Raw genomic sequence first — 57671 nt, 5'->3', positions numbered from 1 at the left:
AAATGCATCTATTCTTAATCTTTTCCAATCACAGTTTGCACACAGTGCATATATAGGAGTTAACTCTGATGAAAGTGAAGTTTATAGCTGTATTGGCCATTGCGAGTGCACTCATTATTGCGCCTGTTTCGGCCGGCATTCCTTTCTTTGGTGATAAAGATGAAACCCCAACGTTGGCACCGATGCTTGAAGAAGTCACGCCTGCGGTTGTGAATATCTCAGTGAAAGGGAAACGCGAAGTTCGACAACGTATTCCGGATATTTTCCAATACTTTTTTGGTCCAGGTGGTCCGCGTGAGCAGGTGCAGGAACGTCCGTTTCAAGGTTTGGGCTCTGGTGTCATCATAGACGCTGATGAAGGCTACGTTGTAACCAACAATCACGTGATTGATGGCGCATCTGAAATTTTAGTGACGTTAAAAGACGGTCGTCAGTTTGACGCAGAAGTGATTGGTACCGACGACCGTTCAGATATCGCATTGCTGAAAATCAAAGACGGCGATAACCTTACCGAATTAAAAATTGGAGATTCAACCGCGCTGCGCGTTGGCGACTTTGTTGTAGCTATCGGTAATCCTTTTGGACTCGGGCAAACGGTTACATCGGGTATTGTTAGTGCGCTAGGTCGCAGCGGTTTGGGAATTGAGGAAATTGAAAACTTCATTCAAACCGATGCCGCAATCAACAGCGGCAACTCAGGTGGCGCATTGGTTACGCTTGATGGTCACCTCATCGGTATCAATACGGCTATTTTAGGCCCTAATGGCGGCAACATAGGTATCGGCTTTGCAATTCCTGCCGACATGATGCAAAACCTTGTGCAACAGTTGATTGAGTTTGGCGAAGTGCGTCGTGGCGTTTTAGGCGTTCGTGGTAATGATCTGACACATGAAATCGCAAAAGCCTTAGACTTAAAAGCAAATCAAGGTGCTTTTATTGCGGAAGTTATTCCGGAAGGCGCTGCTGACAAAGCAGGCCTGAAGTCTGGCGACGTTATTGTTGCCGTGAACGGCGAAAAGATTCGAACCTTTGCTGACTTAGGTGCGCGTGTGAGCACCCTAGGCGCGGGCAAAGAACTGCAGCTCACCGTGCTACGTGACGGCGAAGAAAAGAACTTTAATGTGGTACTCAGCGCTGACGACCAGGCCGTTACTGCCGCAGCACTTCACCCTGCACTTGACGGTCTCACTCTTGCACCGAGCGAGCAAGGTGGCCTGAAGGTAACCGCAATTGAAGAAGGCTCGATGGCCGAACGCTACGGTATCCGCAAAGACGACGTGATTATTGGCGTTAACCGCAATCCTGTGAATACCATGTCGGCTTTGCGTGAAGCGCTGAGCAGCGCAGGTAATGTGGTCGCATTAAATATTCGCCGCGGTAACTCGCAATTGTATCTCGTGCTGCGCGGCGGCTAACGCACATCAAAACATAACCGTGGTACTTAAGCGGATATGAAAGAAGGCAGCAGTTGCTGCCTTCTTTTTTAAACAGTGTTATGCTTTTGCATATTCTTAAATCAATAGGTTACAACTCGCTATGCAGCTACGCCCTCTTGCTTGGTACATCGTTCGTTCTGTTGTTCTCGGCCTAGCTGTCGCTGCAATTGTAATTTATCTGTTGCCTCACCTAAATAATGATAACGGTGATGACCCGCAACGCACAGAAATGCCGTTGAGTTTCTCGACGGCGGTGCAACGTGCCGCACCTGCAGTCGTTAATATTTACAGCATTGGTTCAACCCGCGAGTCTTATTATTCGCGACGCCCAAGTACATTGGTGCGTTTGGGTTCTGGTGTGATCATGGACAATCGTGGTCATATTTTAACTGCTCACCATGTGGTTGCTGATGTCAACGAGATTCAAGTTGCTTTGCAAGACGGCCGCAATTACAGCGGTCAAGTGATTGGTTCTGATCGCATTACCGATTTAGCGGTTGTTCGCATTGAAGCCGACAACCTACCCACTATTCCACAGAATGAATCACTCACAACCCAAGTGGGTGACATAGTGCTGGCTATCGGTAACCCGCATAACCTTGGTCAAACCATTACTCAGGGCATTATCAGTGCAACGGGCGGACGCATGGGGGTTATTCATTCTCATGCTGACTTAATCCAAATGGATGCTGTCATTAACGAAGGCGCATCAGGTGGCGCATTAATCAATAGCCAAGGCTACTTAGTGGGTATTAACAACGCGCAGTTTCGCGATGCGCGTGGCCAAGGCATTGATGGCATCTACTTTGCGGTACCCTACCCACTAGCTCGCTCAGTGATGGATACGTTAATTCGTGAGGGTGAGGTTGTCCGTGGTTATTTAGGTGTGCAAGTGGGTGAAACGCCGCCATCAAATCCTTACACACAACCGGGTATTTACGTCACTGGCGTTGACCCTAATAGCCCCGCTGAAAAAGCAGGCCTGCGGGCCGATGATTACATTACAGAAATTAATGGTAAGCCGATGTCTTCGGCTACAGAAGGTTTAGCCGTGGTGGCGCAGACCAAACCGGGTACGACAATTCAAGTCCATTATTTACGAGATAATCAGGAACGCATTGCCGAAGTGACCATTACCAAACTCGGTTCCATGTAAGGTGCTGCGTGAGTTACTAACTCACGCGTTTAATATTGGCACCTAATGCAGAAAGCTTCTTCTCAATCGTTTCATAACCACGATCGATGTGGTAGATACGTTCAACCACAGTTTCACCTTGTGCAACCAAACCAGCGATAACTAACGAGGCAGAGGCCCGCAAGTCAGTACACATGACCTGTGCGCCAGTTAAACGTAGTACACCTTTTGAAATTGCAGTGTTGCCTTCAAGTTCAATATTTGCGCCCATACGACGTAATTCTGGCACATGCATGAAGCGATTTTCAAAAATGGTTTCACGCACCCAACCCGCACCATCAGCAATTGCATTCAGTGCACAAAACTGTGCCTGCATGTCCGTTGGAAAAGCGGGGTGTGGTGCAGTAATGATATTCACAGGGCGTGGCCGCTGTGTCGCCTGAAGACGAATCCAGTCGTCACCTTTGGTTATTACAGCGCCAGCTTCCGTTAACTTCTTCAAAACGGCATCCAGCATAGTCGGGTCGGTATTGCGGCAGGTAACGTCGCCACCGGTAGCCAAAGCTGCAACTAAGAAGGTGCCGGTTTCGATACGGTCTGGCTGAACACGATACACGCCGCCATGCAGCTTTTCTTTACCATGAATGGTAATGGTGTCGGTGCCCGCGTCACGGATGTCCGCACCCATGCTGTTCAAAAAATTAGCTAAATCTTCAATTTCTGGTTCGCGTGCAGCGTTCTCAATGGTGGTGACACCTTCTGCCAAGGTTGCCGCCGCCATCAGGTTTTCAGTGCCCGTCACGCTGACCATATCCATAAGAATATTGGCACCCTTTAGGCGCCCATTAACCTTGGCATTGATGTAACCATTTTCAACGGTAATATCGGCGCCCATCTGGCGTAACCCTTCAATGTGAAGGTTGACAGGCCGCGCGCCAATGGCGCACCCACCAGGAAGAGATACTTGCGCTTCACCATATTTAGCGAGCAACGGGCCCAAAACCAAAATTGAGGCGCGCATTGTTTTCACTAAGTCGTAACTTGCAATGTGATGGTTAATGCCTTGCGGCTTAATCAAGAAACTGTTCGGCCCAAGCTTTTCGCTGCTCACGCCCAACTCGCCCAATAACTTCAAGCTTGTACTTACATCTTGTAGCGCCGGCACGTTGTCCAGCTGCACATCGTCTGAAGGCAGTATTGCAGCCATTAAAATTGGTAGCGCAGCATTTTTCGCACCCGATATCATCACGTCACCGTGCAATGCCTGACCGCCTTGGATTACTAATTTTTGCATGTGCAGTTCCTGTTAGCTCAACATTGCGAGTTTCTTCTCGCGTTGCCATTCTGTTGGCGTGTAGGTTCGAATAGAAACGGCATGCAGTTCACCACTGGCAATCCATTCTTTCAGGGGCGCATAGACAACTTGTTGTTTTTTGACTCGGGAAAGCTCACTAAAAAGCTCGCCGACCACGGTTATATTGGCGTGACCGCCATCAAGCTTAACTAAAACTTCGCTGACATCGATGCTGTCGAGTAGATGTTGCTGAATAGATTCTGCAGTTATCATAAATAAATTGGTTCTTTGTTTGTGTTCATTGCATGAATAGTATGAAATTTGTACGTACGTTATGCCAGCTCTAAGAGCGTATCGACACCACTTACGCGGATCATCGCCGTTAACTGCTGATTGGCGTTTTTAATCACCAAATCACGTTTCTGTGCACGAAGCTCACGCTTGATTTCAAGCAGCATTGCGACCCCTGCTGAGTCAATCTTTTCGAGCTGTTGCAAATCAAAAGTTAACGCTTGCTCACCTTGCAGCCACTGCTTTCGTTGCTTCCAGATATCAGGGACACTGGCACGCGTTAGCACACCATTGAATGCCACGTGGCCACTTTCATTCAGCTGCCATGCGCAGTCATTCATTACTTGGCTCCTTCCGGAAGATCGCGTGTTTGAACTGTTTCTTGTGCTTTTTCGCGTAGCAATGCAATGGTTCCGTCAATACCGTTTGAGCGTATAACCGAGCTAATCTCTGCTTGTTTGCTGTTTAAAAGGCTAACACCTTCTACCACCAAATCATAAGCTTTCCACACGTTGTCGTTACTGTCGAAACGCATTTTGAAGTCCAAACGAATTGGCGGACGCCCTTCTTCAACCAAACGTGTGTTGACGACAACCATGCGGCTGCCTTTTTCAAAACGTTCAGCGTTACCGAATTCGATGATATGCTTTTCTTCGTCGTACTGCGTAAACGCACCCGCATATGTCGTGATCAAGTAATCCCGAAATACAGCATAAAACTCTTGACGCTGCTCTTCTGTGGTTTCAGATAAATTACGCCCGAGTACGCGTTTTGCAGCATACACATAGTCAACGTAAGGCATCATTTCTTCGCGAATAATCAGACGAATATGGTTGATGTCCTTATCAATAAGCTCGCGGTCTTGTTCAATGCGCTCAAGCGTTTCGTTTGCTAACTTTTCTAGCAAAATATAAGGATTTTCATCGCGAATTAATTCCGCTTGAGCTGGCACTATACCGCCAAACCCAACAACAGCTACGACTGCAGCAACTAACCACATTTTCATGCTTTTCTCCTTAATCGTTACCCTGACTAAATAGGAACTGCCCAATTAAGTCTTCTAGAACCAATGCTGACTTGGTGTCATAAATTTGATCACCGTCTTTCAACATCTCTACGGTATCGTCGATAAAGCCTGGGTTTAAACCGATATATTGCTCACCCAGCAATCCTGAAGTCAGTATTGAGACCGACGTGGTATCAGAAAATTCATTGTATTCAGCGCTAATTGTCATTTCGACCAGCGGCTCGTAGTAATCACCACTTAACGAAATGTTGCTCACACGACCGACAACAACACCACCAACTTTTACTGGCGAGCGGTTTTTTAAGCCACCGATATTGTCAAATTTGGCATAGAGCTTATACGTCTCACCATTCGTTACAACACTGGTATTGGCTGCCTGTAAACCCAAAAACAACAACGCTAAAACGCCGATAATGACAAATAAACCAACTGCTAATTGTGTATTTCTTGATTCCATAGCTTTTATCCAAACATCAATGCTGTTAAAACGAAATCGAGCCCAAGCACTGCAAGTGATGCAGTCACTACGGTCGACGTGGTTGCACGACTAATACCTACCGAAGTTGGCGTGCAACTGTACCCTTTGTGTAAAGCAATCCATGTCACCACAAAAGCGAACACTAAACTTTTAATGATGCCGTTCAGAATGTCTTGTCCCCATTCTACGTTCGACTGCATGACAGACCAGAACGCGCCATCATCAACACCCAGCCAACGCACGCCGACCAAGTAGCCACCATAGATACCTACCGCTGAGAACACTACGGCCAGTATTGGCATGCTGTAAAAACCTGCCCAAAAACGTGGCGAAATGACGCGGCGTAACGGGTCAACACCCATCATTTCAAGGCTTGAAAGCTGTTCAGTTGCTTTCATTAACCCTATTTCCGCCGTAAGTGATGAACCTGCGCGGCCCGCAAATAACAGCGCGGTAACTACCGGCCCCAGTTCGCGCAATAACGACAATGCTACCATAGGCCCGAGTGATTGCTCGGCACCAAAGTCAACCAGAATGGTGTAACCCTGCAAGCCAAGCACCATTCCTATAAACAATCCGCTGACCACAATAATCACCAGCGACAATACGCCCACTGAGTACATTTGCTGCATCAGTAAAGGCCATGACTTACGTATTTGCGGCTTGCCCAGTAACGCACGCATTAACATAAAAAGTGCTGCGCCAGCGCCTGCAACTGAGTCCAACACAGAGCGGCCTAATGCGGCTATCCGATCAAGCATCTTTGGCCCCCAATAAGTCCTCTGCCAGTGGTGGTGCGGCGTAATGAAACGGCACAGGGCCATCGGCTTCGCCATGTAAAAACTGATGCACTAGTGCATTATCTGATTCCTGCAACTCAGTTGGGGTGCCATGCCCTATCACTTTTTTGTCAGCAATCACGTAAACATAATCCGCAATGGTCAGCACTTCCGCGACATCATGGGTAACCACGATGCTGGTTAGCCCGAGCGATTCGTTCAGCTCTTTGATTAGCTTAACGATAACTCCCATTGAAATTGGATCTTGGCCAGCGAATGGCTCGTCATACATAATCAGTTCTGGGTCTAAGGCCATTGCCCGCGCAAGCGCTGCTCGACGTGCCATACCACCTGATAATTCCGCCGGCATTAAATGTCTGGCGCCGCGCAAACCAACAGCTTCAAGCTTCATCTTCACGATGGTTTGAATAATTTCTTCCGGGAGCTGGCTGTGTTCGCGAATTGGAAATGCGATATTGTCGTACACTGTCATATCGGTGAACAACGCACCACTTTGAAACAGCATACTCATGCGTTTACGCAATTCGTATAAATCTGAACGCCCTAACGCATGCACGTTTTCACCAGCAAAGGTTATGCTACCCCGCTGCGGTCGCAACTGTGCACCAATCAATCGTAATAGTGTTGTTTTACCAATGCCGCTTGGGCCCATCACTGCAGTGATTTTCCCTTTTGGAATGCGCATCGATAATCCACGATAAACCTGATGAGCGCCGAACCCATGAGCAAAGTCAATGTCATCAATAACGACTAAAGCGTCGTCATCAGCATGGGTTTCTGGCTTTACGCTCGCAGAACTTTGAGCCGTATGCATCGCCTTGTTATCTCCCTTTTCAAGCCCGCTACTGTACCAGATTTAGGCTTTTTACTATAGGCAAAGGCGGTAAAATTTGTGACAAAACGTTAGATTCTGTGCTTTTTACGTCTGCATTTCGGATTTCGATCGGGTATTATTGCAATTAACGCACTTTAGCTGGGGTAATTCATCGCTATGACAGATTCAAGCAAGCAGTCTTTTAGGGCGCTCGGTGAGCGCGTCGTTGATATTGAAGCGGCTGCTATTACTGGCCTGAAGCGGTTCCTTGATAGCAGCTTTGAGCAAGCGTGCGACATTCTATTAAACTGTGCAGGCCGCGTCATTGTTATTGGCATGGGAAAATCAGGCCATATCGGTGGTAAAATTGCAGCCACACTCGCCTCGACGGGTACTCCCGCATTCTTCGTGCACCCTGGCGAAGCAAGCCATGGCGACCTTGGTATGATTACCAGCCAAGACGTCGTGCTCGCCATCTCTAACTCAGGTGAAACCGATGAATTACTGGCCATTGCGCCACTTATCAAGCGCCGCGGCGTAAAGCTAATTAGTATGACCGGCAACCCAAACTCAACCTTGGCAGACATTGCCGATGTGCATGTGTGTATCGCGGTTGAGCAGGAAGCTTGTCCGCTGGGGCTCGCGCCAACATCATCCACCACAGCAACATTGGTGATGGGCGACGCATTAGCGGTTGCCTTGCTGAATGCGCGAGGTTTCACCGCGGATGATTTCGCCATGTCGCACCCAGGTGGCAGCTTAGGTCGCCGGCTATTGCTTCACATTCACGATATTATGCACAGCGGTGATCGCATGCCCATGGTGCCAGAATCAGCTACTATTTCTGAAGCGTTACTCGAAATGTCGCGCAAAGGGTTGGGCATGACCGGTGTTGGTGATAGCTCAGGTAAATTAGCTGGAATATTTACCGACGGTGACTTACGTCGCATTTTGGACCAACGCATCGACTTACATACTACACCTATCGCGCAAGTTATGACGCGCAGCCCGGTAACCATTAAACCTGACGTTTTAGCCGCACAAGGTTTAAAACTTATGGAAGACCGCAAAATTAATGGACTCTTTGTGGTCGATGACCAAGGCATCGCTCGTGGTGCACTGAATATGCACGACCTACTGAAAGCGGGAGTGATGTAATGGAAACGATAAGCACCTGGTATGGTGATATCTCACACACATTGCTTGAACGTTTTAAGCAAATTAAACTGGTTGTGTGCGACGTTGACGGCGTATTTTCTGACGGTTGCATCTACTTGGGCAATCAAGGCGAAGAGCTAAAAGCATTTAATGCCCGCGATGGTTTCGGGGTTAAAGCGCTGCTTAATGCGGGCATTCAAGTTGCTGCAATTACTGGACGACAATCGGCCATTGTAGAAAACCGAATGAAAGCACTCGGGGTAACCCATGTTTACCAGGGACAAGTAGAAAAACTCTCCTGTTACGATGCGTTGCTAAAAACGCTTAATTTGCAAGATCATCAGGTTGCAACGATTGGCGATGACGTGCCGGATGTAGACATGATTAAGCGCAGCGGTATTGGCGTTGCGGTGCAAGACGCACATCCGTTTGTGCAACAAATCGCGGATTACGTAACGGCACAACGCGGTGGTTATGGCGCGGTACGCGAATTGAGTGACTTGATACTTCTTGCCCAAGGGCAATTACAACTGCATGGCGGAGTGAGCGTGTGAATCGCAATTTAGCGTGGGTTATCACCCTAATTTTTGTTACCGCAGCATTACTTTTCTGGCGGCCGTTTGGTGCTGATGACAATGATGACGAGCAGCAAGGTTATAGTGAAATTAAACCGGATTTTACGGCGCAAGGGCTGATTGTGCGTGTGTACGGTGTTAATGGTGAACTAGCACACCGCATTGCGGCCGAAAAAATGACCCACTACAGCCCAATTGGGCTGACTGAACTGACCGCGCCGACTTACATTGTGCAACTCGACAATAACGGTCCTATTTGGCAGGTTCAGGCCGAGCAAGGTTCATTTTACGCAGACAAGAGTTTGGTGTTGGAGCGCAACATTGAAATGATCAGCCTCTCGGAATCAGAATTTATAGACCGTATTGAAACAAGCTATTTAACCATTGATACACTGGAAGAATCCGTTCAAACTGACCAGCCAGTGCTGATTGTAGGCCGTGATTTTACGGCTAAAGGCGAAGGTCTGCGCGCGGATATGCGCGCTCAAACATTGGAACTTACACGACATGTTGAAACAATATATACCGGCAGCAGCACTACTAATAATTAGTCTGTTTTGCGTTGGTGAAGCGAACGCCCAAGGTCGCTTGGATTTTGAGCAGCCCATTAAAATTAATGCCGAACGCGACTGGTTTGACGTGGCAAACAAAATTGCTGTGTTTGAAGATAATGTCGTGATTCGTCAAGGCAGCTTAAGCATTCGCGCTGACCATTTGGAAGTGACGCGACGTGACGACCAGTCTGATGTGTTTACTGCAAGCGGTAGCCCTGCGGTGTACCAGCAACAACTGGACGATGGTTCTCCAATTTCTGCTGAAGCCGAAATAATTAGTTACGATCAAACCAAGCAATTATTGACGCTATCAGGCAATGTCAAAGTTTCACAGAGCAATAGCGTGATTCAAGGCAGTGAAATTGTGTATAACTTCGCCACACAACAAATGACAGCGAACCGCGGTGACGATGAAAGTGATCGTGTCACCACTATATTTATGCCGAAGAAAAAGAGTGACACCAACAATGAGCCGACTAATCGCTGAGCATTTAGCTAAGTCATATAAAAAACGCCAGGTAGTCAAAGACGTCAGCTTAACGGTTGAGTCTGGCCAGATTATTGGTTTACTCGGCCCCAATGGCGCCGGTAAAACCACCACGTTTTATATGATTGTTGGGCTGGTGAACAACGATAAAGGTCGCATCATGATTGATGATGACGATATCTCACTATTGCCCATGCATGAGCGTGCTCGTCGAGGCATCGGCTATTTACCGCAAGAGTCCTCGATTTTCCGCAAGCTGACGGTGCGCGATAATATTATGGCAATACTGGAAACCCGCAGTGACCTTGACGCCAATGGCCGCGAAGAGCGTCTTGACGGGTTATTGGAAGAATTTCACATTGGGCACATCGCCCACAGCCTGGGTATGAGTCTGTCTGGCGGTGAACGGCGACGCGTAGAAATCGCGCGGGCACTCGCGGCAGACCCTGCATTTATTTTGCTGGATGAACCATTTGCCGGGGTTGATCCAATCTCTGTTCTAGATATTAAAAAGATAATTGAACACCTGCGCAACCGCGGTATTGGCGTGTTAATCACTGACCATAATGTGCGCGAAACCTTGTCGGTATGCGAACATGCCTACATAGTAAGCCACGGTGAATTAATTGCCAGTGGCGACGCCCAGACCATCCTAAATAACCAGCAGGTGAAAGACGTTTACCTGGGTGAACAGTTCACCTTGTAGGTGGTGCAATGAAACAAAGCCTGCAGTTTAAGTTCTCGCAGCAACTGTCGATGACACCTCAGTTGCAACAGGCTATTAAACTATTGCAGTTATCAACGCTTGAATTGCAACAAGAAGTGCAACAAGCGTTAGAAGAAAATCCTCTGCTTGAGCTCGAGCATGCTGATGCTGAAGGCGAGACTGACATTGGCGACTATGAGTCGCCATGGGACAGCCTGTGTTCAGCTGCTTTAGGCCAGTCCTCTGCTGGTTATGACGGCGAAGATGCAATTTACCAAGGTGAAACCCACCAGTCCCTTCAAGACCATTTAATCTGGCAAATGCAGCTGTCGCATTTTTCCCCTACCGATGAATTCATTGCCCTTGCGATTATTGATTCGATTGATGAGAGCGGCTACTTAACTGTTTCACTGGACGACATTTTGGCTGCTGCCGAGAATCAAATTGGCGAGCCGATCGAGCCCGATGAAGTTGCCGTGGTGTTGAAGCGCATTCAGCATTTCGATCCTATAGGCGTTGGCGCGCGTGACGTACGCGAATGTTTAGAGTTGCAACTGCTGCATTTACCGGAACAAACCCCTTGGCGAGCCGCAGCATTGGTGGCGGTACGTGAGCATCTGGCGCTATTGGGAAGTCGCGATTACCGCACTTTAGCGCGGCGATTGCGGCTGTCGGAGTCGGACCTTGCTGAGGTTCTGGAGTTGATTCAACACCTTCAGCCACGGCCAGGCGAAGGCTTTGGCAACGCGAATGATGACTATGTGATTCCAGATGTATTAGTTCGCAAAAAAAATAACCGCTGGGTGGTTGAGCTAAATCCTGAAAGTGTGCCTAAACTTAAAGTGAATGAAAGCTACCTTAACTTATGCCAAGGCGCGCGACAAAAAGACGACATGCAATACATTCGCCAACAAACACAAGAAGCCAAATGGTTTATCCGCAGCCTCGAGAGCCGCAACGAAACCTTATTGAAGGTTGCGAGCGCTATTGTTGCGCGCCAACAAGGCTTCTTTGAACATGGCGCTGAAGCGATGAAACCTATGGTGCTTGCCGACATCGCCAGCGCAATAGATATGCATGAATCAACAATTTCACGGGTAACCACGCAAAAGTATATGCATTCACCGCGTGGTGTGTTTGAATTGAAGTACTTCTTCTCAAGTCAATTGAACACTGACAATGGCGGGGAAGCTTCATCAACAGCTATCAGAGCCTTGTTGAAAAAACTAGTTGCTGCGGAAAACCCGAAAAAGCCGTTGAGTGACAGTAAACTTACTGAACTCCTTGCTGAACAGGGTATCCAAGTAGCTAGACGAACCATTGCGAAGTATCGAGAAGCGCTGAGCATTCCGCCCTCGAGTCAACGCAAACGTCTTATCTGAATCTTGGACAAACAGAAGGAAGATGTTATGCAAATTAATCTGACTGGTCATCACGTAGAAATCACTGACGCATTGCGCGATTATGTTGACAGTAAATTTAGTAAGCTTCAGCGTCACTTTGACCACATAAATAACGTCCATGTCATTTTAAATGTTGAAAAGTTAACGCAAAAAGCGGAAGCTACGCTGCACTTAAATGGCGGTGAAATTTTCGCAGATTCACAACATGAAGATATGTATGCCGCCATTGACGGGCTGATTGATAAACTCGATCGGCAGGTAATTAAACATAAAGAAAAGATAAAACGCCACTAAATCATGGATTTATCCACCTTATTAAGCCCCGACTGCACACGCTGTGCAGTCGATGGCTCAAGCAAAAAGAAAGTACTTGAGCTCATTGGTCAATTGGCCTCGCCTCGCCTCTCCGGCACCACTAGCTTTGATGTATTTGAAAGCCTGCTCAATCGTGAACGGTTAGGCAGTACTGGTATAGGGCTCGGTGTCGCCATTCCGCATGGGCGTTTGGCTAGTGCCAATAAACCTGTTGCGATTTTAATGACGTTATCTGAGCCCATTGATTTCGATGCAATCGATAACCAGCCGGTGGATATTATTTTTGCACTGCTTGTGCCCGAAGACGAGCATGAGCAACATTTACAAACTTTAGCTTCCGTAGCACAGCGTTTGAATGATAAAAATTGTACGCGGGCATTGCGCGATGCGCAGAGCGACCAAGATCTCTACGAAATTTTTACCAAATAACCAAATGGTAGAGTAACCAAATTCGATGCAACTTATTATTGTTACAGGCCGATCTGGCTCAGGGAAAACCATTGCACTGAGGGTGCTTGAAGATCTCGGCTTCTATTGCGTGGACAATATCCCCATAACGCTATTACCAACTTTGGTTCATGCAGTTATTGAACAATACGATAAAGTTGCCGTTAGCGTTGACGTGCGCAATTTACCTGCAGACCAAAATGAGCTAACCGAAGCGCTCGACTTTCTACCCAGTAAAGTCAAACCAGAAATTCTCTATATTGATTCTTCCGAATCGATTTTACTACGCCGCTTTGGTGAAACGCGCCGATTGCATCCGCTGTCACAAAAAGAACTGCCGCTTGCCGACGCTCTTGCGGCGGAAGCGACCATGCTGGAACCTCTGGCTGAACGCGCAACCTGGCGAATCGACAGTAGTGATTTGAGTGTGCATCAGTTGAGTGAGCAAGTCGCCGAGCGTGTACTTGGAAAAGCGGCGTCACGATTGATCGTGGTATTTCAGTCGTTTGGTTATAAATATGGTTTACCGCCCGACCTAGACTACGCCTTCGATGCGCGAATTCTGCCTAATCCGCACTGGGAGCCTGAGTTAAAGCCGTTGACTGGACGCGACCCCGCTGTGCAACATTTTTTCGCCCAGCAGCCACTTGTGACTAAGTTTATCCATCAGCTCGAAGTGTTTTTGGAAACTTGGTTGCCACACTTTCAGCGCAGTAACCGCAGTTATTTAACCATTGGTATTGGCTGCACCGGTGGTCAACATCGTTCTGTTTATATCGCAGAGCAACTTGCTAAGCGCTTTGGTGATCAACCCTTCAAAGTACAGGTTCGCCATCGCGAGGCGAGCCGACATAAGTGAGGTGTTATTGTGAGTGAGGTTATCCGTCGCACAGTGACAATCCGGAATAAATTGGGTTTACACGCTCGTGCAGCCACCAAATTAGCCAAACTTTCTCATCAATTCGATGCCAAAGTGACTATTGTACAAGGCGATCAACACGTTGATGCCTCCAGTGTGATGTGTTTGCTGCTGCTAGCCAGTGGGCAAGGGCGTGAAATTGACGTGGTTGCCGAGGGTAAAGATGCGCTCGTTGCAGTGGATGCCATTGCAAACTTAATTGAATCACGCTTTGATGAAGCGCAATGATGCGGTAAACTTCTCATATTACTGGGAGTTTATCGTATGCTAGCTGAAGTTGCCGACAAAGAATTTGCCGAACAACGTATTCAGGAAGTTTCTGAATCGTTAGCCCGTGGCATGTATGTGCAGGCCCGGCGTCAGCTGCATAACCTTCCAGCATGGGATGTCGCACTCCTACTCGAATCCTCACCGCCTAAAGCACGTGCCATTATTTGGCAGTTGGTCGATGCCGAAGAGCATGGTGACATTCTCGAAGAACTCTCCGAAGAAGTTCAAAAATCCGTTATCCGCCAAATGGCGCCAGAGAAGCTGGCCGCTGCTACCGAGGGCATGGATACCGATGACCTTGCCTACGTTCTTCGTGGCCTTCCTGAGCAGGTCTATCAAGAAGTTCTGAAGTCGATGGACGAGCAAGATCGGCATCGTGCCGAGCAAGCGCTCTCCTACGCCGAAGAAACTGCCGGCGGTATGATGAACACCGATACCATCACCTTACGTCCCGACGTAAGCATCGATGTGGTATTGCGTTATTTGCGCCTAAAAGGCGAGCTACCTGAAGCAACCGATAAATTGTACGTGGTGGATCGTGATGACAAGTTCATTGGCGAAATAGGAATTACACGGCTACTAACCGTTGATCCAGCCAAATATGTTAACGAAGTCATGGATCAAGACATTCAGGGCATTCCGGTTGAAATGGATGAAACTGAAGTCGCAAAACTGTTTGAACGGCAAGATTGGATATCGGCACCGGTTATCGATGCTGAAAACCGCCTTCTCGGTCGTATCACCATCGATGACGTGGTAGATATTATCCGTGAAGACGCACAACATTCCATGTTGAGCATGGCCGGTTTAGACGACGATGAGGATACCTTTGCACCGGTATTAAAAAGTACCCGTCGTCGCAGTATTTGGTTAGGTGTGAATTTGCTGACCGCACTGCTTGCCGCCGCTGTTAGCTCCATGTTTGAAGATATCTTGGCGCAGATGGCGATTCTTGCCATCCTCAACACCATTGTGCCGAGTATGGGCGGTATTGCTGGCTCACAAACACTCACGTTGGTTATACGTGGTATGGCGCTTGGGCATATTGGTGCCAGTAACCAACGCTGGTTAATTGGCAAGGAATTAGCGATTGGCGCACTCAATGGTGTGATTTGGGCCGTGCTGATTGCCGGTGTGATTGCGATTTGGAAACAAGATTTAGTTATCGGCGGTATTATCGCATTTGCGATGATGGCGAACTTGCTCGCAGCTGGCCTAGCCGGTGTTACAGTGCCGTTAATATTGAAGAAGTTCAATATTGACCCAGCCCTTGCGGGCGGGGTCATTCTGACTACCGTGACAGACGTTGTGGGTATCTTTGCATTCTTAGGTACGGCAACCCTACTGCTCGGTTAAACACCGGCAATACGCATTTCCTCTAACAATACCGAGCCGGTGCGCACACCATGACGCATGTCTACATCTCCGGCAATTGCCACAATGTTCTGCAACATGTCTTTTAAGTTACCCGCTATCGTAATTTCTTCTACCGGATACTGTATTTCGCCATTTTCAATCCAGAACCCTGCAGCACCACGTGAATAGTCGCCGTTGACGATGTTTACGCCTTGCCCCATAAGTTCTGTAACCAATAATCCCGTACCCATCTGCTTGCATAGCGCAGCGAGGTCGTCCACTTGCGTGTTGACTTCCCAGGTATGAATGCCACCAGCATGGCCAGTTGGCTGCATATTTAATTTGCGTGCCGAATAACTGGTTAACAAGTAGGTTTGCAAAATGCCGTCGGCAACGATCTCGCGATTATGGGTGGCAAGGCCCTCATGATCAAACGGGCTGCTAGCCAATGCACCAGCTAAATGCGGGCGCTCGGTAATGGTTAGCCATTCAGGAAGTACCTGCTTACCTAAATGATCCACCAGGAAGCTCGATTTACGGTATAGGCTGCCACCGCTAATACCCGCAACTAAATGACCGAATAAGCTATTCGCCACGTCTGCACGGAAGATGATAGGTACTTTTGCAGTCGCTATCTTTTTAGAATCTAAACGCGAAATTGTTGCATCTACGGCATCCTTGGCGACGTATTCAGGTGACCACAAGTCGTCCCGATTGCGCGCAACGGTGTAGCTGTAATCGCGCTGCATGGCATCGCCACTTTTTGCAATCAGCGCACAGCTTAAACTATGGCGAGACTGTAAGTAACCAGCAACAAACCCATGACTATTGCCATATACACGATAGCCAACATGACTGCTGTAGCCAGCTCCATCTGAGTTTACGATGCGCGGATCAAGCTGCAAGGCATGTTGTTCACAAGCAAGCGCTTGCTCTAGGGCAAACTCTGCACTCTGATCGGCCGGGTGACACAAGTCCAAATCTGGAATCTCGGTGGCCATGAGCTCGGCAGGCGCCAGCCCCGCATAAGGATCCGCAGAAGTGAAACGAGCAATGTCATTTGCTTTTTCAACAGCGGCGCGAATCGCCTTAGCGGTTAAATCGGTCGTTGATGCTGAGCCTTTTTGCTGACCACGAAACACGGTGATTCCAAGTGCGCCATCTTGATTGAACTCAACAGTCTCAACTTCTCCCAAACGCGTGCCAACGTTGATTCCACTGCTGCGGCTAATTGCACATTCAGAAGCACTCACACCAAGTTTATTTGCATACTTGATGGCATCCGCTACTGCTTCTTCAACGTCGTGAAGTTCGATGCTTAGTTCTTTGATATCCGGAATCATTACTTCTCCTGTCAAACCTTAAGGCGTTATTCGCTGCTCGTTATTCGTCCGTTGCGCTGTTCGTCCGTGCTGCGCACGAATAACCAATAACGATTAACGAATAACGAATAACCAATATCGTTTTTGTATTTATAACTCGTGTTCAGGTACAATTCGCTCGAAAACACAGAGGCGACCCCATGACCGAATTTGAGCACGACGACGATCTTGTCAGTAAATCAGAACTAAAACGCGCAGCCGAGGCTCAACAGCAACTCGGCGAGCAACTTGTTACCTTGTCAGAAGGTAAGCTGGCCAAGATTCCTCTCGACGAAGAGTTACTCGACGCGATTCATCTGGCACAACGCATTCGTAATACGCGTGAAGGTTATCGTCGTCAATTGCAGCTTATCGGTAAAATGATGCGCCATCGCGACACCGCACCCATACAGCAAGCATTGGCTGAGTTGGAAAATGCTCATAACGAACAAAGTGCATTGTTCCACCAGTTGGAAAAATATCGCGACAGTATTTTAGCCAGCGGCGACGAAGCAATTCAGCAGTTTATTGATAGCTACCCGAATGCTGATCGCCAAAAGCTACGTCAGTTTTATCGCCAAGCCAATAAGCAAGCGCAACAAGGTAAATCACCTGCCGCTGCGCGCGAATTATTCAAATATTTACGTGAGGTGGTCACCCTTTAATCGGTGCCACCTACGGTTAATGCATCTAATTTGAGCGTCGGTTGGCCAACACCAACCGGCACACTCTGACCGTCTTTACCACACACGCCCACACCTTGATCGAGTTCTAAATCACGACCGACCATGGAAACTTGACGCATCGCGTCGGGCCCATTACCAATGAGCGTAGCCCCTTTAATTGGCGCAGTAATTTTACCGTCTTCAATTAAGTAAGCCTCTGACGCCGAAAACACAAATTTTCCCGACGTGATATCTACTTGACCGCCAGCAAAATGCGGCGCGTAAATACCGCGCTTTACACTGCCAATAATCTCTTGCGGATCATGTTCACCCGCCAGCATGTAGGTATTCGTCATGCGTGGCATGGGCAAGTGCGCGTAGCTTTCGCGGCGGCCGTTACCGGTTGGGCTAACACCCATTAATCTGGCGTTCATTTTATCTTGCATATAGCCAACTAAACGGCCTTTCTCAATCAATACATTGTAGCCAGATTCTGTACCTTCATCGTCAATGGCAAGCGATCCACGACGATCATTGATGGTGCCATCGTCAACAATGGTGCACAGCTCAGAGGCAACCATTTCACCTATTTTGCCGGCATAGGCGGATGCGCCTTTGCGGTTAAAGTCACCTTCCAGCCCGTGGCCCACCGCTTCGTGAAGCAATACCCCAGGCCAGCCTGCGCCAAGCACGACCGGCATTGTTCCCGCGGGTGCGGGCCGGGCCTCAAGATTGACCAAAGCTTGTCGAACGGCTTCGTCGGCAAATGTCTTCCAGCGCGGTTTTTCACCGATGGCTTGCACGAAATAATGATAGTCAACACGCGCGCCGCCGCCTGCACTACCACGCTCACGACGACCATCGTGTTCCACCAGTACCGTACAATTCACCCGAACTAAGGGGCGTATGTCCGTCGCAAAGGTGCCGTCAGTTGCGGCAACCAGCACTTCGTCATAGCTACCGCTAATGCTCGCAATAACTTCGACCACGCGAGAATCCAAACTGCGTGCATAGGCGTCAATTTCACGCAACAGATCAATTTTTGCTTGTTCATTTAAGCTCGCTAACGGATTCACCGCTGCGTAGCGCTTAATATGTGGCGCCTGAGTAAACGCACAGACTTGCTTATTTGCCCCCGCCAAACTGATACCGCGAGCTGCCGCCGCTGCTTTCTGAAGTGCGTGCGGCGAAATGTCGTCCGCATAGGCAAACCCTGTTTTTTCGCCATGTACTGCGCGCACGCCAAGGCCAGCTTCAATATGGAAGCTCCCTTCTTTAACAATTCCGTCTTCGAGCACCCAGGATTCGTTAATACTGCTTTGCAGATAGATATCCGCAAAGTCGATATCACCTGTATATAAGGTTGCCAATGATGTATGCAGAGCATCACGGTCAAGACCATGATGCTTGAGGAGATTATCTTGTACGCTCTGTGCTTGCATGAAGAACCTTATTACTGCGTTTAAAGTGGTCCGCTACCGGAATGTCTTGTCGAATTTTGTGAATTTCATCGACAGCCACCAGCGCCGTCGCGAAACTCGGTTTCGTCTGTTCTGTTTCAGCTAATATGCGGCCCCACGCGTCAATTACAAGCGCGTGACCGAAAGTTTGGCGGCCATTCTCATGTTCGCCTGCTTGGGCGGCTGCAACCATAAAACATTGCTGCTCAATAGCGCGTGCGCGGGTTAACACGTGCCAGTGCGCAGCACCGGTCACTTGCGTAAATGCTGAAGGCAATAGCAGGATGTCCGCGCCAGCGCTTCGCAACGCCCGAAACAGCTCTGGAAAACGCACATCATAACATACCGCCAACCCCAATGTGCCAAACTCAGTGGCCACAGTAACCACCTCAGTGCCAGCTTCAGTCCAGTTGGATTCGCGGTAGCTACGCGTATTATCCGCAACATCGACATCGAATAGATGTATTTTATTATACCGGGCAACGCACTTGCCGTGCGGGTTATAGACAAGACTTGCGGCGTAGAATTTATTGTCGTCTGGATGATTAACTAACGGAATGGTGCCACCGACCAGCCACACGTTGTAACGGCGCGCAAGTTCAGCGAGGCCCTCTTGCATCGGCCCCTGATTTGGCAATTCTGCCAACTCACGCTGACGTTGGTCGCTCGCCCCGAAACATAGGCAAGCCTCAGGCAAGACAACCAATTGTGGACGGTGTTCGGGTAGCCGCTTAAGTAGCGTCTCGATTGTTTGAAGATTCTGACTCGGTTGCGGGCTGCTGGTCATTTGCAGCGCCGTCATTTGTACCTGCTTCAGGTTCTGCTGATTCTGTGTCATTGCGCACCTCCGGTGGAATTGGCGCGTCGCGACTGTCACGCGCAACTTCTTCAATGGTCGGCTCGTCCATGGTGCCAGATATTTTATATTCGAGCCGACTGATTACTTTAGCATCGTGCAACATACGATCAATGACCAGCGCTGCAAGGCCAGATGGCGGATTAATCATCCATGCCAAAATTACCGGCAGACTGGAGGTAACTTTCGGCACAAATTGAAGATCATAGTTAAGCGTACGCGTCATCAAATTCGTTTGCCCTTTAACTTCCATATCGCCCGCGGCACCATTAAGTTCGGTATTATTGGTGTTTACGATGCCATTTACGATGTTAAAGTCGCCACTAAAATTGGTATAAAACAGTCCGTTTGCAAACACATCTCGAAAGTCAAAGCGTAGCTTGCGCAGAATACTATCGAGACTCAGCAATGAAAACAATCGAGCCCCGCGGTCACTCACTTCGTTGAGATACCCCTGGCCCAGTCGCCAGCCAACGGTGCCATTAAGTGATGCCGCTTCAAAATTCTGCGGTGCTCCCAAATAGCTTAGGTCAAACGTGATTCTGGCTTCGCTGTCACGCACCATTGAAGTAAATTCATAGTTCTCGAGAAATTCACCAAAGTCGGGCGAGGTAAACTCACCGAAAATTCGTGTTTGTGGGTGTTGCGTGCTCGTTTCAAGAGCCCAACTGCCTTCTGCGGTAATGGTGTGATTTCTGTGCTGCGCCTTAAAGTTAACCAGTTTTAACAGGTTACTTTCGCCACTTAAATGTAAATCAACTTCCCCCAATTCATAGGGCCCATAGCGGCAACGTTTACATTGCAGATAAATATCCGGCAGGTGGTTAAAGTCTTTGGGAGATTGTGCAATTTTCTCAGCAACAGTACTCGCGTCATCAAGAACCTTTGCTGCTGAATTGCTGGTTCCCAATTCAAGGAACTCTGCATTCAACCGCAATTCGGCTTTGCGAGTCTCACCCTCCGCAGTTGCACGCGGCGCTGGCACGAATAACGCATCGCTGAGCATTTGCGCCGACTCGATGCGCGCATTCCAACCACGCTCAGCTGGCCAAGCGACCATAACAAGATCTGTCAACTGGTTGTCATTAAAATACACCCGTGGGCTAATTAGCTGAATATAATCAGGCTGCAATAAACTGGCGAGTTGTGTTTCACCGGCACCTTCTGGGATAAGCTGCTGAAGCTGTTCGTAGGTGTCAGACCAATGCTCAACATCAGCTTCTGGCAAGTTTACGTCGACCGTAAACACTGGATTCAGCCGAACCACATTTGGGTTAGGTGACTGACTGAACGATGGCCCAACGCGCGCGTAGCCAGTTTGGAGTTGCTCGCCTTTGCCGTCAAATTGCAGTTCAACGAGCACATGCTCACCCAGTTCGGCATTTACCAAAATACTGTCTTGGCTGCCGGAAACTAATAATTCGAGCTCTTGCGGCTGGCCTGTCTCTTTATTTAAGGGCGCAGGGGCATTCACTGCAACGCCATCAACATTTGCCGTTTGCTGCCAACGAAACGAGTAACCACCTTGTTTAGGTAGGCTTAAATTAAACGTGGCGTTCCAGGGCATTTGCCCTGCAACAAGTGGTTCGAATTCTTGTAACGCCCAGTTCCCTGATGCTGTTACATCCACAAAATAGTCGTTCTCGCGCTGGCTACTATTTAGTGTTATCGCGACGGGGAAGTCGCGCCACTGCATTGAAAGTTGCTCTGCTGTTATAACATCATTGCGAAAATCAACACGACCGCTAACGTCGGTAAACGTCTCTTTAAGGCTACGCACCGCAAGTTCGTTACCTTGCAACTCCGCAAATCCCTCAGCAATGACTTGAGCATCTTTTTTGAGTGGTATCGTCAGTTGCAGTTGGCTGGTTAACGGGCCACGCAATTGCAGTTCAGCAAAGGTAGCGCCTAAACTGTTTGCTAACGGGCTATCGTCAAACACGGGCTTTAGCTCTTTCGCGTCACCGGCAATATCAGCCCGAATATCCAAGTACGCATTTTCACCCGCTAAGATGTCTGGCAATACCACATCAGCACGGTTTATTTGTACATTACCGAGCTGACCGTTTTCAGCAACAATATGCATGCGCTCATTACGGAAATTGATAACCGTATTCGCATCATAAACCGGGCGCCAATTCGGCTGGAACTTGTAATTCAGTTCACTTAAGCGCGCCCGCGCTTCGAACGCGCCCTGCTCATCGTGATACGGAAAGCGCTTCAAATCACCGCGCCATACCATCGCGATTTCTTGCGCTTGCCCGCCTTGAATAGCAACAGACAAATAGTCATGCAATTTATCGCCCATGACAACGGGTAAACTATTACGCAGGGTTTCGGCCGAAATGGCTGCATCGTTTAAGCTTCGCGCTACGGCATTTACATAGATTGAATCTTCCGTAGGCTTAAGCGTTGCAGCCAGCCCAATCGGGAACCCGTCCAAATGCAACTCGCTGGTCGGATCCACGCGTAACTGCCAATCACCATCGCCGTACCAAGCAAAATCACCCGACAGTGCCAATTTTGGCAACGCCCAAGGGTCATCATAGTCTAATGCCACGCTATTAAACGCGGCGTTAACGCCGTCGAGTCGCCATGCGACGCGTTCACCAGCACCATAGAGTCGCAGGTTGACATTCGAAAGCCCTGGCACGCCACCAAATTGGCCCCAACTCAGCGCTTCACCGCTGGCTGACCAACGCATAGGCCCTTTTAATTGGTTTTCGAACACCACATCAATCACCCCCTGTGCGTCGCGATCAGCAAGCTGATTGCTCACCGCGGCACCTTGGCTACCAAGCAAGTTGAGTAACTCCAACATCGGCGGCAACGGAATGTCATTCGCACTAATTGCCGTGCTTGTGGGGGTTTGCTCCCAGCTAAATGTGGGGAGTACCCAACTGCGCTGGTTGTGTTCAATAGTTATCGGATTTGAATTAACGCGCCAGCCATTTTCATAGGGGCGCAACTTGAGCTCCCCGCCAGGTACACGCAGTTGGTGAGTTTGCTCGCCCACCTGCCATACCAAGGCTTGCTCACCGAGCTGTAACAAACCGTCGGTGAATTGATTTTGCTGAAAGTTCAACCAAAGTTTGTAGTTGAACTCTGCATTTTTAATTTGTGTATCAATAACCTGTTGCTGCACCCAAGGGGTAATATTTAATTTATTTGCAGCAACATAAACTTGCCCACCCAGTGAGTGTGCATCACTACCTTGCACATCAATAATGACATCAAGGGTATTATCGGAAACATCTGAAAATACCAGCTTTCCTACACCTTGGTGGCGTTTGTTTTGGTTGTTCCAGCGCAGCTCCTGAATATCTATTGCGCGAGTCACCCCAATTAAATTAACCAGTTCAAGCGTACTTTCGGTTACCTGAATATAATCCAGTTGATTTAAGAGTAATGAGGTTAAGTTGTCCGACAAGGTCAAGTCGGTTGCATCATCACTACCGTAGCTGTCACGCAGGTCGTAATGGATTCGCATGGCATCCAATTGCACCCGTTCGAACTGAAGGCTAACTGTGCTGGCACTGCTCCAAAAATTGATATGCACTCGAGCTTCGCCAATTTCAACACGAGTGGCCTTGGTCGCATCAGGGCGCACCACAAGCTCATGCAATATCAGTTCGGGGCCCGCACGGCTCCAGTCCGCACTGATTTGTGCAAGGCTTACTTCAATGGCATAGCGGTTACTTAGAAAGGTTTCAACCTGGTGGGTTACATCTGGCAACTGCGGCAGTAAATACCGTAACCCACTAATAAATAGCGCAAACAGCACCAGCACTACTGCAATGCTATACAGTAGGGTTCTGTAAATAAACCCAAATGCCTGACGCGCCATAGTTACATCATTACCACATCAAACTGCTCTTGATTGTACAAAGGCTCAACCAGTACTTTGACTTGTTTACCTATGAACACTTCAAGCTCAGCCAGAGCATGTGATTCCTCGTTAAGCAGCATTTCGGTGACCGCCGCCGACGCATAGACCACAAAATGATCAGCAGCATAAGCACGGTTAACCCGCACAATTTCACGCATTACCTCATAACACACCGTTTCAATGGTCTTCATCGACCCACGCCCGCCACATACCGGGCACTCTGAGCACAGTACGTGCTCCAGGCTTTCCCGGGTACGTTTTCGCGTCATTTCAACCAAACCCAATGACGTGAAACCGTTGATTGACGTTTTCGCGCGATCTTTGCCCAGCGCCTGCTCAAGACTGTGGAGCACACGCCGACGATGATCCGCGTTTTGCATATCAATGAAGTCGATAATAATAATACCACCGAGGTTACGCAGCCGAAGTTGTCGTGCAATGGCCTGTGTCGCCTCGGTGTTGGTATTAAAAATGGTCTCTTCCAGATTGCGATGCCCAACGAAACCACCAGTGTTGATATCAATGGTGGTCATTGCCTCAGTTTGGTCGATAATGATGGACCCACCCGACTTGAGTTCAACCTTGCGATCAAGCGCACGTTGAACTTCATTTTCAACATCGAATAAGTCGAATATTGGTCGTTCACCACTGTAGTATTCCAACGCGTCACTAAGCTCAGGAATAAATTCTTTCACAAACTCATTAAGTAAGTCATAAGTAACCCGCGAGTCAACGCGAATGCGTTCAATTTGTTCACCGACGAAGTCGCGCAGTATGCGACATGATAGATTTAAGTCTTCATACACCAAGCCGATTTTGCGCATGCCTTTACGTCGGGATTGGATGGTGTCCCATAAGCGCCGTAAAAATTTAGCATCACGCTGTAATTCATCATCCGCGGCACCTTCCGCTGCGGTGCGAACAATAAAACCACTGTCGCCATCACAATAGGGCAACGCAGCTTTTTTTAAGCGGTCGCGTTCTTGCTCGTCTTCAATGCGCTGCGAAATGCCCACATGGGGCGATTGCGGCATCAAAACCATGTAGCGCGACGGAATAGTAATATCCGTCGTTAGGCGGGCACCTTTAGTGCCAAGAGGATCTTTCACCACTTGCACCAGAATCTGCTGCCCTGGGCGCACCAGCTGTGCAATATCTGCCGTCGCGAGTGTACCGTGCGCAATGTCTTCGGCTTGCTCCAACTGCGTGACGATATCCGATGCATGCAAAAAAGCGGCTTTGTCTAAGCCGATATCAATAAAGGCTGCCTGCATTCCAGGCAACACGCGTGATACCTTGCCAACATAGATGTTTCCAACAAGCCCGCGTTTGGCTTGCCGCTCAATATGTATCTCTTGCAAAATGCCGTTTTCAATTAAAGCAACCCGAGTTTCTGTGGGCGTGACGTTCATCAATATTTCTGCACTCATGCGCGCCCCTCAATGGTTTGTATTAACTGTTCGGTTTCGTACATGGGTAATCCCACCACGGCGAAATAGCTACCTTCCAGATGCGTCACAAACTTCGACGCCCGACCTTGAATACCATACCCACCGGCTTTATCCTGCGGCTCACCAGTGTGCCAATAAGCCTCAATTTCAGTGTCTGACAAGGCTTTAAAGGTAACGTTTGCACGACTCACTACAACGTCTTCAATAGAATGTAGCACCCCAGCAACCGCTGTCACTGCCTGATGTGTGTTATCTGAGAGCATAGTCATCATGCTCACAAAATGTTTATAGTCTTGTGGTTTCTCGAGCACTTCGTTGCCACATACCACAATTGTGTCGGCACCAAGCACTAACGTGCCTGCCTCACACAATGTTGCGCCTGCCCGTGCTTTGCTGAGCGCCAAGCGCTGTACATACGCTAACGGCGTTTCACCCGGTTGAATCTGCTCAGGAACCTGCGGCCGTACCACAGAAAATGGCCGGTCTAGCAGTTGCAACAACTCAAAACGGCGCGGTGAGCCTGATGCCAGTGCTAGTGCCTTAGCGGACAAGGTAATGTCTCCGATATTTACGTAAAATCAAATACACCCAAGGCCAAGCTATGGCTGATGAAATCACTGGATATAAGTAAGAGCCATGAAACATTGCACCGTTCAGTGCATGTTCAAGTTCATATACCAACACCCGTTTTACCAATACTAACACTGCAACGACTAAAGCTTGTTGGGTAAGCGAGTAATTACGAATACGTTGAAAGTGTCGAATAGCGGGATACGCCATAATCAATAACGCGGTCGCATAAATACCAAACACTGAGCCCATTAAAATGTCGGCAATTAAACCGAGAATAAGTACGGTACCCATGCCAACGCGATGCGGTAATGCCATGACCCAATAAATAATCACCAGACTTAACCAATCTGGCCGCCAAGCTTCTAAAAAGGCAGGCATTGGCATAACCATGAGCACTAACGCCACCAGATAACTTACTAAGAGAGGCAGCAGTCCAGATTTAATCCACATTATCTGAGCCCTCTTTATCATCATAAACTGGTTGTTCTGTTGCGCTGCTTGGCCATAGCAACAACACCGTTCGAATACGATCTAGTTGCGCAAATGGTTGTGCAACTACGCGTGCATACTGCAAGCGCTCGTCACGATCAAATTCGATAATTTCTGCAACCGGATACCCCTCGGGAAATACCCCGCCCAAGCCGGACGACACCAGCTTATCGCCAACTTCAAGCTCACTCGAGTGCGGTATAAATAGAAGCTCAAGCCGTTGCAAGTCGCCTGTGCCGCGCGCGAGCACACGAATGTCGTTACGTTCTGCACGCAGAGAAATGGCATGACTTTGATCAGAGATGAGTAGTACGCGCGCGGTGCCGCGACCAACGCTTAAGATTTGTCCCACAATGCCACGGTTATCGAGCACTGGCTGCCCTTCGTAAACACCGTTGGCACTGCCCTTGTTAATAACCACTTGATGGGAAAACGGGTCGGTTGCCACCGCCACCACTTCGGCGGCCATGCGGCGACTTGTCTCTCGCACTTCCGAATCCAGCAATTGCCGTAATCGGTCGTTTTCATTTTCTAAAAAGTTTAAACGTTGAACAGCCATTTGCAGCTCTTGCAGCTCTTGCTTTAAGGCTGTGTTTTCTTCGCGTAACGTGGTTCGCGTTGTGGACAAGTAAACTAAACGGTCAAGCACTTCTTCAGGCAGCACAGCGAGGTATTGAACGGGAGCAACAAGGGTGGATAAAAACGAACGCACCGGCTGCATGGTATTCAGCCGGTGGTCTAAGAACATCACTGTGGCAGCGCAAATAAGCGCCAGCACCAGTCTTGTGAGAAGGCTGGGCCCTCGATCAAATAGCGACTTCATGGTGTCGCTTACTCATAACTGAACAGGTCACCGCCGTGCATGTCGATCATTTCGAGTGCTTTACCACCGCCACGAGCAACACAAGTCAGCGGGTCATCAGCAACAATTACTGGAATTCCAGTTTCTTCCATCAATAAGCGATCAAGGTCACGCAATAATGCGCCACCACCCGTAAGTACCATACCGCGTTCAGAAATGTCGGACGCAAGCTCTGGTGGTGATTGCTCTAAGGCAACCATGACGGCACTTACAATACCCATTAACGGTTCTTGTAATGCTTCTAAAATTTCGTTGCTGTTCAGGATGAATGAGCGCGGCACACCTTCAGCAAGGTTACGACCACGCACTTCAATTTCGCGAACTTCTTCACCTGGGAACGCCGAGCCAATTTCATGCTTAATTCGTTCAGCTGTGGCTTCACCGATTAATGAACCAAAGTTACGGCGTATATAATTAACAATGGCTTCATCAAATTTGTCGCCACCAATACGAACCGACGAAGAATACACCACACCGTTTAACGAGATAATCGCGACTTCCGTGGTACCACCACCAATATCTACCACCATAGAACCCGTTGGCTCTGATACAGGTAACCCTGCACCAATTGCGGCAGCCATTGGTTCGTCAATCAAATAGACTTCGCGTGCGCCAGCACCAAGAGCTGATTCACGAATGGCACGGCGCTCAACTTGCGTTGACCCACACGGCACACAAACTAAAACGCGCGGACTTGGACGAAAGTAATGGCTGTCGTGCACTTTCTTAATGAAATGCTGCAACATTTTCTCTGTTACATAAAAATCAGCAATCACGCCGTCTTTCATCGGCCGGATAGCTTTAATGTTACCCGGCGTACGACCCAACATTTGTTTCGCCGCGTGACCGACTGCAGCCACACTCTTCGGGCCGCCTGAGCGCTCTTGTCGAATCGCCACTACTGAAGGTTCGTTCAGCACGATGCCTTCGTCTTTAACGTAAATAAGTGTGTTTGCTGTACCCAAGTCGATCGATAGATCGTTTGAGAAGATGCCGCGTAACTTCTTAAACATGAGGGGATGTTCCCTTACTCGTAATTTGGTGGACTGAATAACCGTGTAACTTTACCAAGCTGACACCGCGCGGGCAAGCGCGTTCTATCGGTTGTTTCTAGCTGCAACTGCCTACACGAATATAACCTTGGCTTTGAATGCAAAGGTTACGGGCGTTGGGGCCTGCTATTTGTATTTCGACACTGCTTTGACCACAATTTTCGGCGGCGGTTGCATGGTTCACCGATACAGGGCATCCAAGCGCGTTAAATCGCAGTTCAGACGCCGCACCTAGTATACTCGAAACAACTGTCAACGTGTTGTCATTGGGCACATTGATTAAGCGTTGTGCGTTGACTGCCTGCCCGCAATCATAGGGCGCAACCTGCGAACTGCTAAAAGAAACCCCATAACAACGGTTTACAACGTCCTGCATCGCCTGCTGCTGCTGTAACCGCAACAAGCTCATTAATTGCCTTTCTGTTACCACTTGATCAACGCCGCCAGACCCAAAAATACGTGGCCCAGCCGTAACGGCCAAAATACCAACCAATACAATAACAATAATCAGCTCTACAAGCGTGAAGCCTTGCTGATTATTTACATTTTTGCCGGTGTTAATGTTCCGCATATGGATCCAATTGTGCTCACTGGCTATGACTGACTATATATATGCAGTGTAAACGAAAAAAGTGTAGTATACAGAACAATATATCAACAAATTATAAGAAAAGTAGAAGCCTCGGAGTTTGTCCATGCTGCGCGATTCACCCATACACTATCGCGGTACCAGCAATCAGCACGGTTTTACGCTGATTGAAATTATTATCGGTATCGTCGTGCTGAGTATTTCTATTGTGCTACTGACGGTATTAGTGTTCCCGCAAGCGCAGCGCAGCGCTGAGCCGCTTTTGCAAGTGCGCGCAGCAGCACTTGGCCAGACCCTTATTGATGAAATAAGTGGTAAGTCATTTGATGAGAATAGTGATCGGCAAGGTGGTGTAATGCGCTGCGGTGAGGTTGGTGTGGCGCCCTGCACCCCACCAGCAGACCTTGGCCCCGACGGTGAACCCCGCGAAGATTTTGATGACGTAGATGACTACCATCAACTAGAGATAACCTACCCAGCTTTAGAGGATGCTTTGGGTGACGACATTGCTGCGCGCTATGCCGGCTTTAGCTTCGCCATCGATATTTGCTACAGCAATGACAGCGGTGTGTGCCAAGGCGCTGTGACTTTATATAAGCGCATTCAGGTATCGGTAACTACTTCGTTCGGCCAAACCTTCACGTTTACATCGATACGAGGGAACTATTGATGGATCGCAATCGCGGCTTCACACTGGTTGAACTCATTATTGTTATTGTACTTTTAGCAATAACCGGGCTATTCGTATTTAACTACTTAGGCTTTGGCGCTCAAATATTTCGCGATACCGCTGAGCGCGACCAATTAGTTTCTCAGTCGCGCTTTGCTGTGAATCGATTGACCTCCGAGCTGCGAAATTCAGTACCTCGTAGCATTCGTGTTAGTCTGGCTGACAATCAACGGTGTGTGGAATTCATGCCCATACTCGCTAGTAGCCAGTACTTGGATATACCGCGCCCGGGCCCGACAAGAAATAACCCTTTTGTTGCAATTTCACCCACCACCAATCAATCGCTGGTCGGCGGTTATTTATTCGTTTATGCCACCGACAGCAGCTATATTTATGGAGGCTCAAACCAGCGCAGAAAGGTGGTCACCAATGTTAGTGCTGTCACGCCCCCGCAAGACAATGTGGTGGAAATTGAATACAGCACCAATCCATCATTCTTCGGAGCTGAAAGCCCCGCCCGCCGCTACTACGTCGGCGGTGATCCGATAAGCTGGTGCTATGACGATGTGCGCAATGCGCTGGTTCGCTATGCAGGCTATGGCCGCACTATTAACCAGCCGTCACTGAGTACGTTGCAGATAAGTGCGGCAACCAGTGCCGAGCTGATGGCTGAAAATTTATTTAATAATTTGGGTGCTAATGAATTTCCGTTTTATCAATTCGAGGCAACCCTGCAGCGCAATAATTTAGTGCAAATTGACTGGCGTTTTAGCCGAACAGCTGATCAGGAACCGCTCCAACTATTACATGAGGTGCATATACCGAATGTTCCGTAAACCAAGCGTCTCAAGCCTACAACGACAACGCGGCGCGGCATTAGCCGTCGCGGTGTTCATTATCGTCGTGATGAGTTTAATCGGCACAGCCATGGTACGCATTTTGGGTGACTCCAGCAGCGCTACAGTCAGTGAAGTTTATGGTGCTCGCGCTCAAACAGCAGCGCGCACTGGTGCAGAAATGTTTTTGGTTGATCTTTTTCCACATAATGCCCCCGTTAATGGCAGCTTGTGTACTGACCGAACTCCCGATCCGCCCGCTCTGGCGCGGGCAGAACAAGTGTTTTCAATTAATGGGCTAACAAATTGTTCCACAACGGTTTATTGCGATAAAGCGGTATTGAGCAGCCCTTATTCTGGGGTGCACTTTCGTATCGTTGCCGAAGGAAACTGCGAGGTCGGCGATATGACCTATTCCAAAGAAATAATGCTGGAGGCAAGTGATGGGGTTTATTAAGACAGCACTAGGCTTGCTTCTTTTCTTAGTTGCCGGCGCGGCAGTAGCGCAAACGTATACCCTTTCCGGTAACGGCAATAACTGGGATGTCCCGCCCGGATGTACCGCTAAAAATAATACCAATGTGACCTGTGATGGATTAGTGCTGCAAGCCGGTGACACCATTATCACGGATGGTAAAACCATCATTGAGGTTACGGGTGATGTAAACCTGAACGGTGCTTCTATTTTGGTAGGCTCAAGCGGCGTTCCGTTAACCATTATTGCGAGCGGTAACATCACCACAGGTTTTCAATTCTCGGGAACCGTTAATTTTTCCGCGACTGGCAATATTTCTCTTGGCTATCAAAATACCATTACGGGGAATTTGGATGCCGCGCAGATTACCACCGGTGGGTTAAGCCAAATTACCGGTAACTTAACCGGCACCCAAATCACCACCAGCTATCAGGATACAATCGACGGTTCACTGAATGCATCCGATAGCATTGATGTAAACGGTCAAAATAATATAACGGGTGCGATTACCGGAACCAATTCAATTGTATTGCGCGCCGACAATTCAACCTTTGGTGGGCCAATTACAAGTTCCGGCGCTATTACTATTGGTAGCGGCCATGTCATTGATGGCAACATTTCCGGTACGGACGTAACCACAGATTCGCCGGTAACCATAACTGGCAATGTCACGGCAACCGGAACGTTCACGTTAGCCAGTGGCAGCTCAATGGACGGTAACGTAAGCGCCGAGAATGTGCTCATTTTGGCTTCAAACAGCAACATTCAAGGCACAGTTAACGCCACGCAAGACATCATCATTGGCAACGGTTCAGGAATAACCGGTAATGCTAGCGCGGACTTCATTCAATTAGAAGCCAGCAATGCATATATTACCGGTAATGCGACCGCCACAACGGAAATTCAAATCGATTGGCAGGGCACCATTAGTGGCGATGTTTCAGCCCCGACAGTTGAAAACAACGGTGGTAGCGTGGGTGGCACGACATACTGCGACGCCGGTGCAGGTTCAACCCCACCTGAGTGCGACCCAAGCACCCCACCTCCACCAGACAGCTGCTCATTATTTAATGATCTTGCTGATTTTGGCATTGTCGGTTCAAACGGCTTTAATGCGGGTAGCGGCTCGCAAATTAATAATAACGATATCATTGACGAGACCGGTACGGGCGGCAACACCCCTACTCCAGAGGGAACCATCGACACCGTTGATCTTGAGTTTCCGCCATTAGCCCCCGCAACCTTTCCGGTATATACCGGTTCGGGAACTGAGCAGAATGCCACCAATCTCGCGCCCGGGACTTACGGCACAATTCACACCCAAGGAGCCAATGCTGTTTCGTCCACGGTGGGCGGTGGCACCTATTATATTGAAGAAATTACCTTTTCGACCAACGCAAATACACTCAATTTGGCACCTGGCGATTACTTTATTAAAAGTATGGATTTGGGGAATAACTCGTCCATAAATATCGTTCCAGATGGTCCGGTTCGATTATTTATCCGTGACGGCGTATTTGGTGGCAATGATATCTCGTTCAACAGCACCGGAAATGTCGGGAATTTGGTGGTCTACCTGTACGAAGGTGCTGACTTCGTTATCGGTAACTACTGCAATAGCGGCAATAATTGTCCCGAGTTCACGTTTAACGGTCTTATCTATAGCCCCTATGAAACCACAGATATCAACTTTGGTAACAATACCAACTTTCAAGGCGGAGCTTTAACCGCTGGCACTGTCACCTTAGGCAGTAACGCAAATATCTCATACACCCCAGCAGTTCAAAGTGAAGTTAACGATGCCGCTGGGTGCACCCCTGAGCCTGCTGCTGTTGATCATTTCCGTATACTACACCCAGAGCGACAGCTTAGTTGCTTGGCTGCTGCAGTGGAAATTATCGCCTGTGCTAATAGTGATTGTACGGAAACATACGATGACACCGTAACTCTTACTGCAACAGCGAGTGTTACCGGAAGCACATGGCAAGGTAGTGCTGTGGTAAGTGCCACTGCAGAAAGTTCAAACTGGGAATTTTTGAACGGCACGGGCAACGCCAGCCTACGTAATGTCAGTGGTGGCGCTACCGCCATTAGCCTCACTAATGCCGTACCCACCGCAACTGCGTCGGTGCAATGTTATGACCCTTCAGGGGTCACGCCAACATCATGTGCGGTTGAGTTTGTCGCTGCGGGTTTAGCTATTACGGCAGCAGATGGCATCAGTAATGTACCGAGCGACTTTGCCGGCAATGATTTCACGCTGGCCTTACGGGCTGTGGAAACAAATACCACCACGGGTGCCTGTATGGCCCGAGTTGAAGGTACTCAGTCGGTCGATTTTGGCTTGGAATGCACCAACCCACTCACGTGTCAGGCAGGCCAGATTTTTTCGCTCAATAACGCGTCAATTCCATTAAATAATAACGGCACAGCCATAACCACAAGCCCGATAACGGTGAACTTCGACACTACTGGCACTGCTTTGTTGACGGGAAATTATACCGATGTGGGTCAACTGCGCTTACACGCCGAACTTGATTTAGCAGAAGATGCCGGTAACGGTGCCCCTGGCGTCACATTAACCGGAACCAGTATTAACGATTTTGTGGTGCGCCCGCATACGTTAGTCACAGCCGCGCTTGATGACTTAGAAAATATTTGGGTAGCAACGACCGACACGGGACCCGGTTTCACGGCAGCTGGTGAACCGTTTACACTCATAGTTCAGTCGCTCAATGCCGATGGCAACCCCACCCCCAATTTCGGCCAGGAAGTTATAGCGGCAGATGTCCTCGCAGAGTTTGATTCAATGGCTTATCCAATTCCGGCCGATCCGTCGAGCAATGCGAGTAAACTCACGATAACCAATCCGTTCACTCTCGACTCAACCTACAGCGGTGCTAAGCGAACGACAGGTGCGGTTTGGCGCGAAGCAGGCACGGTTAATTTACGTGCGCGACTAGGTGCTGATAGTTATTTAGGTGCCGGCGATGCATTTAATCGACTCATTAGCCCTATCGGGCGATTTTATCCTGATCGCTTTGTACTGAGCTCATCGAATGTTATCAATAGTTGCTCGACAGGCAACTTTAGCTACATGGGGCAGCCGACCATTGGCGTTGCCTATACCATTGATGCAGTAAATACGGCGGGCGTATTAACACGCAATTACAACAGTGCCAGTTACTCGGGCACTGCAGATTTCGAGCTCGTTGCCGCGCACACCACACCGCAAGACACTGTGGGCGATGAGTTTTCGACGCGCTTAGTCGCGCCAATAACCAGCACATGGGTGGCCGGACAATATACGGTTCCTACCACGCCATCAGTGCAGTTCAACCGCCGCCTTGATGAGGTCTCTGATGGCCCGTATCCGAATTTGCGCCTTGGCTTGCGTGTGCTTAGTGAACAAGACAATAGAGCCTTTGCGAGCGCCGCTTTAGTCACGCAGTCCGGCAATGCCACCGCGTTGAACGGTACGCTAGATCTACGTTACGGCAGAATGGTTCTTGAAAATACTTTTGGCCCTGAAAACGAACCTTTGCCAGTTGTCATGCGCAGTGAGTATTTTGACGGTCAACGGTTCACTCTTCATGGCGACGACTCATGCACCGCAACCACCCCGACGGCTCTAAATATTATTGACAACCCAAATGCCTTAGCGACAAGTGCCGCAGGTATCGACAGCGATTTGTTGCAGGGTGAATTACAACTCGGGAATCTGCTATGGTCTGCGCCAACACCACCCAATAACACGGGTGAGTTTCTATTCGAATACCAGACGGACAGTTGGTTGGAGTACCCTTGGCTGGACGAGGATGGCGGCGGGCATCGGTTTCCACGCGCAACAGCAGGCTTTGGCCAGTATCGAGGCAATGACAGGGTTATTTTTTGGATGGAACGGGTTGGGAACTGATTGGTGTTCGTTATTCGTTATTCGTTGTTAAACACGAGGCAATAAAAAAGCGCCCGCAGGCGCTTTTTTTATTTGGAAAACGAATTAACACCCTGTTGTCACAGTAGTAATTGTTGGGCGTGCGCCGGCTGTAATCACATCAGTGTACTCAACGTAGCACTCAGTAATTGTGGTATGGTCAGTCGCGTCGAAGGTAGCTGCTGGAGTCGTACCTGCTGGTGCAAAACGAACCACATTTGCCGTAGTGCCAATTGCGGCGTTGTCTGTATATGCGATGTCCCAATCAGCCGCTTCAATATTCAATGCAGCAGTAATGCCAGCCGCAGTTGCCGCTGGATAGCCGTAAACAACGTCGATAGAATCAACAACAACGTAATCTGGAGTCAGTGCACCATCATCCGCATCACCTTCAACGCCTGCAATCGCAGCTTTGCCATATACAAGATCAGACGAGCCATTCATTGCTGCTTTCAAACCGCTTAATGTTGATTCGCGGGCGTCGCTTGAGAAGTTGAAGAATTGTGGCGCGGCAGTTACGGCTAAGATGCCGAGTACCACGATAACGATGATCAGTTCGATCAGTGTGAAACCTTTTTGTGTTTTCATAACGCTTTCCCTTTTAAAAAATTAGGAGTATTCCCCAAACTATAAACTAATTATTACTAAAAATACTTACCCCACCGGTACGTGGGTTGTAAACAAACACGTTACCGACGGACAGATAGTCGGTGCCACTTGGCGCAGACGCCAAGTTTTTAATGGTATTTGCTAAGTAGTACACGCAAATATCATTGGTTCCGTTACTTTCGCGGGTCACGTAGTAACGGTTCTCACCCAACAGGGTAAAACTGGTTGTGGCGGTTGGAGCACCTTGCAAAATTGCCTGCATCAAAGTGCGGCAATCTTCACCGGTAATATTTAGGTCGTGGGCATTGAGGTTGTCGTCACCGCTGACTGGGTAACCGGTGCTGCCATCAACATTGACCGTTATGCCGTCCATAATGACTACAGCGCCGGCGCCATCAACATTGCCTTGTGGGCGTCCGCGCAGTTCCCATTCGGCGCGCACAAGGCCGACCGCGCTGGCAAAGCCACCGGCAACACCTTCCAGAGCCGCATCTTCTGCGTCAGCTGTCACACTGGTAAAGCGCGGTAACGCTGAGGCTGCTAACAGACCAAGTATGACAACTACAATAATCAGTTCAATCAGGGTAAAGCCTGATTGGTTCATTGTTGTTTTAGTTTGCACTGCTTGCATCCCTTATTCCCCGTGTGTTTATTATCATTTTTATAGAGAAACCACGCAAATATTAATGGTTATTCAATATTGTAGACTATTTGTTGTTTCAACGGCCGCGATACGCGTCCATCATCTCCCACATCGGTAAAAATACACCGAGTGCCATAACAGTTATTATAATCGCAACAAATACTAACATGATGGGTTCTATTCGCGCGGTCAAGCTCTTCAGATCATAGTCCACTTCGCGCTCATAGTAGCCAGCAACTTCAAACAACATTTCATCGACGCGGCCGGTTTCTTCGCCAACAGCTATCATTTGTAATACCAATGGCGTAAACAGTTCACTGCTCCGCGCTGTACGCGTCAAACTTTCGCCACGCTCAATGTTCCGTCGCATGTCATTAATGCGTTTGCTCATCCATGAATTATCAACTGCTTCCGCAACTAAACCTAAGCCTTGTGTCAACGGCACACCGGACTGCAACATAACCGCAAAGGTTCGGGCGAAACGCGCAAGTAATGAGCGCATAATAATATCGCCAACCACGGGCATATGCGTTTTCCAATGGTCCCATTTCAATTTACCTGCGGCTGTTTTTACATAATTTATTGCGGCACCAACCGCAACCACTGTAACCACTAACATGGCTGGCCACCAGTTCACAAAGAAGTTTGATGTTGCCAAAATAATTCGGGTTGGTAACGGAAGATCCACATTAAAATTAGCGAACATTTGTGCGAAAGGCGGAATCACCCAAATGTTAATGATCACGACAGCTGCAATCAGAGCCATCATAATAAATGTTGGATAACGCATGGCGGCTTTGATAGCTTTGCGGGTTTCTTGCTCTTTCTCTAAATACTCAGAAAGCTGCAAAAAAGCGCCTTCCAGCTCGCCCGTATTTTCACCAACGTGAACTATCGCCACCAACAGTCGCGGAAAAACGCGCTGGTGCGATGCCATAGCGCTCGAAAGCGGACGGCCACGTTCCAACTGCTCAACGATGTCTTTTAGTATTTTACCAAACCGGCGGTTACTGGTATTTTCAGCCAAGCCGTCAATAGCTCGCAGCAGCGGGATACCAGCTTTTGTTAACGCATACATTTGGCGTGTAAACACAATCAAGTCAGAAGTGGTAATACGCGGCTCAAATAATCTTCTTTTTGGTGCTACCGTCACGCCAATGCTATCAGCATGTATCGCCAGTGGCGTGACACCGCGGCGCAGCAACGTTTCGGCGGCAGAGCCTTCATTGGCCGCTTCAACGGTACCTTGCACAATATCTCCACCATGATCACGACCGCGATACTTGAAGTTAGCCATTCTGCCCCTCCACCGTCAGCGGAGTAATCCGCAGCTCTCTTTCTTCGACAGTTTCGGCGAGGAACAACACTTCATCAAGTGATGTTACTCCCTGACGCGCATAGTCGAGTGCAACGCTTGCCAGCGGCTTGAACTCCTCAGACTGACGTGCAGCTTGCGCAAATTCACGCATATTGCTGTCACGCAATGCGTCGATCATGGTTTCGTTCATTTCCAACAATTCAAACACACCAATTCGACCTTTGTAGCCGGTGTGATTGCAACTACGGCAGCCCTTGCCTCGCACAAAACCCGAGCCGTCGGCTGGAATACTTGCGTCCATGCGCCGCAATAATGTTAATTCGGCTGGTTCTGGGCTATCCGTCACTTTGCAATTTTCACAGACTCGGCGAATTAATCGTTGCGCTAAAACACCACGTAATGCTGCTCCAACTAAGTAAGGTGCTGCGCCCATGTCGATAAGTCGCAAGGCACTGGTAATCGAGTCGTTGGTGTGCAATGTCGTTAGCACTAAGTGACCGGTAATTGCGCCACGCAGACCTATTTCTACAGTTTCGTGATCGCGCATCTCACCCACCATGATCACATCAGGGTCTTGACGCAACGCCGTACGCAATACGTTTGAAAAGCTTAAGCCGATTTTACTGTTTACTTGCACCTGCGAAATTCGCGGCAACCGGTATTCAACCGGATCTTCAACAGTGATTATTTTTTTCTCAGCTTGGTTGAGTTCACTAAGTGCGCCGTACAAAGTGGTGGTTTTACCCGAGCCGGTTGGGCCCGTTACAATCAACATGCCATAGGGGCGATGGATCAACCGCCGCACCCGCTGTAAAATGTGGTCGGGCATTCCGGTTTGCTCAAGATGCAACAACCCAGCAGACTGATCGAGTAAGCGCATCACACAGGATTCGCCGAACTGAACCGGCATGGTCGAAACCCGCACGTCAATGCTGTGATCGCGCACTTTAATGTTGAATCGGCCGTCTTGCGGCATACGTTTTTCTGAAATATCGAGCCCGGCCATCAGCTTCAAACGCAACAACAACGCATTGGCGATATTTGTTTCGGTAAGTACGTTTTCTTGCAATACCCCATCAACGCGCATACGAATGCGTAATGCGCGATCATCCGGCTCGATATGAATATCTGATGCACGGACTTGAATGGCGTCAGCAAATATTGATTGCAATAACTTCGCAACCGTTGCTTCGTCATCATCGTCATCCAACGACAATGCGCCGAGATCAAATTCCGCGCCGTCTTGGGTTTCCGTTTGCAACTCTTTCGCAAACTGGGCAATGTCTTTAGTGCGACGATATAAATTATCGAATGCTTCGAGCAAATCAGCATCGGGAACTACCGCGAGCTTTAAGTCACGTGGCTGAATATATTGAGATATTGCATCAACGGCCGCCAGATCTGCGGGGTCACTCATGCCCACCAACGCAGTTTTTTCATCGGCTTCAATCACTAGAGCACGATGACGACGCGCCTGCACTTCCGGAATTAAGTTGACGACCTGCTCGGATATTTTGCGGTCACCCAATTCAATGAGCGGAATATTCAGCTGGCGAGCTAAGAACTCGAGCAAATCGTGCTCCGCAATAAAGCCCAAATCGATCAGTGTGACACCCAGCTTACGGCCATTTTGTTTTTGATCAGCCAATGCTTGCTGCAATTGGTTTTCACCGATCATGCCATCCTGAACAAGCAGGTCACCAAGACGCATTTTTAAGCGTGGACGCATGTTAGTAGCCCTCCAACACAGCTAAGCGCTGATCAATATAAGCGCGAGCGTCATTGCCGAGCTCAGGGTATTGTAAAGCCTGCTGGTAACAACGTACGGCAGCATCAATATTGTCGCCGTCTTCATAAGCAACTGCCGCCGCTAGCCACCAACGCTGCTCGCCATACTCTGCTGCCAGCGCAGTATAGTCTGCTGCGGCTTCATTGAAATACCCCAACTGAGTGGCGGCTGCAGCTCGCAGCTTCAATAACTCCTGCACTTCGGCAGCGTTCAAATCAATGGTGATTAATGCCGTATAGGCTTGCTCAACACGCCCAATACGTTCCAACATGCGCGCGTATAGTAATTGCCATTCACTTTGCTGGGGCTTCATATCCAGCCCCTGCTGCAATAACGTCAGCGCTCGTGTTGTCATGCCGCGGCCATACCAATAGGCGGCTAATTCCGACCGGACAATCACATGATCTGGTTTTACCATCAGCGCTTTTTCAAGCAATTCCTGGCCACGTGCTTGCTCGCCTTTTTCCAAGGCTTCGCGCGCTTTCGCTAAGTTCACTTCGGCAAGCTCAGTTGGTGAAAGTTGAACCCGCGTCACCGCAAATGAACTTTCTTTTTCTACGGGTTCAGGTTTGGGCTGCGCCACTGCGACGGGTTCTTGTTCTGACGGCTGGTCTTGCGGTTTCTGCTTCGCCAGTTCGCGCTCAGCTGGTTCTGGCGGCTCATCTTGAACTTGCTCGCGTGCACGAACATCGACAATCGCTTGTGCTTGCTTGGGCGGTTCCACCGCTGGTCGTACTGGCTCATCATTTACGGTTTGTTGCTCAGGCTTTGGTTCCATTTTTGGTGCAGTTACGATTGCGGCTGGCTCGCTCGGTGTTGTTTTATCAGAGTACATCCACCATAAATTTAACGCGCCAACAATCACCGCCGCACTGATAACCACAATCGCGACTATCCATAGCCAATGAATGGGTTGGGGCGCAACTGCAGCCGGTGTATAGGTTTGGTTCTTGGTCTGCTGCTGACGCTGGTCAAGGTCGCGCAACATGCGATTAATCACACTCATGACCATGCCTCCACAAACCAGTTTTGGCTGTAACCATAAGCCGCAAGGCCAACTAATAGCACTCCGGCGGCAAGCCACCACGGCCACGTTTGCTTCGGTAATGTCGCGTCTTCGGTGTCATCAACGGCCATGCGAACATGCTTCGCAGTGACTGGGTAAACACCTTCGCCGTAACACAGCAACAACGTTTTGTGACACAACACATTCGCCAGTCGCGGAATACCCCGACTTGCTTGGTGCAGCATGGTTACAACCCGACCATTAAAAATTGGCGCACCTTTGTAGCCAGCGATATGAAGCCGATGCGAAATGTACCGGGCCAGTTCATGAACGGTCATGGCCTGCAAGTAATAACTAAATGAAATGCGTTGACGCAATTGCCGGTGTTCCCGCGCAGCTAAACGTTCATTCAGTTCAGGCTGTCCGAACAGTACAATGTGCAACAGCTTACGGCTTTCCGTCTCCAGGTTAGAAATCAGTCGTAAAGCTTCAAGCGAGTCACTCGGTAGCGCTTGCGCTTCGTCCAGTACAATCACCACCGTGCGCTTTTCACCGTTAATTTCCAACAACCTTTGTTGTATGGCTTGCGTAACTAATTGCTGGCTACTGGCATCACTGATATCCACTTGTAACTCGCGTGCAATTTGGGCACGGAGTTCTTCAGGCGTTAAAAATGGATTGGGTATGTAAGCGGTCACATACTCGTCAGGCAGTTCGTTTAAAAGCTTTCGACATAACAGCGTTTTTCCAGTGCCCACTTCACCAACAACTTTGATAAAGCCTTCACCTGTTTCAAGCGCTGTTAACAGAACTTCTAATGCCGCACGATGCCCTTCTAGGTCACAATAGAAACTGGTATTCGGGGTTAGCGTAAATGGCAGTTCTGTTAAGCCGTAATGCTTTTGATACATGGCAGCCTCAGTTCCCGTACCATTGCTTCAAGATCTCACTTGAACGGTCGAGTTCGTCTTGCCATGTTTCAGCACCAATAACAGTTGGACGAATTAATATGATTAGTTCTTTTTTCTGCTCCGTACGGCGCTTGCTCTTAAACAGGTTGCCAAGTATCGGAATATCACCTAGGAATGGTGCCTTTGATTCGTTGTCGCTGTAAGACGTTTGCATCAGACCGCCAAGTACCACGATTTCACCGGTACGCGCTTTAACTATGGTATCGCTCTCACGGATATTGCTTTGCGCCAGCGGCAACACGAAAGTGTCATTATTCAGCTTCACGACTTTTTCTTGTTCGGTGGTTTCGACTACTGATGGGTGAACATGCAAAATCACGTCACCGTTTTCACTAATCTGCGGGGTAATGTCTAATGAGATACCCGAGAAAAATGGTGTCAGCTCAATATTAGGTGTTGACGTTGTTGCGGTGCCCGTAACGGTCGTGGTTGATACATTGGTGACAAAATACTCGTCTTCACCAATCTTAATCACGGCTTTTTGGTTATTCGCTGCACTAACTCGCGGGTTCGACAACACCTGCACGTTACCTTGGTTTTGCAGTAAGTTCAGTGCACCGGTAAAATCGCCCACGTTAAGCGTCATACCAAATACACCGCCAACGCTACCTGCAGATACGCTCGAACCGCTCATGCTGATCGAGCCTACCGAGTTACCGGCTTTGAACAAGTCGTTCCAGTTGATACCTTGTTGGTAGTCATCGTTAAGTGCAACTTCGACAATGCGCGCCTCTAAAATGACCTGCCGTTGCAGTCGGCGCTGGGCGGACGCCATAAATTCGCGCGCGGCGCGTAGTTCCGATGGTAATGCGGTAACAGTGACCAACCCGGCTTGCGGCGCCACCACAACACGACGACCTTCGCCAGTACCGACAATCCCTTCAAGAATAGCTTTTAGGTCACTCCACAAGTCAGTTTCAGATGAGCTGCTAATGGATGAACCATTGGTTTGCATACCGTTCATGTTTTGCGAAGCTTGGTTATTATTCGCGCCACCTTGATTACCGAGTAAATTGTTGTTGTTATTGCCGCCATACTGATTATTACTATTGCGGTCACTGTCCTTAACACCACCAGAACTGACACTCGTTTGCGACAGTCCCATGCGGCGCAATGCCAAGTAATCCAGGGCAATTGTTTCACTGCGTAAGCCAGCTGGAAATACCCGAATCATGTTGCGTTCTTTACGTACGTCATAGCCGTAAATATCGCCAATAACGTCAAGCGTTTCAGTCAGGGTGACATCTTTCAGATTCACGGTAATAGTACCCGCAACGTCTGGATGCACGACGATGTTATAGGGTGAGTCAGTGGTTAAGCCAGCAAAAAAATCTGCTGCCGGAACATCATTCGCGGCAATTGAAAAACGTGGTTCAGCAAGCAATTGAGCGCTCGCGTTGCGCAGTTGCGCACGGTCATTCGCCAAGCTTTCACGCACCGAGTCGGGCAGTGGTGGCCGTTCAGAGTTAGCGCGCACATTGCCACGCTCCTGCAGCGCTTGCTGCGCCTCGAGCGGTTTGCGCTCGGGGTTGTGCGCGCAAGCGGTAAGCACAATTAGCGCCACTGCGATGATGCCCACTCTTATCATAAACCGCTCCTAGCTGCCTGACTGTCACGCTGTTTTGTGAAGCCAAAAAGGCGCAACGTTACTAACTGATTGGTTCGTTGGTCGCGCAAGGTAACCTGACTCATTTCGATTGTTTGAATCGTATAACTATTCAATTTATCACCTGGGTAAAGCCACTCACCGTTAATCAAGGCTGAGCGTTCTGTACCTTTCCATTGTATTGATTGTAAATTTAAACGTTTCGTCGAGCTTTCCCCTGCTTGACTGCGTTCAATCACGCGTGGCGGAGCTGTCGGATCGCTCAATGCCTGGGCATACGAAAGCGTCGGCACCATCAGAATAAACAATGTTGCGAAATTAACTCGCCACATAATCACGCTCCAGACTGATGGTATAGATTTCTATTGTTGCCTCGGCCTCTGGCGCCTGTAGAACCTTATAGTCCAAGCGCTGCCAATAAAACGACCAGTCTAATTGCTCTAATTGCTGTAAATAATTCGTAAGCGCAAAATAATTACCTGTAATAACCAGTTGCAAGTGATGGCGGTAAATTGCTGCATCCGTTGTTTCAGTGTCTTGGTAAACTTGCTCGGCAGGCAATGCCTGTGCGGACACAACTTTCACTCCGCGAGCTTGATTCAATAGGGCCTTCAATAGCGCGCGGTTATCCGCCGCACTGACATAATTCGCTTCTTGATTCAGTTGTTGATTCACTTGCACCAAACGCTGCTGCAACTGTTCCAATCGACTCCTTTGCGCCGCCTGTGGGTCACCAGCTAAGCGTGTATCAACTGCGGCAACTTCCTGCTCAATTTGTTCAATCAGCGCCTGTTGACGTTGCTGCTGTGTGCGCTCAGTTTGAATTACTTCCAGCGCTGGACGCACGCCAAACCAAAAACCTAAATAAGCGATTAGAAATAAAGCAACCGCAAACCAAATGCGGCGGCGTTTCACATCAACCTGCTCAAATTTATTTTTCCACAGCAGCCATTGTTCTTTCATTGCGCTGCTCCTGCGCCACGACTTGGCTGGCTGCTCAATAAACTGCTGTGCTGCAAACTGCCCACAGTGAAATCTAATACGCCTGATGAAGCATTATCGCGCAGTTCAAACACACCAAATTGGCGACCGCTTAACGACGGATAGTTCGAAAAGCTCGCGAGCCACACCGGCAGCGCGCTGGCATTAGCAGTTTTGCCCTGCAAAGTCAGTTCACTATTTGCCACAAGAATACGTTGCAGCCAAATTGCCTCAACGTCGGCTTGAGCAAGTTCATTGAGTAACGTTGCGAAACTAACCTGCCCGCTTTCGGTAATCTGCTGCATTTGCTGCAGCAATCGTTGGCGTTGGCCCAGCTGTAACTCGGTTTGCTCAATGCGTTGTTCAACATCTGGGTTATTCATTGCTGCGCGCAACCGCTGTTGTTTCGCGGCAAGTTGTTGCTGGGCTTGGCTCAGTGCATGGGCTGCCCGCTGCGTATTAATTTGCTGCTGGTTAGCCCATAAGTGCATCGCAATACCCAGTACCACAGCAACAACCAACAATGACGCGGTAGCGCCCATAACACGGTTAAACGTGAGTTTTTCTCGGCTTGGCTGAAGCTCATTTAAATACAGGTTCGCTAACTGCTTCATGCGGCTACCTGCTTTGCGTTTCGCAACTGTTGCGCCAACATCACACCACCAAGTACTGGAAAGTCAGAAAAGTCACCTACCGCGAGTTCTTGTGCCCACGCTGGGTATTCCACCCAACGCGACTCAAGCCCTAGGTCTTGATTCAGCTGTTTGGCGATGCTTTGACGATGCTTGGATCCGACAGCAATAATAAGCTCGCGAATAGGACGTTGTCGTAACTGGCGTTCAAAATAATCGGCCGAGCGCTGCACTTCGACACTCAGTGGCGACGCTCCGCCAAGGTCAATTTCATCGGCGCTTAACTGCGAGAGTTGTTCAAGACTACGAACCACTCGGTTCACCTGCAGCTTGCCTTGCGCGTAAACTTGCAATAATGCTGGCTCTAGATCATGTTGATAAGCAACTACTGCTGGCTCGTTTTGGTCAGTGAACAACTGCGCGATAGCTTGCTCTTCGGAGAAAATACCAAGAACATTTTCGGTAACCTGATGAATTTCGTTTAATACCGGTTGCAACACCTTGCGGTCAGCCACTATGGCATTAATCTTGTCCTGTCCTGCCAATTGCACAGGCGCATCATAGTAGTCCGCAACAATATCCGTTGGCGGCAACGAGACTAAATCGCGCAGGTTGTAGCGCAATGCCTGGGTAATTTCTTCGGCTGGAAGATTCGGCCGTTCTAACTGCACGCTTTGATAAACCGACGGGCCCAAAATCACCACTGCCATTGGGCTACCTTTGGTATAACGCGAATACCGATTGGACAACTCCCGAATTGCGGCGGCAGAATCACCATTAATCACTTCGATATGATCAGAAACAATTAAGGCAGGGGCGTGTTCAGGGTCATTGTCGCCAAATTCAGCGATTGCAAGCGACACGTATCCCGATGCCAACGCGTACGTAAGCACCAGGCGATTGTTGTGTTTAGCGCGCCACAAACGAATCAATGTCATTTCCCTTTTTAAATTATACTTTTATTATAGTTATTATTTTATCCCTCAAGCCTTTATAAGACCACGACTTGAGGGGAATTTCTAGCTTGTTAAATTGTTCAGCTGCTTGTTATTTTTACGTTAAATTTATTCTAGCTGCCAATTTAACATTTCGCCAGCCCAATACGGCACCATGGGCCCCACCGCGGTTGATACGGATTCTGGAACTCGCCAAGGCTTGCGCACTAAAGTTACTGTTGATGTTGCTCGTGCGTAGCCGTAAAAATCTGCACCAAAACCACTGGCAAAATTTTCCAGTTTATCGAGCGCATCCATTTGCTCAAAAAACTCTGCATACAACGGTAACGCTGCTGGGGCTGAGTAGCAACCAGCGCAACCACACGCGTTCTCTTTTTTCGACTGGGCATGCGGCGCCGAGTCTGTACCAAGAAAGAATTTAGGGCTTCCCGAAACCGCTGCACGACGCAACTCTAGCTGGTGTTCGCGACGCTTTAATATTGGCAAGCAATAGTTGTGAGGGCGTGTACCACCCACCAAAAGATGATTACGATTCATTAGCAAGTGCTGTGGTGTGATTGTGGCGGCAACATTGTTGCCGTGCTCTTCAACAAAGGCCACAGCATCGGCGGTGGTAATGTGTTCCAGCACCAGCTTCAAGGTCGAATGACGCTGTAATAGAGGCCGTAGATAGGTGTCGATAAAAACTTTTTCACGGTCAAAAATATCAACGTCCGCCGTGGTTACTTCGCCGTGAACCAACAAAGGCACCTGCAATTTTGCCATTTCAGCAAATACCGCATCCAACCCATTTACGTCCGTCACGCCCGCCGCAGAATTTGTGGTGGCGCCGGATGGATAAAGTTTAAAACCAATGACATGTGGGTCGGCTGCAGCCGCTTGTACCGTTTCGATGCTGGTATCTTGGGTCAAGTAGAGCGCCATCAGGGGCTCAAATGAATTACCGGCAGGCCGCTCGGCCTCAATACGCGCACGGTAGGCGCGAGCCTGATCGACAGAGGTAACCGGCGGAACAAGATTAGGCATAATTACAGCACGCCCAAACACAGCTGCGGTGGCAGGTACTGTGGTGGCTAACAGCTCACCGTCGCGAAGATGAAGATGCCAATCGTCGGGCGTTGGAATTGTTAGCTCAGTAAGCTGCATATCTACCTCAAGTTGTGTTTCGATGATTATTTCACCGCTATTATACCTCGTCTGCTGCAATACAGCGATTACGACCTTCAGATTTTGCTTGGTAAAGTGCCTTATCTGCGCGAGCGAACCATCTATCGACATCATTATCGGTTTCCATTAATTGGGCTACCCCGACACTAATCGACACAGGAATAACTTTGCCGTCCCATGAAAATTCTGTTTTTTCAATGGCTTCACGAACACGTTCCGCAGCCTGCATGGCTTGATTGATATCTGCATGGGGCAGTAAAACACCAAATTCTTCACCACCTTGGCGCCCCAGCAAATCACCATCTCGCAGCACTTCTTTGGCAACATCTGTGAACTGCTTTAACACTTTGTCGCCGGCGGCGTGGCCAAATGAATCGTTCACCTTCTTAAAATGGTCTAAATCGATAATTGCGACGCTGACGGGCATGTCATAGCGTTGTTGTTCACCAAATCGCTGTTCTGCAGCTTCGATAAACACGCGACGGTTGGCAATTTGAGTGAGCTCATCAATGGTCGCCATACGGCGTAGTTCATCCACAGCGAATTGACGCTCTTCGTCCATACGGCGTATATGCATCAAGGTGCCAAGCGTATTCAGCATCGGTTTCAAGGTGGCTAGCTGCTCACGTTGATAGCCATTTTCTGAGTTCGCTAACAGCAACATACCAACCACTTGTTGTTTGAAATATAGCGGCAAAATAAGGGCGTTTTTCAACTCGGGTAATTCAAGTGGGTGAAAGACTGCTTCGTCAGGCTGAACTGGGTGGGGACACAACTGCGGTTCACCGCGAACTAAAACGTGCAGCGCCAATTCACCGCTTACCTCAACATCGAGGCCTTGCTTGATAAGATTTTGATAGGCTGAATTCTTTGTTTCGTCATCGAGAACACGTAAGCCGTGTAACCACAACATATTCCGTGAGCGTGAATTATCCGGTAGTTCACCAATTAGCCCAGCTTTGCTATCGGTTAATTCCATTAACTTTGGCAAGGCTACATCGCAGACTTCACTAAAGTCGTTTACAAATAAAAACTCGTGCTGCACCGAACTGACCAAACTCAATACTGCTTCTTGCTGGCGACGGCGCTGCTCATTCATGACTTCAGCGGTAATGTCATGGTGTATACCGACCATACGCTGCGCTAAACCTTGCTCAGTCGTTTCAATGACCTTACCGATACTGTGCAGCCAAATATAGTGGCCGTCCGCATGCAATAGGCGAAACCGTGATTCGAAACGCTCTGTTTTACCTTTCAAATGTTTTTGCAACGCCGCTCGTACACGTTGATAGTCTTGCGGGTGAACTAACTCCGCCCATTTATTGCCACGCGCATATGTCTCATCGCGCCCTAATAGTTCCTCCCAGGTGTGGTCAACCTCAACCCACTGATCAAATAAATACCATTCCCAGGTGGCTAAATTTCCAGCTTCAAGCGCCATAGCGATACTTTGATTGGCGTGCTGTAAACTCAGTTCTAAATTTTTACGCTTGGTGCTGTCATGCAAATAACCGCGCACTCGCACAATTTTTCCGCTGTGATCACGGTCAGCGCGAGCGAAGTGATGCACCCAACGGATATCTTGTGATGGCGTAAGCACACGGTACTCAATTTCCAACGACTCTTGCTTACCATCAAGTACGGCTTGCATACGCGCTAATAATTCACCTCGGTCAGCGCTATGAACAATGGTTTCATAACGCACTTCTGGATCAAGTAAGTAAGCCTCTGAATACCCCAGTACCCGCTCCACATTTTCCGCCACGTAGATAAGGTGCGCTTCGGGTTCAATTTGCCATACCACTGCAGCGACCGGGCCTTGCGCCAATACCTGCCGTTCCTGCTCGTAGTTACTCATAGCAAAGCGCCCAAGCAGCTCATTCTTGACCCACTCGGCTAAGGTTTCCAGCCATTGCTGTTGTTGCGCAGTAAATACATGAGGTTTTGAGTCAATGACACAAAGCGTGCCAATATAAATTTGGGGAGCTATCTCAATCGGGGCACCAGCATAGAAACGTATCCCTCCACTGGCGGTAACAAGCGGGTTGCCAATGAAGCGCGGATCTTCTCGTGTGTCGTTGATAACCATGGTTGAACCCTGTGCTATCGCATGGGCACACATGGAAACTTCGCGCGGGGTTTCACTTGCGTTGAAGCCAACTTTGGATTTGAACCATTGTCTATCGCTATCAATCAGACTAATCAGCACCGTCTCAACACCGAATAACTGCTTGGCCATCAGTGTTATTTTCTCAAATACCGGCTCCGGCTCGGTGTCTAAGATGTCCAGCTCGTGCAACAAGTGCAGGCGTTCCAATTCATTGTTTGGTACCGGTGCTGACTTCATCGACTCTCCGAACAGGTTGATTATTGTTCTGTATCAAATAGTAGCAGACTTTTATCTCGTTCATTGACGTGTTTGCGTAAATTAACTTTTTAAATTCGGGTAATTAGAGCGCCGACAGTGATTACCAGTCCAACTTTTCTTTCCAATGCTTACGGCAGCACGAGATGTAACGATCATTGCCGCCAATGGCTATCTGATCACCTTCTTTTACGGCGTTACCTTGCGCATCAATACGCAGATTCATGGTTGCTTTACGCCCGCAAAAGCAGATGGTTTTCATTTCCGCAACTTTATCTGCCACCGCCAATAAAACACCGCTGCCCGGAAAAGCTTTACCGAAGGCATCGCTACGAATGCCGTAACACATAACGGGAATATCCATACGATCAACCACATCAGTAAGTTGCCAAACTTGTGCTTCAGTCAGAAACTGTGATTCATCAATGAGTACACAGTCTATAGGCTGACGTTGGTGCCGCGCATCAATCAGCGCTGCCAGGTCGGTCGTATTTGAAAATGCCAACGCTTCACGATCAATTCCGAGGCGCGATGCGATGCGGCCATGGCCCGCCCGATCATCAATCGATGGGGTTAATAGCAGAACGCGCTGGTCACGTTCTTCGTAGTTATGTGCAACTTGCAGCAATGAGGTGCTCTTGCCAGCGTTCATTGCCGAGTAGGTAAAATAAAGTGAAGCCATAGGTTCCGTTAATCGTCAGTTTAATCGTTATAAGTGTCTATGTTTTTCGGAATAACGACAAGTGTTAGCGTTCGAATAACTGCAGTTAAATGGTATACTTCGTTAACTTAATCAAGGAGAAGTCAATGACCACAACATACTCCCACGCCTTTCTAAAAGCCATGCCCAAAGCTGACCTACATCTGCATTTAGATGGTAGTTTACGCCCTCAAGGCTTAATTGAAATGGCTAAGCGCAGTGGTATTGAGTTGCCGTCCTATACGGTAGATGGTTTGTATGACCTTGTGTTTAAAGAGTCCTACCAGAATTTAGGTGAGTACTTGAATGGCTTTCAATACACCTGCGCGGTGTTGCGTGACATGGAAAACCTTGAGCAAGCAGCCTACGAATTAGCACAAGACAACCTTGCCGAAGGCGTTATTTACATTGAAGCACGCTTCGCACCGCAACTGATGATGGACCCAGCCCGCGGAATTGACTTTGATACGGTTATGCATGCCGCTAACAAGGGCCTTGCGCGCGCTAAACATGAATACAATTCGCAAACAGCTGTGCGCGAGGGGCACAAGCCTCCGTTTGACTATGGCCTCATTAATTGCGCCATGCGCATGTTCGGTAAAAAAGGCTTCTCACCTTATTACACCCAGTTATTTCAAATGTTACGCGACCATGAGCCGAAGCAAGTTATCAAAACTGCCGCCATGGAAATGATTCGTGCCAGTGTGCGCTTACGCGATGAAGAAGGTTTGCCGATAGTCGGCCTTGATATTGCCGGACAAGAAATGGGTTACCCAGCGCACGATTTCAAAGAAGTTTATGAGTATGCGCACCAAAACTTCTTGCTGAAAACGGTTCACGCTGGCGAAGCATATGGCGCCGAAAGTATTTTTGAAGCTTTAACACAGTGCTATGCCGACCGACTCGGCCACGGCTACTCGTTGTTCTCGCCGGAAATGATTCAAGACCCGAAAATATCTGACAAAGAAGACTATGCACGACGCCTAGCCTCGTTTATTGCTGACCGACGTATTGCCGTAGAAGTGTGTATTACCAGTAATTTGCAGACCAACCCGAATATCGGCGATGTTCGCAATCACAACTTCAAGCATATGTTCAATCACCGTCTTGCCACCGTTATTTGTACGGATAACCGATTGGTTTCGCGCACTACCGTGACGCAAGAATATGAATTGGCATTAAGCGCCGTTGATGTGCCGTTGAAGCGCCTGAAAGATATGGTTGCCTATGGCTTTAAGAAAAACTTTTTTGCTGGTGACTACATTGAAAAACGCGCTTACGCCAAGCAAGCGTTAGACTATTTCGATACTGTGGCAGCCGAGCACGGCATAAAGTAATTTCCCCCGGCGGCGTCTGACGTTCTGAACACCAATAAAAAAGCCCCTATCAAAGGGGCTTTAATAACAAATCAGAACGGGATATCGTCATCAAAATCTTGATCTGGAATAAACGGTTCTTGTTCTTGCTTCGGCTGTTGGGCCGGCTGTTGGTTGAAGTTTTGCGCAGGCGCTTGGCGTTGTTGAGCACCCTGCTGAGCTGCAGGCTTCTGACCACCTTGTTGACCGCCTTGCTGGCCACCAAAGCCGCCGGCTTGTTGCCCACCACCATAACCGCCTTGACCGCCGCCTTGGCCGCCACCGGGACGCCCATCTAACATTTGCAGATCATTAATCACAATTTCAGTTGTGTAACGTTCAACGCCGTCCTGACCCTGCCATTTACGCGTCTGCAAACGCCCTTCTATGTAAACTTTGGAGCCTTTTTTCAAGTACTCACCAGCAATTTCCGCTAACCGACGATAAGCAACACAGCGGTGCCATTCGGTTTGTTCACGCGGCTCGCCGGTTTGCTTGTCTTTCCATGTTTCGCTAGTCGCAATTGACAAGTTTGCAATGGCAGTATTATTTTGCGTGTAGCGCACTTCTGGGTCTGCGCCTAAATTACCAATGAGAATTACTTTATTTATACCGCGACTGGCCATGCCATCTGCTCCTTCAATATTCTTATGTTCTGTACGGCGCTAACTGCGCCTCTATGTCCGCATCATTGTAATCTGTTTTGTGTACTTTTAAATACACCGTATGTTCGGCTGCGACTATGCGCACTTCTTCCACGCCAGTAACGCGACTGAGCTGCTCAGCAAGCCCATCTGACTGTGCTGCCGACAACTTCGGTAAGGTATAACTGACACTTTGTTGCTGCGGTGGAGGCTGCATGCCAAAACTAACCACGAACCAGCATAGTAGCAGCACCAAACAAAAAATCCCAACACCTAAAAGCCCAAAATGTTGGTAAATTGAGCCGCCGGCGGCACCGCCGATAAACGCTCCCAAAAACTGAAAGGTGGAATAAATTCCACTCGCACTGCCCTTACGGCCTGCAGGTGCGAAGCGCGTCAACGAAGACGGCAGTGTGGCTTCAAGAAAGTTGAACCCAGTAAAAAATAATACAACAGCGATAGCTAAATACGCCCAGTGCGCAGGCACAAATGCGATAACGCCAACCGCCATCACAACCAAAGCAATCGCAATACGGAAATATTGCGGCTGCTGACGTTGCCGTTCCGCTCTAATCAACATGGGTATCATTAAAGCAAACGAGAATAACAGTGTAGGTAGGTAAAGCCACGCATGGTCATCCGCAGCCAAACCACCCCGCATCAATTGCAGCGGTACCACGACAAAAAATGCCGTAAGTACACAGTGCAAAACCAACACACCAAAATTAAGGCGGGCCAGTTGCGGGTTCTTAAAAAGTTGCCCTAATTCGCTCGAAAGCGGGATTAAATCGCCCCGAGCAGATTTCTGCGACACACTTGGTACGGCTGCTAATAAAACCACAATACCGAACACTGCGCTCACAGCCGTAAAATAGAACAGTCCGGATAGCCCTATTTGCGCACCAAGTAGCGGCCCAAGCACCAATGCCAACGCAAACGACAGGCCAATAAACATGCCAATGGTTGCCATAACTTTTGGCCGCTGCGAATCGCGCGTGATATCGGCCGCAAGTGCTAAAATAGCTGCAGCTATCGCCCCGGTGCCCTGCAATGCGCGACCAATGACAACGCCAACAAGGGTATCGGCCCATGCCGCCACTAAACTGCCTAAAGCGAATAGAATTAAGCCACCGACAATAACTGGTTTGCGACCGATGCGATCAGACAGCATGCCCAAAGGGATCTGCAGCAAGGCTTGGGTTAAACCGTACGCACCAATTGCAAGACCAATCAGTAACGGGGTGTAATCTGGGTACTGTTGCCCATAAATTGCAATGACCGGCATGATCAAAAACAGGCCCAGCATACGTAATCCAAACACAGCAGCTAAAGCACCGGAGGCGCGCCGCTCGATGGGTGTTAGTCGGTTGTCTTGGTTTTGCTGTCGCATGAAATTCTCATTGCTGCAGGAAAAAATCGCTGGCCATTGTACCAGAAGGTATCGGTTGTGCGATAATACTCGTTTCATTCAATCGCTTGTCATTGGCAACGGAGAGTTGTAATTCTCATGGATAAAATTGAAATCCGCGGTGCCCGCACCCACAACCTAAAAAATATCAATGTCACCATTCCGCGTGACAAATTGGTGGTTATTACGGGGCTGTCTGGCTCGGGTAAGTCGTCGTTAGCGTTTGATACTCTTTATGCTGAAGGCCAGCGTCGCTATGTTGAGTCTCTGTCAGCCTACGCTCGTCAGTTTTTATCGCTCATGGAAAAACCTGACGTTGATAGCATTGAAGGGTTATCACCCGCCATTTCCATTGAACAGAAATCAACGTCTCATAACCCACGCTCAACCGTGGGTACCATTACCGAAATTTATGATTACTTGCGCTTAATGTATGCGCGCGTTGGTGAGCCGCGTTGTCCAACCCACAATGTTGCGCTGGCGGCGCAAACGGTTTCGCAGATGGTCGACCAAGTATTGGCGTTGCCGGAAGGTGAAAAGCTGATGATAGCGGCCCCGATCATTCAGGAACGTAAAGGCGAACATACCAAGGTACTTGAAAACCTTGCCGCGCAAGGTTTTATCCGTGCACGCATTGATGGAGAGCTCTGTGACTTGAGCGATCCGCCAAAGCTAGAACTGCAAAAGAAGCACACCATTGAGGTAATCGTCGACCGAATTAAAGTGCGAGAAGGCTTGGGGCTACGGTTAGCTGAGTCATTTGAAACGGCGCTAGAATTAAGTGGCGGCACCGCTCTGGTGGTGCCGATGGAAACTGACTCTAGTGTTGCTGATATTGTATTTTCAGCCAACTTTGCGTGCCCGCATTGCGGCTACAGCATGCAAGAGCTTGAACCACGGCTGTTCTCGTTCAACAACCCGGCCGGCGCTTGTGGTTCATGCGACGGGCTCGGTATTGAACAGTTCTTTGACCCCGCCAAAGTGGTAACAAATCCGGAACTCAGTTTAACTGGCGGAGCGATTCGCGGTTGGGACAAGCGTAATTTCTATTACTATCAAATGCTGCAGTCGTTAGCCCGCCACTATAAATTCGATCTCAACAAACCTTTTGCGAGTATCAGTGAAGAACACCAGCAGGTTGTGTTGTTTGGGAGTGGCAAGGAAGAAATTGAATTCACGTACATGAATGACCGCGGCGACCGCGTTGCTCGCACGCACGCATTTGAAGGGATTATTCCTAACATGCAGCGCCGTTACCGTGAAACGGACTCTATGGCAGTGCGTGAAGATTTGTCGAAATACTTAGCATCACAGCCGTGTAAGAGTTGTAACGGCGCGCGGTTACGCCAGGAAGCGCGTCATGTGTATGTAAACGACACCACGTTACCTCAAGTGGTTGAGCGCTCGATTGGCGATGCCCTCGCCTTTTTTGAGCAACTTGAACTTGAAGGTCAGCGCGCACAAATTGCTGAAAAAATATTGAAAGAAATCAATGACCGTCTTGGCTTTCTTGTCAACGTCGGTTTGAACTACTTAAGTCTTTCGCGCAGCGCTGAAACTTTATCCGGCGGCGAAGCACAACGCATTCGGCTCGCCTCACAAATCGGGGCTGGCTTGGTTGGCGTAATGTATGTACTGGACGAACCGTCAATTGGTTTGCACCAGCGTGATAACGAACGCTTATTAGGAACCTTGACGCGGCTACGTGACCTCGGTAACACAGTCATCGTGGTAGAGCACGACGAGGATGCGATACAAGCAGCCGACCACGTTATCGATATTGGCCCTGGTGCTGGTGTGCATGGCGGTGAAATCATTGCGCAAGGCCACTACGAAGACATCATGGCTAATGAAGCGTCACTGACTGGCGACTACCTGTCGGGACGTAAAGCCATAGAGATACCTAAAAAGCGCAACAAGCCAGGTAAGCACTGGGTTCACCTCAAGGGCGCCTCCGGTAATAACCTAAAAGACGTTGATGCGAAAATTCCAACAGGTCTCATGACGTGTGTAACAGGGGTTTCCGGCTCCGGCAAATCAACGCTTATTAACGACACCCTATTCCGCATTGCTCATCGCGAATTGAACAAGGCAACTGCGAACGAGCCAGCCCCGTACGCAAGTATCGATGGCATGCAGTTCTTAGATAAAGTGGTGGATATCGATCAAAGCCCAATCGGCCGCACGCCGCGTTCAAACCCAGCCACCTACACAGGCATCTTTACGCCCATTCGCGAACTCTACGCGGGCACTGAAGAAGCACGTTCACGTGGGTATAAAGTTGGACGTTTCAGCTTTAACGTGCGCGGCGGACGCTGTGAAGCGTGCCAAGGTGACGGCGTGATTAAGGTTGAAATGCACTTTTTACCTGATGTGTATGTGCCGTGCGATGTCTGTAAAGGCAAACGCTACAATCGTGAAACCTTGGAAATTAAATACAAAGGCAAAAGCATTCACGAAGTGCTGGATATGACTGTTGAAGATGCACGAGAGTTTTTCGCTCCCATTCCAGCTATCGCACGTAAGTTACAAACACTTATCGACGTTGGTTTGTCCTACATTCGCTTGGGACAAGCGGCTACCACCCTGTCTGGCGGTGAAGCGCAGCGGGTGAAATTAGCACGTGAATTATCAAAACGCGATACCGGTAAAACGTTGTATATTCTTGATGAGCCGACCACTGGTCTGCATTTTCATGATATTCAGCAGTTGCTGACGGTACTACACCGGTTGCGCGATCACGGCAACACCATTGTCATTATTGAGCACAACCTTGATGTGATTAAAACCGCTGATTGGATCATCGATTTAGGTCCAGAGGGTGGCTCCGGTGGTGGTGAGATTTTGACCGCAGGTGCACCAGAAGATATCGTTGATTGTGAGCGTTCTCATACGGCTCGCTTCCTAAAACCACTATTGAAGGCAAAATGAGCAAAGATGTGATCAGCGGCGGGCAACCGATTCATGCCCCAGACAATCTTAAGCCCTTGTTGGAAAATATTTTGCAACAAGCATTGAGCGTGAACGAAGGAAAAGTCGCTGATTACATTCCGGCCTTAGCTGAAGTGAACCCAGAGTACTGCGCGCTGACGGTGGCGACGCTCGACGGTAATGTTACTTCGGTAGGTGACACCACAACGCCGTTTTCTATTCAGTCGATTTCTAAAATATTTGGACTCATGTTAGCCATGGAACGTTTAGGCGATCCGCTGTGGGACCGTGTACAAATGGAACCGTCTGGCCAACCGTTCAACTCGATAGTTCAGCTAGAGTGGGAGAAAGGCATCCCGCGTAATCCTATGATTAACGCTGGTGCAATATTAGTCAGTGATGTGCTTGTCAGCCACTACTCGGCCAGTAAGTCAGCCTTCTTGAGTATGGTACGCAGCTTATGCGGCAGTGATAGTGTGTGTGTCGACACGCGGGTGCATGAATCTGAACGCGAACACGGCTCGCGCAACTCGGCGTTGGCGTATTTGATGAAGAGCTTTGGCAATATCGAGTCGGACGTAGAAGAAGTGCTTGATCATTATTTTTGGCAATGCGCATTGACGATGACCACAGAAGAGCTGGCACGCAGCCTGGCATTCTTAGCGAACCGAGGCGTATGTCCGCGCACTGGCGCCCAGATAACGTCACACAGAGACGCTCAGCGCGTTAATGCGCTATTAAGCACCAGTGGCATGTACGATCAATCAGGACAATTCGCGTTTACGGTCGGATTACCAGCTAAAAGCGGTGTTGGTGGCGGGATCATTGCAATTGTGCCGGACTACGGCGTGATATGTGCTTGGAGCCCACCCTTGAATACCTTCGGCAACTCGGCTCGCAGCATGTTTATGATTCGTGAGTTGGCTAATAAATTAGGTTTGAGCGTTTATTAAGACAAATCTGGCTCAGCTTGCACTTTAAAACGCTGATAGATTTCCTTTAATTTGCCTTGTTGTTTTAGCTGCTTAAGAAACGCCTTAAAATCTTGCGGCTTCAATGCTTTCACAGCACTAATCACAGCCCGCAACTTATAAACCCCATAAGGTTTGTCTGACAACAGCAGTTGATCACGCTCGTCCTCTGTTAACATTGAGTGAATAAAATCGTCTGCCAACATGATGAGATCAAGACGTCCATTCATAAGCATGCGTAAGTTTGCATGGTGCGAATGGGTTAAATAAATCCCGTATTGCTCTTCGAGTACACGGTTATCTTTTTCGTTGGCTGCAAATGGGTAGTGATAGCCAACAATACCGCCGAATCGAAGCCCCTTGGTTTCAAAAAACTGCTGGCCTCTATTGATTTGCTTCATTGCGACAAAGCGTTCGCGACCAATCAATAAGGGTTCAGTAACTTCTACCGGGTATTCAGCGTCCTGCCACCCCCAACTCGCGTCTTCAAATAACATCAAATCACAACAGCCCTTTTCGCTTAAAGCAAAGTAGCGGGCGTTTGGCGCAACGCGCTCAATTGTGAATACGTATTTGTTTTGGATACTGTTGAGCTCATTCAACACCTCGCCAACAAGATGACTCTCCATGGCGTCGGAATAATACGGTGGGAATTCATAAGCCGCGACACGAACATTGATAGGTTCTGCCGCTGCCTGAAGGATAAAGCCCAAAGCTATTATTGTTGTAATTATATGCTTCAATGGTAATTGCGCTCCATTTTTCTTGGAGCCTATCGTTTACGGTAACGGCAGTAATGTCAAGTTCGTTAATCGTTATTCGTTATTCGTTATTCGTTATTCGTCTTTAGTGTTTTGCTTTAACGAATAACCAGCAACCAATAACGAATAACGCTTTTGCAATTAAAAAAGGGAGCCGAAGCTCCCTTTTTATCAATACCCGTAAACGGATACCTCAGCACATTAAGCGATGATCTTAGATACTACGCCTGC

55 protein-coding genes are annotated in these 57671 nt (G+C 48.8%); 21 read left to right on the top strand and 34 right to left on the bottom strand.

Annotated elements, in window-relative coordinates:
* Nucleotides 1-68 precede the first annotated feature (68 nt).
* A complete protein-coding gene (locus ACN0UN_RS03175; RefSeq protein WP_417658702.1) occupies nt 69-1415 on the top strand; it encodes a DegQ family serine endoprotease in 1347 nt (448 codons plus the stop codon).
* 121 nt (nt 1416-1536) lie between these two features.
* Entirely contained in the window at nt 1537-2592 is a 1056-nt protein-coding gene (locus tag ACN0UN_RS03170; protein ID WP_417658701.1) for a trypsin-like peptidase domain-containing protein, read from the top strand.
* Between the two features lie 16 nt (nt 2593-2608).
* On the opposite strand, the gene murA is transcribed toward ACN0UN_RS03170, so the two are convergent.
* From murA to ACN0UN_RS03135, 7 genes are all read right to left on the bottom strand, one after another.
* Entirely contained in the window at nt 2609-3865 is a 1257-nt protein-coding gene (gene murA / locus ACN0UN_RS03165) for a UDP-N-acetylglucosamine 1-carboxyvinyltransferase (RefSeq protein ID WP_417658700.1), read from the bottom strand.
* 12 nt (nt 3866-3877) lie between these two features.
* Nucleotides 3878-4135: a BolA family protein gene (locus ACN0UN_RS03160; protein ID WP_417658862.1), complete on the bottom strand. Its 258-nt coding sequence runs from the start codon at nt 4133-4135 to the stop codon at nt 3878-3880.
* Nucleotides 4136-4197: 62 nt separating this feature from the next.
* Nucleotides 4198-4497 carry an STAS domain-containing protein gene (locus tag ACN0UN_RS03155; RefSeq protein WP_417658699.1) on the bottom strand — a complete coding sequence of 100 codons (300 nt, stop codon included), beginning with the start codon at nt 4495-4497 and terminating at the stop codon, nt 4198-4200.
* Nucleotides 4497-5162, bottom strand: coding sequence for an MlaC/ttg2D family ABC transporter substrate-binding protein (locus tag ACN0UN_RS03150; protein WP_417658698.1), 666 nt, complete (start codon nt 5160-5162; stop codon nt 4497-4499). Before ACN0UN_RS03150 ends, ACN0UN_RS03155 begins: the two co-directional genes overlap by 1 nt.
* A gap of 10 nt (nt 5163-5172) precedes the next feature.
* Nucleotides 5173-5640, bottom strand: coding sequence for an outer membrane lipid asymmetry maintenance protein MlaD (gene mlaD / locus ACN0UN_RS03145; protein ID WP_417658697.1), 468 nt, complete (start codon nt 5638-5640; stop codon nt 5173-5175).
* A gap of 5 nt (nt 5641-5645) precedes the next feature.
* Nucleotides 5646-6422 (bottom strand): lipid asymmetry maintenance ABC transporter permease subunit MlaE, encoded by a 777-nt coding sequence (gene mlaE, locus ACN0UN_RS03140; protein WP_417658696.1) that lies wholly within the window; start codon nt 6420-6422, stop codon nt 5646-5648.
* Nucleotides 6415-7275: an ATP-binding cassette domain-containing protein gene (locus ACN0UN_RS03135; RefSeq protein WP_417658695.1), complete on the bottom strand. Its 861-nt coding sequence runs from the start codon at nt 7273-7275 to the stop codon at nt 6415-6417. Before ACN0UN_RS03135 ends, mlaE begins: the two co-directional genes overlap by 8 nt.
* Before the next feature lie 177 nt (nt 7276-7452).
* Between ACN0UN_RS03135 and ACN0UN_RS03130 the strand changes: the two genes are divergently transcribed.
* The 11 genes from ACN0UN_RS03130 to mgtE are packed head-to-tail and all read left to right on the top strand — an operon-like array spanning nt 7453 to nt 15465.
* The gene (locus ACN0UN_RS03130; RefSeq protein WP_417658694.1) at nt 7453-8433 is read left to right on the top strand and encodes a KpsF/GutQ family sugar-phosphate isomerase; all 981 of its coding nucleotides are present in this window, start codon (nt 7453-7455) and stop codon (nt 8431-8433) included.
* Nucleotides 8433-8987, top strand: coding sequence for a 3-deoxy-manno-octulosonate-8-phosphatase KdsC (gene kdsC, locus ACN0UN_RS03125; protein WP_417658693.1), 555 nt, complete (start codon nt 8433-8435; stop codon nt 8985-8987). Before ACN0UN_RS03130 ends, kdsC begins: the two co-directional genes overlap by 1 nt.
* A complete protein-coding gene (gene lptC, locus ACN0UN_RS03120; protein ID WP_417658692.1) occupies nt 8984-9559 on the top strand; it encodes an LPS export ABC transporter periplasmic protein LptC in 576 nt (191 codons plus the stop codon). The genes kdsC and lptC overlap by 4 nt, the downstream gene beginning before the upstream one ends.
* Complete coding sequence (lptA, locus tag ACN0UN_RS03115; protein ID WP_417658691.1) at nt 9516-10049, top strand: lipopolysaccharide transport periplasmic protein LptA; 534 nt, start codon at nt 9516-9518, stop codon at nt 10047-10049. The genes lptC and lptA overlap by 44 nt, the downstream gene beginning before the upstream one ends.
* Nucleotides 10030-10755 carry an LPS export ABC transporter ATP-binding protein gene (lptB, locus tag ACN0UN_RS03110; RefSeq protein ID WP_128352176.1) on the top strand — a complete coding sequence of 242 codons (726 nt, stop codon included), beginning with the start codon at nt 10030-10032 and terminating at the stop codon, nt 10753-10755. Before lptA ends, lptB begins: the two co-directional genes overlap by 20 nt.
* Nucleotides 10756-10763: 8 nt before the next feature.
* The gene (locus tag ACN0UN_RS03105) at nt 10764-12137 is read left to right on the top strand and encodes an RNA polymerase factor sigma-54 (RefSeq protein ID WP_417658690.1); all 1374 of its coding nucleotides are present in this window, start codon (nt 10764-10766) and stop codon (nt 12135-12137) included.
* Between the two features lie 27 nt (nt 12138-12164).
* Nucleotides 12165-12452 (top strand): ribosome hibernation promoting factor, encoded by a 288-nt coding sequence (gene hpf, locus ACN0UN_RS03100; RefSeq protein WP_417658689.1) that lies wholly within the window; start codon nt 12165-12167, stop codon nt 12450-12452.
* Nucleotides 12453-12455: 3 nt separating this feature from the next.
* Nucleotides 12456-12902 (top strand): PTS IIA-like nitrogen regulatory protein PtsN, encoded by a 447-nt coding sequence (gene ptsN / locus ACN0UN_RS03095; RefSeq protein WP_417658688.1) that lies wholly within the window; start codon nt 12456-12458, stop codon nt 12900-12902.
* A gap of 25 nt (nt 12903-12927) precedes the next feature.
* Nucleotides 12928-13779, top strand: a complete 852-nt coding sequence (rapZ, locus tag ACN0UN_RS03090; protein ID WP_417658687.1) for an RNase adapter RapZ — start codon at nt 12928-12930, stop codon at nt 13777-13779.
* A 9-nt stretch (nt 13780-13788) separates the two neighbouring features.
* The gene (locus tag ACN0UN_RS03085) at nt 13789-14067 is read left to right on the top strand and encodes an HPr family phosphocarrier protein (protein ID WP_417658686.1); all 279 of its coding nucleotides are present in this window, start codon (nt 13789-13791) and stop codon (nt 14065-14067) included.
* 36 nt (nt 14068-14103) lie between these two features.
* On the top strand, nt 14104-15465 hold the full coding sequence (gene mgtE / locus ACN0UN_RS03080; RefSeq protein ID WP_128352182.1) for a magnesium transporter: 1362 nt from the start codon (nt 14104-14106) through the stop codon (nt 15463-15465).
* On the opposite strand, the gene pmbA is transcribed toward mgtE, so the two are convergent.
* Nucleotides 15462-16808 carry a metalloprotease PmbA gene (gene pmbA, locus ACN0UN_RS03075; RefSeq protein WP_417658685.1) on the bottom strand — a complete coding sequence of 449 codons (1347 nt, stop codon included), beginning with the start codon at nt 16806-16808 and terminating at the stop codon, nt 15462-15464. The two genes, mgtE and pmbA, sit on opposite strands and share 4 nt — an antisense overlap.
* Before the next feature lie 179 nt (nt 16809-16987).
* Between pmbA and yjgA the strand changes: the two genes are divergently transcribed.
* Complete coding sequence (gene yjgA / locus ACN0UN_RS03070; protein WP_417658684.1) at nt 16988-17491, top strand: ribosome biogenesis factor YjgA; 504 nt, start codon at nt 16988-16990, stop codon at nt 17489-17491.
* On the opposite strand, the gene tldD is transcribed toward yjgA, so the two are convergent.
* The 9 genes from tldD to ACN0UN_RS03025 all read right to left on the bottom strand — a co-directional run bounded on the left by tldD (nt 17488) and on the right by ACN0UN_RS03025 (nt 28694).
* Complete coding sequence (gene tldD / locus ACN0UN_RS03065) at nt 17488-18933, bottom strand: metalloprotease TldD (RefSeq protein ID WP_417658683.1); 1446 nt, start codon at nt 18931-18933, stop codon at nt 17488-17490. The genes yjgA and tldD overlap by 4 nt on opposite strands.
* On the bottom strand, nt 18908-19789 hold the full coding sequence (locus ACN0UN_RS03060) for a carbon-nitrogen hydrolase family protein (RefSeq protein WP_417658682.1): 882 nt from the start codon (nt 19787-19789) through the stop codon (nt 18908-18910). The genes tldD and ACN0UN_RS03060 overlap by 26 nt, the downstream gene beginning before the upstream one ends.
* Nucleotides 19683-23654 (bottom strand): YhdP family protein, encoded by a 3972-nt coding sequence (locus ACN0UN_RS03055; RefSeq protein ID WP_417658681.1) that lies wholly within the window; start codon nt 23652-23654, stop codon nt 19683-19685. The genes ACN0UN_RS03060 and ACN0UN_RS03055 overlap by 107 nt, the downstream gene beginning before the upstream one ends.
* Before the next feature lie 2 nt (nt 23655-23656).
* A complete protein-coding gene (gene rng, locus ACN0UN_RS03050; protein WP_417658680.1) occupies nt 23657-25126 on the bottom strand; it encodes a ribonuclease G in 1470 nt (489 codons plus the stop codon).
* Nucleotides 25123-25698 (bottom strand): Maf family protein, encoded by a 576-nt coding sequence (locus tag ACN0UN_RS03045; protein WP_417658679.1) that lies wholly within the window; start codon nt 25696-25698, stop codon nt 25123-25125. Before ACN0UN_RS03045 ends, rng begins: the two co-directional genes overlap by 4 nt.
* Nucleotides 25688-26170: a rod shape-determining protein MreD gene (gene mreD / locus ACN0UN_RS03040; protein WP_417658678.1), complete on the bottom strand. Its 483-nt coding sequence runs from the start codon at nt 26168-26170 to the stop codon at nt 25688-25690. Before mreD ends, ACN0UN_RS03045 begins: the two co-directional genes overlap by 11 nt.
* Complete coding sequence (mreC, locus tag ACN0UN_RS03035; protein WP_417658677.1) at nt 26160-27032, bottom strand: rod shape-determining protein MreC; 873 nt, start codon at nt 27030-27032, stop codon at nt 26160-26162. Before mreC ends, mreD begins: the two co-directional genes overlap by 11 nt.
* Nucleotides 27033-27040: 8 nt before the next feature.
* Nucleotides 27041-28084: a rod shape-determining protein gene (locus ACN0UN_RS03030; RefSeq protein WP_417658676.1), complete on the bottom strand. Its 1044-nt coding sequence runs from the start codon at nt 28082-28084 to the stop codon at nt 27041-27043.
* Between the two features lie 97 nt (nt 28085-28181).
* Nucleotides 28182-28694: a type II secretion system protein gene (locus tag ACN0UN_RS03025; RefSeq protein WP_417658675.1), complete on the bottom strand. Its 513-nt coding sequence runs from the start codon at nt 28692-28694 to the stop codon at nt 28182-28184.
* Between the two features lie 124 nt (nt 28695-28818).
* Here ACN0UN_RS03025 and ACN0UN_RS03020 point away from each other — a divergent pair, with 124 nt between their 5' ends.
* The 4 genes from ACN0UN_RS03020 to ACN0UN_RS03005 are packed head-to-tail and all read left to right on the top strand — an operon-like array spanning nt 28819 to nt 34609.
* Nucleotides 28819-29382: a type IV pilus modification PilV family protein gene (locus ACN0UN_RS03020; protein WP_417658674.1), complete on the top strand. Its 564-nt coding sequence runs from the start codon at nt 28819-28821 to the stop codon at nt 29380-29382.
* Entirely contained in the window at nt 29382-30218 is an 837-nt protein-coding gene (locus tag ACN0UN_RS03015) for a PilW family protein (RefSeq protein WP_417658673.1), read from the top strand. The genes ACN0UN_RS03020 and ACN0UN_RS03015 overlap by 1 nt, the downstream gene beginning before the upstream one ends.
* Nucleotides 30208-30675, top strand: a complete 468-nt coding sequence (locus ACN0UN_RS03010; protein ID WP_417658672.1) for a pilus assembly PilX family protein — start codon at nt 30208-30210, stop codon at nt 30673-30675. The genes ACN0UN_RS03015 and ACN0UN_RS03010 overlap by 11 nt, the downstream gene beginning before the upstream one ends.
* A complete protein-coding gene (locus tag ACN0UN_RS03005) occupies nt 30662-34609 on the top strand; it encodes a DUF6701 domain-containing protein (RefSeq protein ID WP_417658671.1) in 3948 nt (1315 codons plus the stop codon). The genes ACN0UN_RS03010 and ACN0UN_RS03005 overlap by 14 nt, the downstream gene beginning before the upstream one ends.
* 84 nt (nt 34610-34693) lie before the next feature.
* Here ACN0UN_RS03005 and ACN0UN_RS03000 read toward each other — a convergent pair whose 3' ends face one another.
* The 14 genes from ACN0UN_RS03000 to ACN0UN_RS02935 all read right to left on the bottom strand — a co-directional run bounded on the left by ACN0UN_RS03000 (nt 34694) and on the right by ACN0UN_RS02935 (nt 49352).
* Complete coding sequence (locus ACN0UN_RS03000; RefSeq protein ID WP_417658670.1) at nt 34694-35215, bottom strand: type II secretion system protein; 522 nt, start codon at nt 35213-35215, stop codon at nt 34694-34696.
* 46 nt (nt 35216-35261) lie between these two features.
* On the bottom strand, nt 35262-35867 hold the full coding sequence (locus ACN0UN_RS02995) for a type II secretion system protein (RefSeq protein WP_417658669.1): 606 nt from the start codon (nt 35865-35867) through the stop codon (nt 35262-35264).
* 88 nt (nt 35868-35955) lie between these two features.
* Entirely contained in the window at nt 35956-37176 is a 1221-nt protein-coding gene (locus ACN0UN_RS02990) for a type II secretion system F family protein (RefSeq protein ID WP_417658668.1), read from the bottom strand.
* A complete protein-coding gene (locus ACN0UN_RS02985; protein WP_417658667.1) occupies nt 37169-38926 on the bottom strand; it encodes a GspE/PulE family protein in 1758 nt (585 codons plus the stop codon). Before ACN0UN_RS02985 ends, ACN0UN_RS02990 begins: the two co-directional genes overlap by 8 nt.
* A gap of 1 nt (nt 38927) precedes the next feature.
* Nucleotides 38928-39992: a tetratricopeptide repeat protein gene (locus tag ACN0UN_RS02980; RefSeq protein ID WP_417658666.1), complete on the bottom strand. Its 1065-nt coding sequence runs from the start codon at nt 39990-39992 to the stop codon at nt 38928-38930.
* The gene (locus tag ACN0UN_RS02975; protein ID WP_417658665.1) at nt 39989-40903 is read right to left on the bottom strand and encodes an ExeA family protein; all 915 of its coding nucleotides are present in this window, start codon (nt 40901-40903) and stop codon (nt 39989-39991) included. Before ACN0UN_RS02975 ends, ACN0UN_RS02980 begins: the two co-directional genes overlap by 4 nt.
* Before the next feature lie 7 nt (nt 40904-40910).
* Nucleotides 40911-42551: a pilus (MSHA type) biogenesis protein MshL gene (mshL, locus tag ACN0UN_RS02970; protein ID WP_417658664.1), complete on the bottom strand. Its 1641-nt coding sequence runs from the start codon at nt 42549-42551 to the stop codon at nt 40911-40913.
* A complete protein-coding gene (locus ACN0UN_RS02965) occupies nt 42548-42901 on the bottom strand; it encodes a hypothetical protein (protein WP_417658663.1) in 354 nt (117 codons plus the stop codon). The genes mshL and ACN0UN_RS02965 overlap by 4 nt, the downstream gene beginning before the upstream one ends.
* Nucleotides 42888-43532, bottom strand: coding sequence for a hypothetical protein (locus ACN0UN_RS02960; RefSeq protein WP_417658662.1), 645 nt, complete (start codon nt 43530-43532; stop codon nt 42888-42890). Before ACN0UN_RS02960 ends, ACN0UN_RS02965 begins: the two co-directional genes overlap by 14 nt.
* Entirely contained in the window at nt 43529-44164 is a 636-nt protein-coding gene (locus ACN0UN_RS02955) for a PilN domain-containing protein (protein ID WP_417658661.1), read from the bottom strand. Before ACN0UN_RS02955 ends, ACN0UN_RS02960 begins: the two co-directional genes overlap by 4 nt.
* Nucleotides 44161-45120 carry a hypothetical protein gene (locus ACN0UN_RS02950; protein WP_417658660.1) on the bottom strand — a complete coding sequence of 320 codons (960 nt, stop codon included), beginning with the start codon at nt 45118-45120 and terminating at the stop codon, nt 44161-44163. Before ACN0UN_RS02950 ends, ACN0UN_RS02955 begins: the two co-directional genes overlap by 4 nt.
* A gap of 126 nt (nt 45121-45246) precedes the next feature.
* Nucleotides 45247-46284 (bottom strand): dihydroorotase, encoded by a 1038-nt coding sequence (pyrC, locus tag ACN0UN_RS02945; protein WP_417658659.1) that lies wholly within the window; start codon nt 46282-46284, stop codon nt 45247-45249.
* A gap of 40 nt (nt 46285-46324) precedes the next feature.
* Nucleotides 46325-48652, bottom strand: coding sequence for a diguanylate cyclase (locus tag ACN0UN_RS02940; protein ID WP_417658658.1), 2328 nt, complete (start codon nt 48650-48652; stop codon nt 46325-46327).
* 121 nt (nt 48653-48773) lie between these two features.
* Nucleotides 48774-49352 carry a thymidine kinase gene (locus ACN0UN_RS02935; protein ID WP_417658657.1) on the bottom strand — a complete coding sequence of 193 codons (579 nt, stop codon included), beginning with the start codon at nt 49350-49352 and terminating at the stop codon, nt 48774-48776.
* A 125-nt stretch (nt 49353-49477) separates the two neighbouring features.
* On the opposite strand from ACN0UN_RS02935, the gene ACN0UN_RS02930 reads away from it, so the two are divergent.
* The gene (locus tag ACN0UN_RS02930; RefSeq protein ID WP_417658656.1) at nt 49478-50707 is read left to right on the top strand and encodes an adenosine deaminase family protein; all 1230 of its coding nucleotides are present in this window, start codon (nt 49478-49480) and stop codon (nt 50705-50707) included.
* 71 nt (nt 50708-50778) lie between these two features.
* Here the strand turns inward: ACN0UN_RS02930 and ssb are convergent, their stop codons facing one another.
* Both ssb and ACN0UN_RS02920 read right to left on the bottom strand, forming a co-directional pair.
* Nucleotides 50779-51351 carry a single-stranded DNA-binding protein gene (gene ssb / locus ACN0UN_RS02925; protein WP_417658655.1) on the bottom strand — a complete coding sequence of 191 codons (573 nt, stop codon included), beginning with the start codon at nt 51349-51351 and terminating at the stop codon, nt 50779-50781.
* Between the two features lie 22 nt (nt 51352-51373).
* Nucleotides 51374-52759: an MFS transporter gene (locus ACN0UN_RS02920; RefSeq protein ID WP_417658654.1), complete on the bottom strand. Its 1386-nt coding sequence runs from the start codon at nt 52757-52759 to the stop codon at nt 51374-51376.
* Between the two features lie 117 nt (nt 52760-52876).
* On the opposite strand from ACN0UN_RS02920, the gene uvrA reads away from it, so the two are divergent.
* Both uvrA and glsA read left to right on the top strand, forming a co-directional pair.
* Complete coding sequence (gene uvrA / locus ACN0UN_RS02915) at nt 52877-55708, top strand: excinuclease ABC subunit UvrA (RefSeq protein ID WP_417658653.1); 2832 nt, start codon at nt 52877-52879, stop codon at nt 55706-55708.
* Complete coding sequence (glsA, locus tag ACN0UN_RS02910) at nt 55705-56661, top strand: glutaminase A (protein ID WP_417658652.1); 957 nt, start codon at nt 55705-55707, stop codon at nt 56659-56661. The genes uvrA and glsA overlap by 4 nt, the downstream gene beginning before the upstream one ends.
* On the opposite strand, the gene ACN0UN_RS02905 is transcribed toward glsA, so the two are convergent.
* A complete protein-coding gene (locus ACN0UN_RS02905) occupies nt 56658-57422 on the bottom strand; it encodes a hypothetical protein (RefSeq protein WP_417658651.1) in 765 nt (254 codons plus the stop codon). The two genes, glsA and ACN0UN_RS02905, sit on opposite strands and share 4 nt — an antisense overlap.
* Nucleotides 57423-57671 lie beyond the last annotated feature (249 nt).

The organism is Pseudidiomarina sp. (assembly GCF_048267825.1).
GTDB lineage: Bacteria > Pseudomonadota > Gammaproteobacteria > Enterobacterales > Alteromonadaceae > Pseudidiomarina.
This window is presented reverse-complemented; position numbering and strand designations above follow the sequence as displayed.

What these genes read in the sequence shown, in the direction of transcription:
- ACN0UN_RS03030 (WP_417658676.1), bottom strand. Translation starts at nt 28,084, where the DNA reads ATGTTTAAGAAGTTACGCGGCATCTTCTCAAACGATCTATCGATCGAC.
- ssb (WP_417658655.1), bottom strand. Translation starts at nt 51,351, where the DNA reads ATGGCCAGTCGCGGTATAAATAAAGTAATTCTCATTGGTAATTTAGGC.
- ACN0UN_RS03015 (WP_417658673.1), top strand. Translation starts at nt 29,382, where the DNA reads ATGGATCGCAATCGCGGCTTCACACTGGTTGAACTCATTATTGTTATT.
- ACN0UN_RS02930 (WP_417658656.1), top strand. Translation starts at nt 49,478, where the DNA reads ATGACCACAACATACTCCCACGCCTTTCTAAAAGCCATGCCCAAAGCT.
- mlaE (WP_417658696.1), bottom strand. Translation starts at nt 6,422, where the DNA reads ATGCTTGATCGGATAGCCGCATTAGGCCGCTCTGTGTTGGACTCAGTT.
- ACN0UN_RS03005 (WP_417658671.1), top strand. Translation starts at nt 30,662, where the DNA reads ATGGGGTTTATTAAGACAGCACTAGGCTTGCTTCTTTTCTTAGTTGCC.
- ACN0UN_RS02990 (WP_417658668.1), bottom strand. Translation starts at nt 37,176, where the DNA reads ATGGCTAACTTCAAGTATCGCGGTCGTGATCATGGTGGAGATATTGTG.
- glsA (WP_417658652.1), top strand. Translation starts at nt 55,705, where the DNA reads ATGAGCAAAGATGTGATCAGCGGCGGGCAACCGATTCATGCCCCAGAC.
- ACN0UN_RS03135 (WP_417658695.1), bottom strand. Translation starts at nt 7,275, where the DNA reads ATGCATACGGCTCAAAGTTCTGCGAGCGTAAAGCCAGAAACCCATGCT.
- ACN0UN_RS03020 (WP_417658674.1), top strand. Translation starts at nt 28,819, where the DNA reads ATGCTGCGCGATTCACCCATACACTATCGCGGTACCAGCAATCAGCAC.
- ACN0UN_RS02980 (WP_417658666.1), bottom strand. Translation starts at nt 39,992, where the DNA reads ATGAGTGTGATTAATCGCATGTTGCGCGACCTTGACCAGCGTCAGCAG.
- mreD (WP_417658678.1), bottom strand. Translation starts at nt 26,170, where the DNA reads ATGTGGATTAAATCTGGACTGCTGCCTCTCTTAGTAAGTTATCTGGTG.
- ACN0UN_RS02985 (WP_417658667.1), bottom strand. Translation starts at nt 38,926, where the DNA reads ATGCGTCCACGCTTAAAAATGCGTCTTGGTGACCTGCTTGTTCAGGAT.
- pyrC (WP_417658659.1), bottom strand. Translation starts at nt 46,284, where the DNA reads ATGCAGCTTACTGAGCTAACAATTCCAACGCCCGACGATTGGCATCTT.
- ACN0UN_RS02965 (WP_417658663.1), bottom strand. Translation starts at nt 42,901, where the DNA reads ATGTGGCGAGTTAATTTCGCAACATTGTTTATTCTGATGGTGCCGACG.
- kdsC (WP_417658693.1), top strand. Translation starts at nt 8,433, where the DNA reads ATGGAAACGATAAGCACCTGGTATGGTGATATCTCACACACATTGCTT.
- ACN0UN_RS03055 (WP_417658681.1), bottom strand. Translation starts at nt 23,654, where the DNA reads ATGGCGCGTCAGGCATTTGGGTTTATTTACAGAACCCTACTGTATAGC.
- mgtE (WP_128352182.1), top strand. Translation starts at nt 14,104, where the DNA reads ATGCTAGCTGAAGTTGCCGACAAAGAATTTGCCGAACAACGTATTCAG.
- mshL (WP_417658664.1), bottom strand. Translation starts at nt 42,551, where the DNA reads ATGATAAGAGTGGGCATCATCGCAGTGGCGCTAATTGTGCTTACCGCT.
- lptB (WP_128352176.1), top strand. Translation starts at nt 10,030, where the DNA reads ATGAGCCGACTAATCGCTGAGCATTTAGCTAAGTCATATAAAAAACGC.
- ACN0UN_RS03130 (WP_417658694.1), top strand. Translation starts at nt 7,453, where the DNA reads ATGACAGATTCAAGCAAGCAGTCTTTTAGGGCGCTCGGTGAGCGCGTC.
- lptA (WP_417658691.1), top strand. Translation starts at nt 9,516, where the DNA reads ATGTTGAAACAATATATACCGGCAGCAGCACTACTAATAATTAGTCTG.
- rng (WP_417658680.1), bottom strand. Translation starts at nt 25,126, where the DNA reads ATGAGTGCAGAAATATTGATGAACGTCACGCCCACAGAAACTCGGGTT.
- ACN0UN_RS02975 (WP_417658665.1), bottom strand. Translation starts at nt 40,903, where the DNA reads ATGTATCAAAAGCATTACGGCTTAACAGAACTGCCATTTACGCTAACC.
- mlaD (WP_417658697.1), bottom strand. Translation starts at nt 5,640, where the DNA reads ATGGAATCAAGAAATACACAATTAGCAGTTGGTTTATTTGTCATTATC.
- mreC (WP_417658677.1), bottom strand. Translation starts at nt 27,032, where the DNA reads ATGAAGTCGCTATTTGATCGAGGGCCCAGCCTTCTCACAAGACTGGTG.
- ACN0UN_RS02940 (WP_417658658.1), bottom strand. Translation starts at nt 48,652, where the DNA reads ATGAAGTCAGCACCGGTACCAAACAATGAATTGGAACGCCTGCACTTG.
- ACN0UN_RS02950 (WP_417658660.1), bottom strand. Translation starts at nt 45,120, where the DNA reads ATGACATTGATTCGTTTGTGGCGCGCTAAACACAACAATCGCCTGGTG.
- ACN0UN_RS02955 (WP_417658661.1), bottom strand. Translation starts at nt 44,164, where the DNA reads ATGAAGCAGTTAGCGAACCTGTATTTAAATGAGCTTCAGCCAAGCCGA.
- tldD (WP_417658683.1), bottom strand. Translation starts at nt 18,933, where the DNA reads ATGCAAGCACAGAGCGTACAAGATAATCTCCTCAAGCATCATGGTCTT.
- hpf (WP_417658689.1), top strand. Translation starts at nt 12,165, where the DNA reads ATGCAAATTAATCTGACTGGTCATCACGTAGAAATCACTGACGCATTG.
- yjgA (WP_417658684.1), top strand. Translation starts at nt 16,988, where the DNA reads ATGACCGAATTTGAGCACGACGACGATCTTGTCAGTAAATCAGAACTA.
- ptsN (WP_417658688.1), top strand. Translation starts at nt 12,456, where the DNA reads ATGGATTTATCCACCTTATTAAGCCCCGACTGCACACGCTGTGCAGTC.
- ACN0UN_RS03155 (WP_417658699.1), bottom strand. Translation starts at nt 4,497, where the DNA reads ATGAATGACTGCGCATGGCAGCTGAATGAAAGTGGCCACGTGGCATTC.
- ACN0UN_RS02960 (WP_417658662.1), bottom strand. Translation starts at nt 43,532, where the DNA reads ATGAAAGAACAATGGCTGCTGTGGAAAAATAAATTTGAGCAGGTTGAT.
- ACN0UN_RS03150 (WP_417658698.1), bottom strand. Translation starts at nt 5,162, where the DNA reads ATGAAAATGTGGTTAGTTGCTGCAGTCGTAGCTGTTGTTGGGTTTGGC.
- pmbA (WP_417658685.1), bottom strand. Translation starts at nt 16,808, where the DNA reads ATGATTCCGGATATCAAAGAACTAAGCATCGAACTTCACGACGTTGAA.
- ACN0UN_RS02935 (WP_417658657.1), bottom strand. Translation starts at nt 49,352, where the DNA reads ATGGCTTCACTTTATTTTACCTACTCGGCAATGAACGCTGGCAAGAGC.
- ACN0UN_RS03170 (WP_417658701.1), top strand. Translation starts at nt 1,537, where the DNA reads ATGCAGCTACGCCCTCTTGCTTGGTACATCGTTCGTTCTGTTGTTCTC.
- murA (WP_417658700.1), bottom strand. Translation starts at nt 3,865, where the DNA reads ATGCAAAAATTAGTAATCCAAGGCGGTCAGGCATTGCACGGTGACGTG.
- ACN0UN_RS03000 (WP_417658670.1), bottom strand. Translation starts at nt 35,215, where the DNA reads ATGAAAACACAAAAAGGTTTCACACTGATCGAACTGATCATCGTTATC.
- uvrA (WP_417658653.1), top strand. Translation starts at nt 52,877, where the DNA reads ATGGATAAAATTGAAATCCGCGGTGCCCGCACCCACAACCTAAAAAAT.
- ACN0UN_RS03060 (WP_417658682.1), bottom strand. Translation starts at nt 19,789, where the DNA reads ATGACACAGAATCAGCAGAACCTGAAGCAGGTACAAATGACGGCGCTG.
- ACN0UN_RS03025 (WP_417658675.1), bottom strand. Translation starts at nt 28,694, where the DNA reads ATGCGGAACATTAACACCGGCAAAAATGTAAATAATCAGCAAGGCTTC.
- ACN0UN_RS03010 (WP_417658672.1), top strand. Translation starts at nt 30,208, where the DNA reads ATGTTCCGTAAACCAAGCGTCTCAAGCCTACAACGACAACGCGGCGCG.
- ACN0UN_RS02920 (WP_417658654.1), bottom strand. Translation starts at nt 52,759, where the DNA reads ATGCGACAGCAAAACCAAGACAACCGACTAACACCCATCGAGCGGCGC.
- ACN0UN_RS03175 (WP_417658702.1), top strand. Translation starts at nt 69, where the DNA reads ATGAAAGTGAAGTTTATAGCTGTATTGGCCATTGCGAGTGCACTCATT.
- ACN0UN_RS02995 (WP_417658669.1), bottom strand. Translation starts at nt 35,867, where the DNA reads ATGCAAGCAGTGCAAACTAAAACAACAATGAACCAATCAGGCTTTACC.
- rapZ (WP_417658687.1), top strand. Translation starts at nt 12,928, where the DNA reads ATGCAACTTATTATTGTTACAGGCCGATCTGGCTCAGGGAAAACCATT.
- ACN0UN_RS03105 (WP_417658690.1), top strand. Translation starts at nt 10,764, where the DNA reads ATGAAACAAAGCCTGCAGTTTAAGTTCTCGCAGCAACTGTCGATGACA.